The 57,671-nt window shown below is 58.1% G+C and carries 46 protein-coding genes and 2 tRNA genes (1 of these 48 cut by a window edge); 18 read left to right on the plus strand and 30 right to left on the minus strand.

From position 1 onward, the window contains the following. Positions 1 to 596: the 3' portion of a chromate efflux transporter gene (chrA, locus tag H4317_RS18680; RefSeq protein WP_185890097.1), read on the plus strand. The gene continues 583 nt to the left of window position 1, outside the view; only the last 596 of its 1,179 coding nucleotides appear in the window; its start codon lies beyond the left edge, outside the window; it ends in the stop codon at positions 594 to 596. Positions 597 to 689: 93 nt separating this feature from the next. On the opposite strand, the gene rfbA is transcribed toward chrA, so the two are convergent. From rfbA to prmC, 7 genes are all read right to left on the minus strand, one after another. Continuing rightward, entirely contained in the window at positions 690 to 1,571 is an 882-nt protein-coding gene (rfbA, locus tag H4317_RS18685) for a glucose-1-phosphate thymidylyltransferase RfbA (protein ID WP_185888062.1), read from the minus strand. A 64-nt stretch (positions 1,572 to 1,635) separates the two neighbouring features. Next, complete coding sequence (locus tag H4317_RS18690; RefSeq protein WP_185890098.1) at positions 1,636 to 2,643, minus strand: SDR family oxidoreductase; 1,008 nt, start codon at positions 2,641 to 2,643, stop codon at positions 1,636 to 1,638. Positions 2,644 to 2,741: 98 nt separating this feature from the next. Then, complete coding sequence (gene rfbB, locus H4317_RS18695) at positions 2,742 to 3,797, minus strand: dTDP-glucose 4,6-dehydratase (protein ID WP_185888063.1); 1,056 nt, start codon at positions 3,795 to 3,797, stop codon at positions 2,742 to 2,744. A 64-nt stretch (positions 3,798 to 3,861) separates the two neighbouring features. Beyond that, a complete protein-coding gene (gene galE, locus H4317_RS18700) occupies positions 3,862 to 4,896 on the minus strand; it encodes a UDP-glucose 4-epimerase GalE (protein WP_185888064.1) in 1,035 nt (344 codons plus the stop codon). A gap of 96 nt (positions 4,897 to 4,992) precedes the next feature. Further along, complete coding sequence (locus H4317_RS18705) at positions 4,993 to 6,288, minus strand: nucleotide sugar dehydrogenase (RefSeq protein WP_185888065.1); 1,296 nt, start codon at positions 6,286 to 6,288, stop codon at positions 4,993 to 4,995. Positions 6,289 to 6,382: 94 nt separating this feature from the next. Continuing rightward, on the minus strand, positions 6,383 to 6,976 hold the full coding sequence (locus H4317_RS18710; protein WP_185888066.1) for an acyltransferase: 594 nt from the start codon (positions 6,974 to 6,976) through the stop codon (positions 6,383 to 6,385). A gap of 137 nt (positions 6,977 to 7,113) precedes the next feature. Further along, positions 7,114 to 7,983: a peptide chain release factor N(5)-glutamine methyltransferase gene (prmC, locus tag H4317_RS18715; RefSeq protein WP_185888067.1), complete on the minus strand. Its 870-nt coding sequence runs from the start codon at positions 7,981 to 7,983 to the stop codon at positions 7,114 to 7,116. 94 nt (positions 7,984 to 8,077) lie between these two features. Here prmC and ribD point away from each other — a divergent pair, with 94 nt between their 5' ends. Both ribD and H4317_RS18725 read left to right on the plus strand, forming a co-directional pair. Next, positions 8,078 to 9,127, plus strand: a complete 1,050-nt coding sequence (gene ribD / locus H4317_RS18720) for a bifunctional diaminohydroxyphosphoribosylaminopyrimidine deaminase/5-amino-6-(5-phosphoribosylamino)uracil reductase RibD (protein WP_185888068.1) — start codon at positions 8,078 to 8,080, stop codon at positions 9,125 to 9,127. Between the two features lie 106 nt (positions 9,128 to 9,233). After that, positions 9,234 to 9,716, plus strand: a complete 483-nt coding sequence (locus tag H4317_RS18725) for a GAF domain-containing protein (RefSeq protein WP_185888069.1) — start codon at positions 9,234 to 9,236, stop codon at positions 9,714 to 9,716. A 120-nt stretch (positions 9,717 to 9,836) separates the two neighbouring features. On the opposite strand, the gene H4317_RS18730 is transcribed toward H4317_RS18725, so the two are convergent. The 4 genes from H4317_RS18730 to H4317_RS18745 all read right to left on the minus strand — a co-directional run bounded on the left by H4317_RS18730 (position 9,837) and on the right by H4317_RS18745 (position 14,323). Next, a complete protein-coding gene (locus tag H4317_RS18730) occupies positions 9,837 to 10,517 on the minus strand; it encodes a phosphatidylserine decarboxylase family protein (RefSeq protein WP_185888070.1) in 681 nt (226 codons plus the stop codon). Between the two features lie 219 nt (positions 10,518 to 10,736). Next, on the minus strand, positions 10,737 to 12,026 hold the full coding sequence (locus H4317_RS18735; protein WP_185888071.1) for a Glu/Leu/Phe/Val family dehydrogenase: 1,290 nt from the start codon (positions 12,024 to 12,026) through the stop codon (positions 10,737 to 10,739). A 217-nt stretch (positions 12,027 to 12,243) separates the two neighbouring features. Then, positions 12,244 to 13,188, minus strand: coding sequence for a phosphatidate cytidylyltransferase (locus tag H4317_RS18740; protein WP_185888072.1), 945 nt, complete (start codon positions 13,186 to 13,188; stop codon positions 12,244 to 12,246). A gap of 91 nt (positions 13,189 to 13,279) precedes the next feature. Further along, complete coding sequence (locus H4317_RS18745; protein WP_185888073.1) at positions 13,280 to 14,323, minus strand: CPBP family intramembrane glutamic endopeptidase; 1,044 nt, start codon at positions 14,321 to 14,323, stop codon at positions 13,280 to 13,282. Between the two features lie 59 nt (positions 14,324 to 14,382). Between H4317_RS18745 and dusB the strand changes: the two genes are divergently transcribed. The 3 genes from dusB to H4317_RS18760 are packed head-to-tail and all read left to right on the plus strand — an operon-like array spanning position 14,383 to position 17,594. Further along, positions 14,383 to 15,372 (plus strand): tRNA dihydrouridine synthase DusB, encoded by a 990-nt coding sequence (gene dusB, locus H4317_RS18750; RefSeq protein ID WP_185888074.1) that lies wholly within the window; start codon positions 14,383 to 14,385, stop codon positions 15,370 to 15,372. A gap of 41 nt (positions 15,373 to 15,413) precedes the next feature. After that, positions 15,414 to 16,574, plus strand: a complete 1,161-nt coding sequence (locus H4317_RS18755) for a hypothetical protein (RefSeq protein ID WP_185888075.1) — start codon at positions 15,414 to 15,416, stop codon at positions 16,572 to 16,574. Positions 16,575 to 16,634: 60 nt separating this feature from the next. After that, positions 16,635 to 17,594, plus strand: coding sequence for a DMT family transporter (locus H4317_RS18760; RefSeq protein ID WP_185888076.1), 960 nt, complete (start codon positions 16,635 to 16,637; stop codon positions 17,592 to 17,594). A 142-nt stretch (positions 17,595 to 17,736) separates the two neighbouring features. Here H4317_RS18760 and H4317_RS18765 read toward each other — a convergent pair whose 3' ends face one another. The 3 genes from H4317_RS18765 to H4317_RS18775 form a co-directional block, all read right to left on the minus strand. Then, positions 17,737 to 18,708, minus strand: coding sequence for a lipid A deacylase LpxR family protein (locus H4317_RS18765; protein ID WP_185888077.1), 972 nt, complete (start codon positions 18,706 to 18,708; stop codon positions 17,737 to 17,739). Between the two features lie 286 nt (positions 18,709 to 18,994). After that, complete coding sequence (proA, locus tag H4317_RS18770; protein WP_185888078.1) at positions 18,995 to 23,791, minus strand: anti-phage protein ProA; 4,797 nt, start codon at positions 23,789 to 23,791, stop codon at positions 18,995 to 18,997. A gap of 110 nt (positions 23,792 to 23,901) precedes the next feature. Beyond that, positions 23,902 to 25,662 (minus strand): amino acid permease, encoded by a 1,761-nt coding sequence (locus H4317_RS18775; protein WP_260625743.1) that lies wholly within the window; start codon positions 25,660 to 25,662, stop codon positions 23,902 to 23,904. Between the two features lie 174 nt (positions 25,663 to 25,836). Between H4317_RS18775 and H4317_RS18780 the strand changes: the two genes are divergently transcribed. The 3 genes from H4317_RS18780 to H4317_RS18790 all read left to right on the plus strand — a co-directional run bounded on the left by H4317_RS18780 (position 25,837) and on the right by H4317_RS18790 (position 28,592). Further along, the gene (locus H4317_RS18780; protein WP_185888079.1) at positions 25,837 to 26,535 is read left to right on the plus strand and encodes a peptidase associated/transthyretin-like domain-containing protein; all 699 of its coding nucleotides are present in this window, start codon (positions 25,837 to 25,839) and stop codon (positions 26,533 to 26,535) included. Between the two features lie 137 nt (positions 26,536 to 26,672). Beyond that, on the plus strand, positions 26,673 to 27,431 hold the full coding sequence (locus tag H4317_RS18785; RefSeq protein ID WP_185888080.1) for a carboxypeptidase-like regulatory domain-containing protein: 759 nt from the start codon (positions 26,673 to 26,675) through the stop codon (positions 27,429 to 27,431). A gap of 39 nt (positions 27,432 to 27,470) precedes the next feature. Further along, the gene (locus tag H4317_RS18790; protein WP_185888081.1) at positions 27,471 to 28,592 is read left to right on the plus strand and encodes a lipocalin-like domain-containing protein; all 1,122 of its coding nucleotides are present in this window, start codon (positions 27,471 to 27,473) and stop codon (positions 28,590 to 28,592) included. Between the two features lie 77 nt (positions 28,593 to 28,669). Here the strand turns inward: H4317_RS18790 and H4317_RS18795 are convergent, their stop codons facing one another. Beyond that, entirely contained in the window at positions 28,670 to 30,352 is a 1,683-nt protein-coding gene (locus H4317_RS18795; protein ID WP_185888082.1) for a T9SS type A sorting domain-containing protein, read from the minus strand. A gap of 133 nt (positions 30,353 to 30,485) precedes the next feature. Beyond that, a complete protein-coding gene (locus H4317_RS18800; RefSeq protein WP_185888083.1) occupies positions 30,486 to 31,667 on the minus strand; it encodes an ATP-binding protein in 1,182 nt (393 codons plus the stop codon). 310 nt (positions 31,668 to 31,977) lie between these two features. Here H4317_RS18800 and hemA point away from each other — a divergent pair, with 310 nt between their 5' ends. Further along, positions 31,978 to 33,249 carry a glutamyl-tRNA reductase gene (gene hemA, locus H4317_RS18805; RefSeq protein WP_185888084.1) on the plus strand — a complete coding sequence of 424 codons (1,272 nt, stop codon included), beginning with the start codon at positions 31,978 to 31,980 and terminating at the stop codon, positions 33,247 to 33,249. Between the two features lie 155 nt (positions 33,250 to 33,404). Here the strand turns inward: hemA and H4317_RS18810 are convergent, their stop codons facing one another. Further along, positions 33,405 to 33,713 carry an ArsR/SmtB family transcription factor gene (locus H4317_RS18810; protein WP_044014970.1) on the minus strand — a complete coding sequence of 103 codons (309 nt, stop codon included), beginning with the start codon at positions 33,711 to 33,713 and terminating at the stop codon, positions 33,405 to 33,407. Between the two features lie 249 nt (positions 33,714 to 33,962). Between H4317_RS18810 and H4317_RS18815 the strand changes: the two genes are divergently transcribed. Both H4317_RS18815 and H4317_RS18820 read left to right on the plus strand, forming a co-directional pair. Next, positions 33,963 to 35,192, plus strand: coding sequence for a Glu/Leu/Phe/Val dehydrogenase dimerization domain-containing protein (locus H4317_RS18815; protein WP_185888085.1), 1,230 nt, complete (start codon positions 33,963 to 33,965; stop codon positions 35,190 to 35,192). A gap of 90 nt (positions 35,193 to 35,282) precedes the next feature. After that, a complete protein-coding gene (locus H4317_RS18820) occupies positions 35,283 to 36,428 on the plus strand; it encodes a mechanosensitive ion channel family protein (RefSeq protein ID WP_185888086.1) in 1,146 nt (381 codons plus the stop codon). Between the two features lie 85 nt (positions 36,429 to 36,513). Here H4317_RS18820 and H4317_RS18825 read toward each other — a convergent pair whose 3' ends face one another. Together H4317_RS18825 and H4317_RS18830 are read right to left on the minus strand one after the other, a co-directional pair. After that, positions 36,514 to 37,428 carry a TerB family tellurite resistance protein gene (locus tag H4317_RS18825; RefSeq protein ID WP_185888087.1) on the minus strand — a complete coding sequence of 305 codons (915 nt, stop codon included), beginning with the start codon at positions 37,426 to 37,428 and terminating at the stop codon, positions 36,514 to 36,516. Between the two features lie 103 nt (positions 37,429 to 37,531). Further along, positions 37,532 to 40,042: an AsmA-like C-terminal region-containing protein gene (locus tag H4317_RS18830; protein WP_185888088.1), complete on the minus strand. Its 2,511-nt coding sequence runs from the start codon at positions 40,040 to 40,042 to the stop codon at positions 37,532 to 37,534. 190 nt (positions 40,043 to 40,232) lie between these two features. Here H4317_RS18830 and H4317_RS18835 point away from each other — a divergent pair. The 5 genes from H4317_RS18835 (at position 40,233) to H4317_RS18855 (ending at position 45,028) form a co-directional block, all read left to right on the plus strand. Next, positions 40,233 to 40,307, plus strand: a tRNA-Val gene (locus H4317_RS18835). Between the two features lie 20 nt (positions 40,308 to 40,327). Beyond that, positions 40,328 to 40,405: transfer RNA gene (locus tag H4317_RS18840), tRNA-Val, on the plus strand. Positions 40,406 to 40,486: 81 nt separating this feature from the next. After that, entirely contained in the window at positions 40,487 to 42,100 is a 1,614-nt protein-coding gene (locus H4317_RS18845; RefSeq protein ID WP_185888089.1) for an ArnT family glycosyltransferase, read from the plus strand. 69 nt (positions 42,101 to 42,169) lie between these two features. Next, a complete protein-coding gene (locus H4317_RS18850; protein WP_185888090.1) occupies positions 42,170 to 43,771 on the plus strand; it encodes a hypothetical protein in 1,602 nt (533 codons plus the stop codon). 84 nt (positions 43,772 to 43,855) lie between these two features. Then, positions 43,856 to 45,028, plus strand: a complete 1,173-nt coding sequence (locus H4317_RS18855) for a GNAT family N-acetyltransferase (RefSeq protein ID WP_185888091.1) — start codon at positions 43,856 to 43,858, stop codon at positions 45,026 to 45,028. A 132-nt stretch (positions 45,029 to 45,160) separates the two neighbouring features. Here H4317_RS18855 and coaE read toward each other — a convergent pair whose 3' ends face one another. The 8 genes from coaE to H4317_RS18895 all read right to left on the minus strand — a co-directional run bounded on the left by coaE (position 45,161) and on the right by H4317_RS18895 (position 51,760). Beyond that, positions 45,161 to 45,754: a dephospho-CoA kinase gene (gene coaE / locus H4317_RS18860; protein ID WP_185888092.1), complete on the minus strand. Its 594-nt coding sequence runs from the start codon at positions 45,752 to 45,754 to the stop codon at positions 45,161 to 45,163. Positions 45,755 to 45,811: 57 nt separating this feature from the next. Then, entirely contained in the window at positions 45,812 to 46,780 is a 969-nt protein-coding gene (locus H4317_RS18865; RefSeq protein WP_185888093.1) for a hypothetical protein, read from the minus strand. Positions 46,781 to 46,795: 15 nt separating this feature from the next. Next, positions 46,796 to 47,128, minus strand: a complete 333-nt coding sequence (yajC, locus tag H4317_RS18870; RefSeq protein ID WP_185888094.1) for a preprotein translocase subunit YajC — start codon at positions 47,126 to 47,128, stop codon at positions 46,796 to 46,798. 117 nt (positions 47,129 to 47,245) lie between these two features. Then, positions 47,246 to 47,767 carry a DUF1573 domain-containing protein gene (locus H4317_RS18875; protein WP_185888095.1) on the minus strand — a complete coding sequence of 174 codons (522 nt, stop codon included), beginning with the start codon at positions 47,765 to 47,767 and terminating at the stop codon, positions 47,246 to 47,248. A 30-nt stretch (positions 47,768 to 47,797) separates the two neighbouring features. Then, positions 47,798 to 48,805 (minus strand): isocitrate/isopropylmalate dehydrogenase family protein, encoded by a 1,008-nt coding sequence (locus tag H4317_RS18880; protein WP_185888096.1) that lies wholly within the window; start codon positions 48,803 to 48,805, stop codon positions 47,798 to 47,800. A 181-nt stretch (positions 48,806 to 48,986) separates the two neighbouring features. Next, positions 48,987 to 49,298 (minus strand): YtxH domain-containing protein, encoded by a 312-nt coding sequence (locus H4317_RS18885; RefSeq protein ID WP_073281000.1) that lies wholly within the window; start codon positions 49,296 to 49,298, stop codon positions 48,987 to 48,989. 86 nt (positions 49,299 to 49,384) lie between these two features. Beyond that, a complete protein-coding gene (gene nusB, locus H4317_RS18890; RefSeq protein ID WP_185888097.1) occupies positions 49,385 to 50,569 on the minus strand; it encodes a transcription antitermination factor NusB in 1,185 nt (394 codons plus the stop codon). A gap of 102 nt (positions 50,570 to 50,671) precedes the next feature. After that, positions 50,672 to 51,760 carry a Glu/Leu/Phe/Val dehydrogenase dimerization domain-containing protein gene (locus tag H4317_RS18895; protein WP_285891473.1) on the minus strand — a complete coding sequence of 363 codons (1,089 nt, stop codon included), beginning with the start codon at positions 51,758 to 51,760 and terminating at the stop codon, positions 50,672 to 50,674. A gap of 271 nt (positions 51,761 to 52,031) precedes the next feature. Here H4317_RS18895 and H4317_RS18900 point away from each other — a divergent pair, with 271 nt between their 5' ends. After that, positions 52,032 to 53,819: an ABC transporter ATP-binding protein gene (locus H4317_RS18900; protein ID WP_185888098.1), complete on the plus strand. Its 1,788-nt coding sequence runs from the start codon at positions 52,032 to 52,034 to the stop codon at positions 53,817 to 53,819. Between the two features lie 24 nt (positions 53,820 to 53,843). On the opposite strand, the gene H4317_RS18905 is transcribed toward H4317_RS18900, so the two are convergent. From H4317_RS18905 to H4317_RS19460, 3 genes are all read right to left on the minus strand, one after another. Then, positions 53,844 to 55,292: an ArnT family glycosyltransferase gene (locus H4317_RS18905; protein ID WP_185888099.1), complete on the minus strand. Its 1,449-nt coding sequence runs from the start codon at positions 55,290 to 55,292 to the stop codon at positions 53,844 to 53,846. 172 nt (positions 55,293 to 55,464) lie between these two features. Then, positions 55,465 to 56,604, minus strand: coding sequence for an NAD(P)/FAD-dependent oxidoreductase (locus tag H4317_RS18910; RefSeq protein ID WP_185888100.1), 1,140 nt, complete (start codon positions 56,602 to 56,604; stop codon positions 55,465 to 55,467). A gap of 133 nt (positions 56,605 to 56,737) precedes the next feature. Beyond that, positions 56,738 to 57,253 (minus strand): T9SS type A sorting domain-containing protein, encoded by a 516-nt coding sequence (locus tag H4317_RS19460; RefSeq protein WP_185888101.1) that lies wholly within the window; start codon positions 57,251 to 57,253, stop codon positions 56,738 to 56,740. Positions 57,254 to 57,671: the final 418 nt, after the last annotated feature.

A 57,671-nucleotide genomic window follows, 5' to 3' on the forward strand; every position in this document is an offset into this window, starting at 1 on the left:
CAAACTTTATACTGTGGGGAGGTGTGTTTATAGCGGCGGCCGTACTGGGCCACTACACCCGCGAACTGCCCGTGTTGCTCTTCGAGAACTTCTACCGAAACGGTAGCCTGGTGTTTGGAGGCGGGCAAGTGCTGGCGCCGCTGCTGTTTGCTGAGTTTGTGGAGTTTAAGAGCTACCTGTCGGCTCCGGAATTTTTGTCGGGCTACGGGCTTACGCAGGCGTTACCCGGCCCCAATTTCGCCTTTGCCTCCTATATCGGGGCGCTGGCCATGCGCGACTACGGCTTAGGGGGGCAGATAGCCGGCGGCTTGGTAGCAGCAGCGGGCATCTTCATGCCCGGTACACTCCTAATTTTCTTTCTGATTCGGTTCTGGGACCAGCTCAAGCAGTACCGCGTAGTAAAGGCCTCCATGGAGGGCATCAATGCGGTGAGTGCGGGACTGGTATGCGCCGCGGTGTTCCTGCTGTATCACCCGCTACCCGATACCCCAGTCAACTTGGGGCTTATTGGCGCTACGTTTCTGGTGCTGCTCTGGGAGAAGATTCCCTCCTACCTGATTGTGCTGGCCGGCCTGCTGGCAGGTGTGGTATTTTAATCAGGTGCCATCCTTAAAAGCCCACAGCCCTTCTGCCTAGGGAGCAGAAGGGCTGTGGCTTGATGAGACTTACTAGCTAGTAGCGCAACCGGTTTACATGCCTTTCATAACGAGTTGCTCGGGCAGGCGCAGCAGGTAGTCGCCGTAGCCGCTTTTGCGCAGGGGCTCAGCAATTTTGCGCAACTGATCCGCGTCAATAAAGCCTTGGCGGTAGGCCGCTTCCTCGATGGAGCCCACCTTTAGGCCTTGGCGCTGCTCTAGTACCCGCACAAATTCGCCGGCCTGCATCAGGCTTTCGAAGGTACCCGTGTCGAGCCAAGCGGTGCCGCGGCCCAGAATGCCCACTTTCAGCTTGCCGCGGCGCAGGTACTCTTGGTTTACGTCGGTTATTTCATACTCGCCACGAGGGCTGGGTTTCAGGTCGCGAGCTATCTGCACTACGTCGTTGTCGTAGAAATAGAGGCCTGGAACGGCGTAGTTGCTTTTCGGTGTAACCGGCTTCTCCTCAATGCTAAGGGCCTTTTTATCGGCATCGAATTCTACCACGCCGTAGCGTTCCGGGTCGTGCACGTGGTAGGCATACACCACGCCACCTTCCGGGTCGTTGTTTGATTTTAGTAGATCTTCCATTCCTTCACCATGGAAGATGTTGTCGCCGAGTACCAGCGCCACCTTATCATCCCCGATGAAGTCAGCGCCCAGCACGAAAGCCTGAGCCAAGCCGTTGGGCACTGCCTGCACCACATACTGGAAGTTGCAACCCAGGCCCTTGCCGTCGCCGAGCAACTTTTTGAACTGCTCTTGGTCGTGGGGGGTGGTGATAATCAGGATTTCCCGGATGCCGGCCATCATGAGAATCGACAAGGGATAATAAATCATCGGCTTGTCGTAGACGGGCATCAGCTGCTTGGAAACCGCCAGAGTAAGCGGGTGCAGGCGCGTACCGGAGCCTCCGGCGAGAATAATACCTTTCATAGGGTGGTAGTTCTGGTAGTGCAGCCTCTTCTCTTACCGAGAACAGCTCCTGAAAATCAACTGGTTAGTTCCGCTCCGCAATAAACTCCTGGTTCTGCTTAAACCAAGCCAAGGTCTTTTGCAGGCCCTCCCGGATGCGAATCTGCGGCTGGTAGCCGAGCAGATTGTTGGCTTTGCTGATATCAGCCAGGGAATCCCGAATGTCGCCGGCACGGTCGGGGCCGTACTCAGGCGTGATGTCGGATCCCGCCTCTTCCTTCAGAATATTGAACAGGTCGTTGAGGGAAGTGCGGTCGGCCACGGCCACATTGTACACTTGGTTCACGGCTTCAGGGTTTTGCACCAGCGCCGCCTTGATGTTGGCCTGCACGCAGTTTTCCACGAACGTAAAGTCGCGGGTCTGGCCACCGTCGCCATTCATGCGGGGCGGCTTGCCTTCCAGCACCGCATCAATGAAGAGCGGAATAACGGCTGCATAGGCCCCATTCGGGTCTTGGCGCGGACCGAAGATGTTAAAGTAACGCAGCCCAATGATTTCCATGCCGTAGGTCTTGCCAAATACGTCGGCGTACAGTTCGTTGGCATATTTGGTCACGGCGTAGGGCGAAAGGGGCTTGCCAATCCGGTCTTCTACCTTCGGCAGTGCCTTATGGTCGCCGTAGGTGGAGCTGGACGCCGCGTACACGAAGCGCTTCACACCTGCCTCTTTGGCTCCCACCAGCATGTTCACGAAGCCGCCCACGTTCACGTCATTGGACGTAATTGGGTCGTTGATGGAGCGGGGCACGGAGCCTAGCGCCGCTTGGTGCAGCACCACGTCTATACCCTGGCAGGCATCAATGCAGGTCTGCCGGTCCCGGATGTCGCCTTCAATCACGCGCAGGGCTGGGTTGGCGGCAAACAGCGCCACGTTTTTGCGGAAGCCGTTGGAGAAATTGTCCAGCACGCGCACCTCTTTGGCGCCGTATTTCAGCAGATATTCTACTAGGTTCGAGCCAATGAATCCGGCCCCGCCGGTTACGAGGAAAGCCAGATTATCGAGTGGCTGGTCGTGGAAAGGAGTTTCGTACACGTCGTGTTCAATTAACAATGATGGATGAGCAATGAGCAGTTGCTTTCAGGCAGTTGAATGGTTATTCGCTGCTCCTACTTATTGCTCACTGGGCCGTGCTAGCGGGCGGCGTACTGTTTCTGGTAGTAATCCTGGTAGGCTCCGCTGGTGACATGCTCCAGCCATTCCTGGTTTTCCAGATACCAGTCCACGGTCTGGGACAGTCCTTGCTCAAACGTAACGGACGGTTTCCAGCCCAGCTCGTTCATAATTTTGCTGCTGTCGATGGCATAGCGCAGGTCGTGGCCGGCGCGGTCCGTCACGAATGTGATGAGCTTGCGGGAAGTGCCTTTTTCCTTGCCGGTTTTCTCGTCCAGCGTGTCGCAGAGCAGATGAATCAGCTCCAAGTTGGCCCACTCGTTCACCCCACCGATGTTGTAGGTCTCGCCCACCTTGCCCCGATGGAACACAGCATCAATGGCGGTAGCATGGTCTTTCACAAACAGCCAGTCGCGCACGTTTTCGCCTTTGCCATACACCGGTACCGGCTGGCCGTGCTGGATACGGTGAATGGCTAGCGGAATCAGCTTTTCAGGGAAATGATTGGGGCCGTAGTTGTTAGAGCAGTTGCTCAGTTTCACCGGCATGTGGTACGTGTGGTGCCAAGCCCGTACGAAGTGGTCCGACGACGCCTTGCTGGCCGAGTAAGGCGAGCGGGGGTCGTAGCTGGTATCTTCCGTGAACATATCCGGCCCGAAGTCCAGGGAGCCATACACTTCATCGGTGCTCACGTGGTAGAAGGTTTTGCCTTCGTAGCCCAGCGGCTTCCAGAGGTTTTTGGCGGCGTTCAGCAGGTGTACGGTGCCCAATACATTGGTTTTCACGAAAGCCAGCGGGTCCGTGATGCTACGGTCCACGTGGCTTTCGGCAGCCAGGTGAATCACGGCGTCGGGCTCCTCGTTCGCAAAAAGCTGATCAACGAAAGCCTGGTCCGTGATGTCGCCTTTTACCAGGCGGTAGTTGGGCGCGTTTTCAACATCCCGCAGGTTCTCTAGGTTGCCGGCATACGTTAGGGCATCCAGGTTCAGGATCTGATACTCCGGATATTTGGTCACGAATAGGCGCACCACATGCGACCCAATGAACCCGGCCCCGCCGGTGATGATAATTTTCATGTTTTTAAGTGTTTAACTACTCGCTGGTAGCTGCTGAGGTAGTGGCACCACAGGCGGCAAACAACTAGCCGTTGATAGCCTGCAAATGCTGCTGCCATTTCCACGAACTCTGCAGGGCTTCGGCTAGTGTGGCGGTGGTTTTGAAGCCCAGCTCGGCTACCGACTTGGTAACGTCGGCGTAGATGGCAGGCACGTCGCCAGCGCGGCGTGGGCCAACATGATAGGCAAGCTTTTGCCCGCTCACCTGCTCAAACGTCCTGATAACTTCCAGCACAGTGTTGCCCTGGCCAGTGCCCACATTAAACGTTTCTACTGTGGCTCCCTTGCCATCGAGCAGGCGCTGCACCGCTACTACGTGGGCCTTTGCTAGATCTACTACGTGCACATAGTCGCGGACGCAGGAGCCGTCAGGCGTGTCGTAATCGTCGCCATACACGGTCAGTTCCTGGCGCAGGCCCGCAGCCGTCTGGGTGATGAACGGCACCAGATTGTTCGGTACGCCCAGCGGCAGCTCCCCAATCTGAGCCGAGGCATGAGCGCCAACCGGGTTGAAGTAGCGCAGTAGAATGGTGCGCAGCTTATTGCCTGGTGCAACGGCCACATCGTTGAGGATGTCTTCGCACATCTGCTTGGTAGCACCGTAGGGCGAGTTGGCTTTTTTGGTCGGCGTCTGCTCCGTCACGGGCAGCGCGTCCGGAATGCCATACACGGTACAGGAGGAAGAAAACACCAAAGCTTCTACTCCGAACTCGCGCATCACCTGCACCAGTGTCAGCAGCGAGCCGACGTTGTTGTGGTAGTACTCCAGTGGTTTCTGCACCGATTCGCCCACGGCTTTATAGGCTGCGAAATGGATGACTCCACGCAGACTACCTTCCTCCGCAAACACGGCCCGCATGGCTTCCACATCATTGCAGTCGATGCGGTGAAACGGCACTTTCACTCCCAGAATCGTCTCGATACCAGTGAGTGCTGATTCCTGCGAATTGCTGAAGTTATCAACAATAACCGGCTGAAAACCGGCTTCATACAGCTCTACTACCGCGTGCGAGCCAATGTAGCCGGCCCCACCAGTCACGAGTATTTTCGTGCGTTCCATATCAAGTGTCAGTTATTCATTGCCAGTTGTCAGGTGCTCAGTTTTTCTACGCAGAACAGTGCTGCTACCAAGCAACTGACAGCTGAGAGCTATACTTTACAGGCTCCAGTACTGCATGTCCTGGATCTTGCCCCGGAACAAGCCTTTGATGTCTACGAGGACCGCATTGTCGGCGGTAATCGACTGAAAGTATGCTTCATTATGCGACGTATAGGGCGCATGGCTCACGGCCACAATCACGCCATCGTAGTCGTCGCGCACTTCGCTGGCGGGCGTCAGGCGGAAGCCGTACTCGTGGTGTAGCTCGTCAGAATCAGCATGTGGGTCCACGATGTCTACGTTTACGGAGAAGTTTTTCAACTCCTGAATCACATCAGCAACCTTGGAGTTGCGAATGTCTTCCACGTTTTCCTTGAACGTAGCGCCCATCACCAGCACGCGGCTCTTGGCGACGTCCTTGCCCTTCTTGATCATCATCTGCACGGTTTTGCGCGCGATGTAAGCACCCATATTATCGTTGGTGGTGCGGCCGCTCAGAATAACTTTGGCGTCGTAGCCCAGCTCTTTGGCCTTGTACGTCAGGTAGTACGGGTCTACACCGATGCAGTGGCCGCCTACCAGACCGGGCGAAAACTTGAGGAAGTTCCACTTGGTACCAGCCGCTTCCAGCACTTCGTACGTGTTGATGCTCATGCGGTCAAAAATCATCGACAGCTCGTTCATCAAGGCAATATTGACGTCGCGCTGCGTGTTTTCGATGATTTTGGCGGCTTCGGCTACTTTGATGCTGCTGGCGCGGTGTACCCCGGCCTTCACCACCAGTTCATACGTCTTGGCAATAACATCCAGGGACTCGTCGTCGCAGCCAGCTACTACTTTGATAATGCTGGAAAGCGTATGCTCCTTGTCGCCGGGGTTGATGCGCTCCGGCGAATAGCCAACCTTGAAGTCGTCGGGAAATTTCAGGCCCGAAAGCTTCTCCATCACCGGAATACAGTCGTCCTCGGTGCAGCCTGGGTACACGGTGCTTTCGAATACCACGTAGTCGCCTTTTTTCAGCACTTTGCCCACCGTCGAGGAAGCGCCCAGCAAGGGTTTCAGGTCGGGCTGCGCGTGCTCATCGATAGGTGTTGGCACAGCTACAATAAAGAACCGGGCCTCGCGCAGCACTTCCAGCGAATCCGTAAACTCAATGTCGCAGCCCTCGAAGTCCTTGGTTTCCAGCTCGCCGCTGGGGTCCACGTGGTTGCGCATCATGTCCACGCGCTTGGCATTGATATCGAAACCGATAACCTTGATTTTGCGGGCAAACTCGAGGGCGATGGGCAGGCCCACATAGCCGAGGCCAATAACGGCCAGCGTGGCCTCTTTGCGAAGTAGTTGCTCGTACACGATGAAGGGTCTTAGAATCTTGGTGACGTAAGGTCTTGAATTTGCTATTGTTGAAGCAGCAACCTATTTGGGATTGCCGGCAACTGAAATCTTGTTATGATTCGGGGCTGATACGAGAAACCCGGCCCTCGGTTAGTCGGTACTGCTCGCCGCTTTCCGCACAGGTGGCATAGCCGGCGGCATCAAACGCCAACCGGTGGCCATAAGCACTCATCCAGCCGCGCTGCCGAGCCGGATTGCCGTAAGCCAGTGCATATGGTGGCAGGTCTTTGGTGACGACAGAGCCAGCGCCCACAAACGCATATTCGCCTAGCCGGACGCCACACACTACTGTAGCGTTGGCACCTATGCTCACCCCCCGCTCCAGCACTGTGGCTTGATACTCATGGCGGCGCACAACTGCTGCTCTAGGATTCAGCACGTTGGTAAACACGGCCGAAGGCCCGATGAATACATCATCGTGGCATTCCACACCAGTATACAGGCTCACATTGTTCTGCACCTTTACGTTGCGGCCCAGGCGTACGCCATCGGCCACAAACACGTTCTGGCCCAGACTACAGCCCTCTCCCAACTCCGAACCGGGGCTGAGGTGACTGAAGTGCCAGATACGGCAGCCGGCACCTACACGGCACCCATCGTCGAGGACGGCGGTGGGGTGCGCGAAATAGGCAGGAGCAATAGTCATAGGGGCACGGCAGTTCAGCCGACAAAGGTAGGGCTTTGAATTTTGTTGTGTACAGGTACGTGCTGCATCCTCCTGATTGGCGAGTAGAGCGCCTTTTTCCAGAGTTGACCCTGAGCAGCAGACCAGTGCCAGATCCTTTATACTCCTGGCCAAGTGGCGCGCACTATACGGGCCTTATCAAACATATCGAGGCGGGCAGCAGCACTTGTATAGCCCAGCCCCACCAGCAGTGCCACAGTTTCGGTAGCGTACTGCTCGTTGATTTCGAAATAGAGCGCACCGCTTGGTCGCAGTAGCTTGGTTCCCAACTCGGCTATGCAGCGGTAGAAAAGCAACGGGTCGTGGTTGGGCACGAACAGTGCGGTGGCCGGCTCGTAGTCCAGCACGTTGGCCCGCATGAGAGGCCGCTCACTTTCCAGAACGTAAGGTGGGTTGCTGACCAGCACATCCAGCGTAGCCGGCGCAATACCTTGGGGCTCTTGCTTCAGAATATCTATCTGCTGAAAGTCGATTTCGCAGCCGTAGCGGGCAGCGTTGCGGCTCGCTACGGCCAGTGCCTCCGCCGAAACATCGACGGCTATTGTGCGGGCCGGCTCCAGCTCCCGGCATAGTGCCAGCGCAATACAGCCGCTGCCAGTACCTACATCCAGCACCGAAAGGGTAGTGCTCCGGCCGCGCTGCTCGGTTACAATCAGTTGCACCAGCTCCTCCGTTTCGGGGCGCGGAATGAGTGTGGCAGGCGTTACGGCCAGTTCCATACCAGCAAAATGCGCTACTCCCAGCACGTACTGTACTGGCTCGTGGCGCATTAGGCGCTCTTGTAGTGCCGGAAGTTGTGTCAGTACTTCTGCGGGTACCAGCGTATCGGCCTGCATGCGGCGCTGCAGTGGCGTAAGCTCCAGTAGATGCTCCAGCACCAGCCCGGCAATGCTGGCTGCTTCCGGCACAGGATAGTGTGCCTGCAGATCGGTAGAGAGGTCAGCGGTGAGTTGGCGGAGCGTGGGCATGCGGCAAAGGTACACGGCTGGCTGCCGATGGGTAGCGCAAGCTAAAAGTTCGGGTTACATTTCGCTTATCATTCTGCCCCAGCCCTTCCCGCCTATGCTTACTCCTGATTTCGACCTGTTGATGATGCGCCGTGCGCTGGACTTAGCCCGGCTTGGCACTGGCACCGCCCGCCCCAACCCGCTGGTTGGCTGCGTTATCACGCACGAGGGCCGCATTATTGGGGAAGGCTGGCACCGGCAGTATGGCGGGCCACATGCCGAAGTGAATGCCGTAGCAGCCGTAGCCGACCCTATTCTGCTCCCGCATAGCCGCGCCTACGTAACGCTGGAACCCTGCTCCCACCACGGCAAAACACCTCCCTGTGCCGATCTGCTTATTGAAAAAGGAATTCCGGAAGTGGTAGTCTGCAACCTCGACCCGAACCCACTGGTAGCAGGTCGTGGCTTGGCTAAGTTGCGTGAAGCAGGCATAACGGTAGAAACGGGTGTTCTGGAGCACGAAGGCCGCTGGCTGAACCGCCGGTTTTTCACGTTTCAGGAGAAAAAGCGGCCATATGTTGTGCTAAAGTGGGCCGAAACAGCTGATGGCTACCTGGCAGGGCCCTATTATCAGTCGGTGCCTATTAGTGGCGACTTGGCGCGGGTGGCCGTGCACCAGTGGCGGGCTGAAGAACAGGCTATTCTGGTGGGTACCCGCACGGCCCTGCACGACAATCCGCACCTAACCGTGCGCGACTGGCCTGGCCCCAACCCAACGCGTATCGTTATCGACAAAAACCTAAGTCTGCCGCCTACGCATCACCTCTTCAATGGGCAGCAACCTACCGTGGTTTATACCTACCGGGAGCGGGCTACCAAAAATAATGTTGGATTTGTAATGCTTTCCGAAGCCGAAGACCTGTTTCCTCAGATCTTCAACAACTTATACCAGCGCAATGTGCAGTCGGTGCTGGTAGAAGGTGGCCCAACCGTGCTCAACTCACTGCTGAAGGATGGGCTCTGGGACGAAATTCGGGTGTTGCGCAGTCCTAAGCGGCTGGGCGGCGGCGTATCGGCCCCGAAGCCGGGCCTTAGCGGGTTGCGGGAGCATTGCCAGCTTAGCGAAGATGAGCTGTTTGTGTACGTGAACGGAGCCAACAAGTAAAGCAGACACCAGTAACTGGAGCAAACCAGCCGCTACCTTTGTTGATACTGCAGCGCACCATAGCGCATAGTACGCTTGCTTGTCACCTCACTTCCGTATTCAACCCATGGCCGAAGAACTGCACCTCGATACCACCCTCACTAAAGCCGAACAATACCACCAACTCCTACCCCAGATTGAAGCCCTGACTACCGGCGAACCGGATCTGGTGGCCAACCTAGCCAATACCGTGGCCGCGCTCCGGCAGGCTTTCGGTTTTTTCTGGGTAGGCTTCTACCTTGTAAAAGACGAGGAACTGGTGCTGGGACCATTCCAGGGGCCTATTGCCTGTACCCGCATTCGGCGCGGCAAGGGCGTATGCGGCAGCAGCTGGGCCCAGGCCACTACCCTGCTGGTGCCCGATGTAGAGCAGTTTCCCGGCCATATTGCCTGCAGCTCCGAGTCCAAATCTGAAATAGTGGTGCCCGTGTTGAAAGACGGCCAAGTAGTAGCAGTACTCGATGTGGACAGCGACCAGCTCAACGACTTTGACCACAACGACCAGCAGGCGTTGGAGCAATTGATGGCACTGGCAGCTCGGTGGTTTTAACCGACTATCCTGTCATTGCTTAACTCCAGAACAACCGATAACTACACAAAAAGGCCCGACGCTAAAGCGCCGGGCCTTTTTGTGTAGTTATGCATATAGCTGCTACCGAGTTGTTAAGCTCTAAAACAGGCTTGGCGCTTCGGTTTTCAGCTGGGCAATAACCGTTTGGCCACCCTTTACTTTTTCGCCGATCTGCACTTTCACGTCTGTGTCTACGGGCACGAAAATATCGACGCGGGAACCGAACTTGATGAAGCCAAACTCTTCGCCTTGGCTTACTTCGTCGCCCTCGTTTACATACCACACGATGCGGCGGGCCATAGCGCCGGCAATCTGGCGGAACAGCACAAACGGACCTGCTTCCGACTCCACTACCACCGTAGTACGCTCGTTTTTAGTGCTACTTTTAGGGTGCCAAGCCACCAGGTAATTGCCGGGATGGTACTTGAAGTAGCGCACAATACCCGAAATCGGGTTGCGGGTGATGTGCACATTAATCGGCGACATGAAAATGCTGATCTGCTTGCGCACATCATCAAAGTATTCCGGCTCATGCACGTCCTCAATCACCACTACCTTGCCGTCGGCTGGGGCCACGAGCAGGTCTTCGTGGGTGAATAGGCGCCGGGCCGGGCTCCGGAAAAACTGCAGCAAGAGCAGAAACGCAATGGCTGATGCGCCCGCGAAAATCTGATTGAAGAGCAGGTTTTCCGCATTCACCCGGAACAGTAGCAAGTTGATGGCCAACAGGGCCAGCAGGGTAAAGAACAGTATTCGTCGTCCTTCTTTGTGGATCTTCATGAAGCGCAGATGTGGCAGATTACACGGTTTTCGCGGGTAGTGGCGGCCGGTTAATCAATCGGAATACAAAGCAGACAGGCCTGCTTGCGTGACAAAATAGGGTACTCTTTTTACAAAGATAGCCCGGACCGTATGGTCCGGGCCTATCAATGGTACGAATTAGCTGCTAAAAAAGTCGAGCTGCGAGCTAGTAAATCCGAAGCGGGCAGCCAGGCAGGCTTAGAAGCCGCCGCGGAAGCGGTACGTCTGGGCTACTTTATCGATGGCTACTACGTAGGCCGCAATGCGCATCGGAATGTTGTATTTCTGGCTGGTGGCGTACACCTTCTCGAAGGCATCGGACATAATCCGGTCGGCGCGCTCGGTCACCATTTCCTCGGTCCATTTGAAGCCTTGGCGGTTCTGTACCCACTCGAAGTACGACACAGTTACGCCGCCCGAGTTGGCCAGAATGTCCGGCACCACCATGATACCTTTCTCATTGATGATGGGGTCAGCGGAAGCCGAAGTTGGACCATTGGCGCCCTCTACAATTAGCTTGGCCTTGATGTTGTGCGCATTGTGCTCTGTAATAACGTCTTCCACGGCAGCCGGCACCAGTACGTCCACATCGGAAGTCAGCAGGTCGTCGGCATTGTCCATGAGCGTGGCTCCGTCGAAACCGTCGAGGCGGCCTTTATGAGCGTTTTTGTAGGCTACGGCCTCATCGATGTTGATGCCAGCCTCATTCCAGTAAGCACCGCTTACGTCAGAAATGCACTTGATTTTCACGCCCTGCTCGCTCAGCAGCTTCGCGGCCCACGAGCCTACATTGCCGAAGCCCTGCACCGCCGCTGATACCTTAGTGGGGTCCAGATCCAGCTTCTTGAGAGCAGCCAGTGCCGATACCATTACGCCCCGGCCAGTAGCCTCAGTGCGGCCCAACGAGCCACCCATTACCAGCGGCTTACCCGTCACAACGGCCGGCGACGTAGCACCTACCGTTTTGGAGAATTCGTCCATCAGCCACGCCATTTCGCGCGGGCCGGTGCCCATATCGGGAGCCGGAATGTCCTTATCGGGACCGAACACGTCTTTCAGGGCCATAGTGTAGCCGCGGGTCAGACGCTCGATTTCGCCGGCGCTCATGGTCGTCGGGTCGCAGATGATACCCCCTTTGGCACCGCCATAGGGTAGGTCAACCACAGCGCACTTCCACGTCATCCAAGCGGCCAGTGCCTTCACCTCGTCGAGGTGCACGTTTTTGTCGTAGCGGATACCGCCTTTTGAAGGGCCCAGAATGGTGTTGTGCACCACACGGTAGCCTTCAAATACGCGCACCTTGCCGTTATCCATCGTGACGGGAATGTGCACGATAACCTGCTTGTCGGGCGCTTTGAGTACGTCGTAAGTTTCTTCGTCAAGACCCAGGATTTCCGTGGCCACGTTGAAACGCGACATCATGGATTCGAGGGGATTTTCGGCATCGACGCGGGGAGCCGGCTCTTTGTACACCGTGGTGGCAGCCATACGGGGTTAGGTTTGGGGGGTGGGGAATTTGAATAAACGGCACTCCGCCGGGGGCGGCAATGAGTGCACGCAGGTCAGTTTGGGGGCCAAAGGTAGTGGGTTTACTACATACTCGGCCAGACTTGGAAAGTGAAAGAAACCCGCCTTCACTCGGCGTGGCGCACCATACGAGTCTGGGGAATTGCGCGCGGCCCGCTAGAGCCAAATGTTTCGGCAATTAGCCTAGCAGCAACTGTAGCAGCGCCAGCACAGGCAGAATAAATAGGAAAGCATCAAACCGGTCGAGCAGGCCACCGTGGCCGGGCATGATGCGGCCGGAGTCCTTGACGCCCACACTGCGCTTGAGCATGGACTCCGCTAAGTCACCGAGCGGGCCGAATACAGCCACTACCCCAGCCACCACGAGGCGGTAGGTGAGCGAGAGTTCGGGCAGCAGATAGCCCAGCGCCCAGCCCATAGCCAGCGTCAGCAGAAAGCCTCCAATGGCGCCTTCCCAGGTTTTGCCGGGCGAAATTTTGGGGGCCAGTTTGTGCTTGCCAAACGACTTGCCTGCTGCATACGCTCCAATATCTGAGGACCAGACCAATAGCAGCAGCGCCAGAATGCGTCGGTAATCGTAGCCTTGTTCGTTGAACGCCACTACATTGAGCAAGCTCATCGGCAGACTCACGTAAAGAAGACCCAACAGGGCCACGCCTACGTTGGAAAAAGGCGAGAAATCCTGCTTTTCGCGTGGCCAAGCATACATTTCCCGAAGTATCAGGACGACAGGCAAATTCAGCACCAGCGCCAGCATTCCATTCCGGACCCACCGAAGCAGATTGGGTAGATTTTGCTGCTCATACACATCAGTTGAGTGCAGCAGAACGGTATGGACATTCTGATAGTAGAAAACACCCGCGAAAAGCAGCACACTGATGGTTCCTCCCAGCAAGGCCGCTGGCTTGTAGCCCACTTGCCGCATCATGCGGTAAAACTCCCATAGCATGCGCACTTGCACCACGGCAAAGAATGCCGCAAACGTCCAGGCGCTGTACCAGATGCTGACCAGCAGCATGGCAGCCCCAATCAGACCAAAAAGAATCCGCTGACCTAAGTTGGACATCGGCTTTTTGCCCGGCGTGGCAGGATCAGTAGAGACAGAAGGAGCGGTTTCGGACAAAAGGGGAAGTACTAAGGGCACGGGCCCAGGTCAGGGAACAAAGAGAAGAAGCAGGCAGTGGCGGCCGAAGCCACGCATACCGGGCACGCGGCTAGTCGCGGCTGATGTCAACGCCGTCGTGGCTGAGGGTACGGCCAGCGGGAGGCGGGGTTGTGGGATGCGCAATGGCCGCGCCGCCACGGCCCAGCGTGTGCATTTCGGTGGGCAGCTGCGCGGTGGTGGGCTGTAGCGTGCGTTGGTAGAGCAACCAAAGCGCCGCGCCAGTCAGAACCAGCGAAATCAACTGCTGCCACCACGGTAGCGCCTCCGTCGAATCGGGGTCGAAGGTGGAGAAAGCGCCGCGTTGCTGGGCATAAAGCAGCACAATCTGGAAGGCATTCTGCGTGAAGTGGGCCGCCATTGGTACCAGAATATTGCCGCTCCACTCATACAGATAGCCCAACAACAGCCCCAGAATGAAGCGCGGGATGAAGCCAAAAAACTGAAAGTGAATAGCACTGAAAATGGCCGCCGCCAGCCACACGCCTACATGCCTAGAGCCAAACCACTGCACCAGATTCCGCTGCACCACGCCCCGGAACACCAGTTCTTCGGCAATAGCCGGCACCACGGCAATAACCAGCAACCCCACCAGAAACCGAGTGGGCGAGCTGAACTGCGTGAGGTAGCGCGTTAGCTCCTGGGCGCGCTCTTCCAGCTCGCGGGCCTCAGTTTCCAGGCCTTTCAGGAAGCCGGGAAAGTGCGCGTTGGCGTTCCATTCTACCAGCCCCGACATAAACGGCACGCTCAGAATTACGGCGCCGGCTGCGCCCAGCAGCCACACGGCCGGCACGGGCCGGCGCGGCGTGAAATAGTCCTGCAACGAGTAGCCAGTAATCAGGGGCAATGCCAGCGCAGCCCCGCCAAAGCCCACAAACAGCAGCACGCCCTGGCTCAGCATCGAGACGCCCCAGCCTTGCGGGTTGGCCGACGGGTCTTTCGTGACGTTGCCGATTTCAAGCAGGCCGACGCCAAAAAACAGGTTGCTGAGTACCGCCATCAGGAAACCGGCCAGGCACAGGGCCAGCAGCATCAGCCCCACCAGCAATAGCAGGTTGACAAATGGGTGTAGACGGCTGGACACGAAACCTTTCATGGGGCGCGGGTAGTTAGAAGTGTCGTAAATTTGCGTAAAATCCGCTAACTCCCCTATCCGTGGTCTACATCCGCGACATTGCTTTGCCTGATTTCCCGTTGCTGCTCGCGCCCATGGAGGACGTGTCGGACCCGCCGTTTCGGGCCGTGTGCAAAGCCAACGGCGCCGATTTGATGTACACCGAGTTCATTTCCTCGGAAGGTCTTATCCGCGACGCCGCTAAAAGCCGCAAGAAGCTCGACGTGTTCGACTACGAACGGCCCATTGGCATTCAGCTCTTTGGCTCCGATGTGGAGACCATGGGCGAGTGTGCCCGCATCAGCACCCTGGCGGGCCCCGACCTCATCGACATCAATTACGGCTGTCCCGTGAAGCAAGTAGCCTGCCGCGGTGCCGGCGCCGCTCTACTGCGCGACATTCCCAAAATGGTGCAGATGACGGAGGCCGTTGTGAAAGCCACGCACCTGCCCGTAACCGTGAAAACCCGCCTCGGCTGGGACGATACCACCAAAAACGTGGAAGACGTGGCCGAGCGGTTGCAGGACATCGGCATTGAGGCCCTCACAGTACACGGCCGCACCCGCGTGCAGATGTATAAGGGCGACGCCGACTGGCGCCTGATTGCAGCTATCAAAAACAACCCGCGCATCAAAATCCCCATCTTCGGCAACGGCGACATCGACTCGCCCCAGAAAGCCGTGGAATACAAAAACCGCTACGGCGTGGATGGTGTGATGATAGGCCGCGCCAGCATCGGCTACCCCTGGATTTTCAGGGAAGTGAAGCACTATGTGGCTACCGGCGAGCTACTGGCTCCGCCTACCGTGGAGGAACGCGTGAACATGTGCCGCATGCACTTCGAGAAGAGCATTGAGTGGAAAGGTGGGCGCGTGGGCATCTTTGAGATGCGCCGCCACTACGCCCAGTATTTCCGGGGCCTCGAAGGCGCCAAGCAGTGGCGTATGCGCCTCGTCGAAACCGATTCTGTGGACGAAGTGCACGCCATCCTGAACGAAATTATTGCTGCCGAGCCAGTTTTGGTAGGGTAGCATCCGTTCTATAGTTTATTGACGTGCTACGACTTGGCTACATGCGCGTCTGGCTTTTCATGTTCCTGCTACTGACAGTTGCCGGAGTGCGGAGCTACGCGCAGTTGCCCGATTTTCAGGACTCGGCTGCCGTACGCAAGGCCCACCTGCAGACGATATGTGTACGCTCCTACTATCCAGATGAAGAGGACGGCCACTGGGTCCGGGAGCAGCGCACCTACCGGTTTGCGCGCTCGGGTGCCCTAGTGTATTCCATCACTCCGCAGACGCCCGAAGAGACAAGCCAGTCCTCCACGTCGGCTGGATGGCATGACGCAGTCAAGGATGACATGGGCCACGTGCTGGCGACGCGGTTTTATCAGGATGGCAAGTGGTACCACACGCACCACGCCGTATTCACGGACTGCGGCCACCGGATACAGGAATATGATGAGTACCCGGCCGACTCCACCAGCCCAGCTTCTTTCCACGCTACCAACTTCTACAGCTACGATGATTGGGGCAACTTTACGGAACAAGTAACCCCCGGCGGTAGTGGCTCCGACCATTTTAGCTTAGGCACCCGCTACCTCTATTTCTACAACGCCAACCGCCGCCTAACTGCCAAGCTGCGACTGGACGACTTGATAGTACCCGTAGAGCTGGACTCGATGTACTACGATGCCGCCGGCAACATGACGCGCCGCGTGAGCTACAACTTGCGCCGCGGCATGACCCAGCTCCGCGACCTGCGCCTATTAACTTTTAACAGCCAGCACCAGCTACTCACCGAAAATTCGTTGTGGATGAGCGAGGTACGCGAATACTCCCGCTACGACGGCGACAACCGCTATACGCCCCGTACCGGCCCCGAGCAGCCCAACCTCTACGGGCAACACATCAGTTACTGGCGCTACCGCTCCGATGGCCAACTGCTCGACGCAACAGAGTACACCGCTCACAACAGGCCCTACCTGGCCGCCGAAGCACTCCGCGCCGTCACGCATCCGGTCGACAGCCTGTTCCGCTTCACTCGCTACGATAATGCGCCTGAGCTTTGGTACCGGGCGCAGGAAATTGAAAAGCAGCGCACTACCAACCGCTACAACCAGCGCGGCCACCTGGCAGAGAGCATTGAGGCCAAAAACTCACGACCCGACACTGTATTTCTTCCCGCTGACGCGCAGAGCCGCACGCGTTGGCAGTACACCTACTACCAATAGGTTTTCCCAACTGGCACCTATAGGCAGGTTATCTTTGTAGGCTTTTGCTCCCTCGCTCCCATGCCCACCCCTCCCGCCCCGGCCATCACCTCTGCTCCTAACCTGCCACCTGTGGCGCCGCCCCCGCCGCAGCGCATTTCGGCGTCGGCGTGGGTGCTCCTGGTGGTGCTGGCTAGCATTTGGGGCACTTCGTTCATTCTGATGAAAAAGGGGCTGGTCGTGTTTTCGGCTATGGAGCTGGGCGCAGCACGAGTGAGCATTGCGGCGCTGCTGTTGCTGCCGTTTGCGCTCCGCAACGTGCGCCGCGTCGATTCCGGCCGCTACAAGTGGCTGCTGCTGAGCGGGGTGGTGGGCACGTTTTTTCCGGCTTTCCTTTTTGCCTACGCCGAAACCAAGCTGGCCTCAGGCCTAGCCGGGGTGCTCAATGGCTTGACGGCCGTGTTTACGCTGGTGGTAGGTGCAGTGCTGTTCGGGCAGAAGCTCACCAGCCTGCGGGTACTGGGTATTGCGCTGGGCCTAGTGGGCACGGTGGTCCTGATGCTGCTGGGCGGCAGCGGCGGCGCGGCCACGCCCTCCGGCGAATCCAATGCCTGGTACGGGCTCTACATTGTGGCCGCCACCATCGGCTACGGCATCAGCGTGAACGTAATAAAGCAACATTTGCACGGTCCTTCGCCGGTGGCTGTCACCAGTCTCACGTTGCTCAGCATCGGGCCGCTGGGGCTACTCTATCTGTTCGGCTTCTCCGATTTCACGCATAAGCTGGACACGGTGCCGGGCGCCTGGACGGCCCTCGGCTACATTGCCCTGCTAGCTACCATGAGCACCGCTGTGGCCATGGTACTCTTCAACAAGCTGATTCAGCAGAGCACCACGCTTTTCGCAGCCTCCAACACCTACCTCATTCCCATCGTGGCCCTCACCTGGGGCGTGCTCGATGGCGAGGCCTTCAATCTGTGGCACCTACTGGGCATGGTCATCATTTTGGCCGGCGTGTTCATCATCCACAGGGCAAAGTGATGAGGTGGTGAGGGGATAAAGAACGTCATTCCGAGCCTGCGAGGAATCTCGCTAGTGTGGTAAAATACCACTACACCGTCAGCACGCGAGATTCCTCGCAGGCTCGGAATGACGTTCTATCCTGCTATCCTCATCTTTCCACTTAAAACCCCACTCGTACGCCGAACTGCACCCATTTGTGTGAGCGGGCGCCATTGAACTCAGGTGAAATCTGTACGGCAGACGCTTCTAGCCGCACGCCCGCGTAGCCGAGCCCAAGGGTAGCCGTGCTGCGCGCCACCGTACGGCTGATAGCATTAGCGGGCAGCGTGTAGGGGTTGTCGGAGCGAAACAGGCCGCCCTGTAGAGTGGCATCGTAGCCGACGAGGCGGCCTTCCAGCTGGCCTTCGGCGTAGAGCTGCACGCGGCGCTGGCCGGCGCGAGAGGCCGGGCCACTCACGCCCAGGTTGTCGAAATACGGATTGAGCAGCCCGACCCGCAGGCGTGCGCCGGCACCGGCATAGGTATAAAGCGTGCCCAGCGAAGCATCAGCCGAGCCAATCAGCTCGGCTCCGCGGCCGACGGCCAGCAGCTGCTTTTCCGCACGGGCCGCATAGCCTAGCACTAGGTCGTTGCGGATTTGATAATCCCAGCCGCGGGGCGTGGGTGCATCCAGCCATTCGTGCAGTTTGGTTTGGAAGCCCTTTGCGCCGGCCGCCGGCCCCATAAAGCCCAAATTCAGCGCTGTCGTCAGGCGAAATTTGCGCGTCGGCTGGTTGGCCACCCGAAAAAAGTCGGCGTACCAATACGAAGCGTACGGCCGGTCACCGACCCGAATGAACGGGTCTTGAATGCGCAGTGGCGTAAAACCGTCGTAGCGCAACCGGATGCCGTGGTAGCGTATGCTGCCCGTCGGCACCGGGCCCAGGATGCGGTTTACGGGCGAATGGCGCAGGGCCGGCAGCACCAGCGTGAGCGTCTGGCCCTGCGTGAAGTAATAGTCGGTGCGAAAAAAGGCGTCGTTGGCAAACGTATAGTACACCAGCCGGTCTGGACTAGTTTGGGCACTATCGAGGCGCTGGGCGCAGGCGACACCGGTAATGAGGCAAAGGGCAGCAAGCAGAAAGACGCGCATCAGCAGGAATACTTTTCGCTACCTACGCACCAATCATCGGTATGGCTTTCCAGACGGTGCCCAGAAGCGCGTCGAAGCCAGCGAAGGACTGTTTCTCGGTCCACTAATGAGCTTCCAGGGAACTAGCTGTCTGCTAGGCGGCTATGCGCTGGGCTTGCAGTTCCCGACCAGCCCATGTGGGCACTGCCCCCGCTAGGAGCAGCGTGAGCAGGATAGTTTCATCGACTGAAAGCACGGCGGTCAGGTTTCAAATTCAATGCTTCTGCAACGCGGTGCACAAGCCCCGTTAAACTGGCTTCAATACTCCATTCACTTCCGCCAGCTCGCCGCGTTCCAGCAGGCCAGCCAGCACCGGTTCCAGCTGCTGACGCATTTCTTCGCTGAGGCGGGTAAAGCCAAGCAGGCGCACCGCCGGCAAAAACACGGCTTCGCGGGGCAGCGCAAATCTTTGCTCTACTACTGTACGCAGAGCGCGGGCCAACTCCTCGGGAGCCACGAAGCTAAACTTGCGCGACACGGCTGGCAACTGGCTCCGATTCCGAAGCGGGGGCTGTTGCATGGTATTGTCCCAAAGAAAATCACCTTCACGGCGCAGATGGCGCAGGTTTTGGGCTAGCAAGGCCGCATCTTGGCCGGTCTTGCGGATGCGGGCACCTACCTGCGTGGCGCCGCTGGCCTGCGCCAGCCGCCGGGTAGCTTCCTCGATATGCACCGGGCTTTCGATGCGGACTACCTGGGCCAGCCACAGCGCCAACTGGCTCAGGCTGTGCTGGTGCAGTTCGCGGTGCGCTACGGCGGCCGGCAGCTGCGCCACCTGATAGGCTTCGGCTAAAGCCACAGACGCTGTGGGCGCTTCCTCCCGTTCTATTCCGGACGGGGATTTGGATACCGGAACCAGTATTTCTTCCGGCTCGTCGGCTTCATCGAGTGCGGCGAGCCGGCGGGCTGCTTCAATGGCCTGCACAGCTCGCTCGGTTTCGGCGGCGGGGTTCCGGAACCAGTCAGTGCTCCAGATGCGGTGCAGGCGCCAGCCCACATTTTCCAGCACTTCCTGCCGCAGCCGGTCCCGGTCGCGGGCCGAGCGGGCGCTGTGATACATGGCTCCGTCGCACTCAATGCCCAGCACGTAGCGCCCCGGCTGGTCGGGGTCTACCACGGCCAAATCGATGTAGAAGCCCTGGGAGCCGATTTGGGGGCGCACCACGTAGCCGCGAGCTGTGAGGGCGCGGTGCACGGCTTCCTCAAACGGCGACTCCATGGCCCGGTCGGTTTCCTCATTCTGGTTCAGGCGGCCGTGCTGCGCGAAGCCCAGGAAGGTTTTGAGCGCCACCACGCCCTGGGCCTTAGTACGGCTCAGGTCCAGGTCGTCGGCGGTGAGGTTAGTGAAGACTTCGCAGCGCTGCTTAGCTCTGGTGATGAGCACGTTGAGACGCCGCTCGCCGCCTTCGGCGTTCAGCGGACCAAAGCTCATGCTCAGGTAGCCTTCCCTGGTGCGGCCGTAACCGATGCTGATCAGGATGACGTCTCGCTCATCACCCTGCACGTTTTCCAGGTTTTTTACGAAGAAGGGCTCGTGCGAATGGCGGTTGAAAAACTCCTCCGTTTCGGGGTGCTGGCGGCGCAGCTTTTCCAGCGCATCCTGGATGACCTGGCGCTGCGCCGTGCTAAAGGCCACTACCCCCAGGGTGAGGCGCGGCGTGGTGCGGGCATGGTGCAGCACGGCCTCGGCCACGGCCTGCGCCTCCTGCGGATTGGTACGCGTGGTGCCCCGCTCGTAGTGCGTATTGGGCAAATGGTGGTACATCAGCCCAAGCTGCTCCTGCCCACCGGGACTCGGGAAAACCACCAGCTTGTCGTCGTAAAACAAGTGGTTGGAGGCCGCAATCAGGCTTTGGTGCAGGCTGCGGTAGTGCCAGCGCAGCATCCGCTCGGGCATCTGGCGGGCCTTACACAGCTCCAGAATACTCTGGATATCGGCCGTTACGTTTTCCTCATCGGCTTCTTCACCGGCCCCTGTGAGTGAATCGAAGAACGACGTAGGGGGCAGCTGCTTCGAGTCGCCGACTACCACCAGCTGCCGGCCGCGGGCAATAGCGCCCAGCGCCTCCACGGGCTTCACCTGGCTGGCTTCGTCAAACACCACCAAATCGAACTCTACGGCACCTGGCGGCAGGTAGCTGGCCACCGACAGCGGCGACATCATAAACACCGGCTTGATGGCCTGCACCGCCCGACCAGCCTGTTGCATGAGCTTGCGCAACGGCAAGTGGCGGGTTTTCTTGGCAAACTCATTACGCAACAGCAGCATCTGGCCGCCGGCCTGCTGATTAGGCAGCTGCCCGAAATGCTGCTGCATAGCCCGCACCCGGTTGTGGTAGAGCGAGTCACGGTCGGCCTGACGGAAGCGGGCGGCTATTTCCTCATGGCCGGCACGCTCGAACTGGCGCAGGGCCGGATGCTGCTCGTAGGCTAGCTTCTGCAGAAACTCCAGCCACGTCTGGCGCACGGCCGCTACCAGATAGCGGGTAGCCGGCTCCCAGCGCTCAGCCAGCAACAGCAGTTCCGGTAGGCCATCGGCCTGCACGGCGGCGGCCACGTTGTTCCATTCGGTGGTGAGGCGCAAGGCGGGCAGGTCGGCGGCCCAAGCGGCAAGCGTGGCAAGCTGCGTGGCAAAGAGCTGAAACTGCAGGCGGCCATCGGGGCCAAACCGACGGGCTGCGTTAAGCTGCAGCACATCGGCCACGGTTTGCAGAGCGGTGCGGTGCCGGGTCAGGGTAGTTTCGAGGGCTGCCAGCAGCGGTGCCAAGATTTCGAGCTGTGGCTGGCGGGCCAGATAGTCGAGCAGCGCGGCGGGCAGCTCTTTGCGGCTGATGCGCTGGTGGGTGCGAGTCAGGTAGTCGTGCGTTTTCGTAAGAGCCGGCCACTCCGAACGTACACCCTGCCACGCCGCCCCAAACAAACTGCTCATCTGGCTGCCGGCTTCCGTGAGCTGCTGCTCGTAGCGGGCCGTTTCATGGATGGCATCGATGGTGGTGACTACGGAATCAACTTCAGCGGGCAGGGTCACGCGCCAGAGGCTTTGCAGGCGCTTTTTGGCGTTGCGGTAGTCACTGCTCAGGAAGTTCCACCACTTGTCGCCGTAGCTTAGGAAGGCGGCGCGCTCCAGAAGCAGCTGATGGTCCCAGGCTTCGGGCAGCAACATAGATTCGTGCTGCTGGCGCAGCCTAGTATGCGCGGCCCCCGCTTCCAGCAATTCGCTGATACGGCTGGCCTGTTCCAGCCAGGCTTTATCAGCCACGGAGGCCCCTTTCAGATTGGGGGCCAGCAGCGCGTGGCGGGCAGCGGGTAGCAGAGCTTCAGCAGCGGCGCGGTCGGAGGGCACGCGCTGGAAACCAAGCTGCCCGGCTAGGGTTTCGGCGGCGACCTGCAGGGCAGCCACGGCTTCCTGAGCCTCGTGCAGGCGCTTTGCCAGCAGCTCTTGTTCAGCCGGCAGCAGCACGGTCAGTTCACTGCCCCAGAACAGCAGGTCTTTCGGCCTCCCGACTTTCTGCAAAGTGGCCTGCACGCGGGCCGCCAGCGTTTCGGCGTGGGCGGCATCGGCATCGGTCCACTCAGACAGATCGGGAATTACGAGTCGGGGCAGCTCCACCGTGCCGCGCACTTCATTCAGGCGGGCTAACTCGCCTACCACCTGCTGAGCGGTGCGGCGGCTGTGGCCTAGCGGGGCATTTACGGCCAGCGCATAATCGTTGAGGGCGGCGCGGTAGCGGGGCAGCTGCGCCACTTGGTCTTCTACCAGCGCGGCCATGGCCGGCCGGCCGAGGCTCAACGTCTGCTTCAGCTCGTCGTGCAGGGCTTTTTTGTTGGCTTTGTGGCTGTGCAGCTCCAGGCAGGCCACGCCTATGCCCAGGTTGTCAAGGCGTCGTTTCACCACTTCCAACGCGGCCATTTTTTCGGCTACGAACAGCACTTTTTTGCCGGCGCCAATGGCTTCAGCCAGCAGGTTGGCAATAGTCTGCGACTTACCGGTGCCGGGCGGCCCCTGAATGACGAGGTTGCGGCCTTCGTGCACGGCCAGTAGCGCCAGCAGCTGCGAGCTGTCGGCGTCCAGCACCTGATGCAGCGTATGGGCCGGACTTTCGGTGTCGAGAAAGGCGGTGTCGCTGATGGTGGGCGGGGCATCTTGGAAGCCGTTATCGGTGCCCAGCAGCGCGGCAATGGCCGGATGGTCGAGCAGCGGGTTTTCAGCGGGCCAAAGCGCAGGATCCAGGTCGCGGTAGAGCATGAACTTCCCGAACGAAAAGAAGCCCAGCGCAATGCTGTCGGGCTGCACCTGCCAGCGCGGCCAGCCGGCCACGGTGCGGCTCACGGTGGCAAAATACTCGGCCGGGCGCAGGTCATCATCAGCTTCGGGCAAGGGCAACGCTACCCCAAAACCGGTCCGCAGCTTCGCCTGCAACGAGAGGTTTCCTTCGGTTTCGGCGCCAGTGTGGCGCAGCCGAAACCGCTCAGCGGCGGTGCCGCGCTCCAGCAGCACGGGCACCAAAAGCAACGGGGCGTAGCGGGGCTCCTGACTGCTTTCGGCTTCGTACCAAACCAGCTGGCCCAGCGCTAGGTACAGGATGTTTACGCCCTGCTCTTCCAAGCTGGTGCGGGCCGTGTAATACGTGTTGAGTAGCCGGCTTTCCAGCTTATTTGCCGGCTCATCAGTTTGCAGCCTATTGTCTGTGAGCGGTGTTTGGTGCTCGGCTTCCGTTACGTCAGTTAGGGTCGGAATAGGGTCTGTTTCCGCTTTGCTTCGCTCTTCCTGTACTGCATTTATGTCGGCGGATAAACCAGCCATGCCCTGGCTGGGCTCCGCTGGTTTTGCGGTGGTAGGCTGAGCATCCGGCGCGGCTTGGAAATACATGGGTTTGCCCTGCCGCACCAGCACCTCATACACCGCCGCCGACTGCTCGCGCACCACCCCGACGCCTCGTGCCGACGAGGGCCGGAAGTTGAGCAGCGGGTTGCGTAGTCCCAAATCCAGCAGTTCCCGGCGAGAGGCCTCTAGGCGAGTAGCAAGCGTGGAATCAGCAGCCATGGCAATAGAAAGTAGGGCAGAAAAAGGCGGCGGGGGTTACCGGCTTACACACCAAACCCGCCAGCCTTCTCAGGCGGCGGGTTTGGGAGAATAGTGAGTCAAATCAGAATTTAGCGGCGCGCCGCGGCTTTTTTCAGGCCTAGCTTCGAGTGCTTGAAGCCGTAGTTGAAGTACAGCGCCAGCCCAATAATCAGCCAGCCGAAAAACAGCAGCCAGTTGTTGATGCCGAGCTGCGTCATCAGGTAGAGGTTGGTGAGTAGACCCAGCGTAGGCAGCAGCGAGAGGTGCTTACGGAACGAATACCACGCCAGCAGCAGGCAAGCCACGAAAAACACTAGCATCGGAATGTAGTGGCGGCCTTCTTCGTAGCCGCTGCTCAGGGCCTTGCGGAATTCTTCAATTCCAGCGGCATTATACACGAACAGTAGCACCGCCCCTACCAGCAGCACCAGCGGCACCAGATACTGCCCATCAATGTAGGGCACTTTGAAGCGGGCATCGGACTTGCCGTGCGGATCAATCACCAGGATACCGCCGCACACCAACGCAAAGGCAAACAGCGTCCCGATAGAGGTCAGATCAATCACCAGATCCATGTTCAGCAACATGGCCGGTACGCCCACAAAAAAGCCCGTGACAATGGTGCTGAACGAAGGCGTATGGAACCGTGGGTGCACTTTGGCAAACACCGGGGGCAGCAGTCCGTCGCGGCTCATGGTCATCCAGATGCGAGGCTGGCCGATCTGGAATACCAGCAGCACCGAGGCCATGGCGAAGATGGCCGAAACCGCCACCACGCCCGCCAGCCAGTTGAGGCCCACTTTCTGGAATACAAACGCCAGCGGGTCGCCGACGCCCAGCTCCGTGTAGCTCACCATACCCGTGAGTACCAGCGTGATAATAACGTAGAGAACCGTGCAAATAATGAGGGCATAAATCATGGCGCGGGGCAGGTCGCGCTGCGGATTTTTGCATTCCTCGGCCGTGGTGCTGATGGCGTCGAAGCCGATGTAGGCGAAGAACACTGCCGACACGCCTTTGAGCACGCCACCCACGCCATTAGGAGCAAACGGGCTCCAGTTGTCGGGGTTGATGTAGAATACGCCCACGCCGATAACTGTGGCCACCACAATCAACTTCAACAATACCAGCAGGTTGGAGGCGTTCTTGGATTCCTTGATGCCGATATACACCACAGCCGTAATGAGCAGGGTGATAAGGCCAGCGGGCAAATCGATGACCAGACGCAGGCCGCCGAACAGCTCCGGCGCGGTGTTCCAGGCCTTGTATCCTTCCAGTTGCGCCGCCGAGGCTTCGGCCAGCGGCTTGCCGGCCTGCATCAACTCCAGCACTTCATTGTAGTATTTGTGCGCGCTCTGCATGCCCATCGTGAGCCAGACCGGCACCGTAACGCCCATGCCACTCAGCAGCCCGGTAAAGTAGTCAGACCACGAAATAGCCACCACAATGTTGCCGACAGCATATTCCATGATCAGGGCCCAGCCAATAATCCAGGCGGCCAGTTCTCCGAAGGAGGCGTAGGCGTAGGTGTAGGCCGAACCGCTGACGGGAATAGTGGCCGCAAACTGCGCGTAGCACAGCGCCGAAAACGCGCAGGCAATGGCCGTAAACACAAATAGCAGCGACACGGCCGGCCCGCCATCGTACGAGGCATTGCCGATGGTGCTGAAAATACCGGCCCCGATAACGGCCGCAATACCCAGCGCCGTCAGGTCGCGGACGGTGAGGTGGCGCTCTAGGCCGCCGTGGCTGTGGCCTTCGGCGTCGGCGGGCGGGTTGTGCAGGATGTCGTTGAGGCTTTTGCGGCGAAACAGACCGCTGAGGCGTGAGGGAGGAAGCGGAGTAGACAAAATCAGCTAGCGAGAGAGGTTAAGGGGCAAAAGATACAGAATAATGCGGCTAGGCTGCTTTCTGGCTTTGCAATGATGCATCTTGGTATCGTGGCCCGGTTTTCGGTAGCTTTCCTTCTCTGAATGCGTAAACGGTTGTAGCCGCTTCACTTTTTCTCCCTTTTTCACTTTCCCATGGCCTTCTCCGTCCCTTCTCCCTGCCCCAAATCATGGGCCGCCATGACGCCCACCGCCGACGGCCGCCACTGCGCCAGCTGCCAGCACGAAGTCGTGGACTTTTCCGGCATGAGCGAAGCCGAAGTAACGGCCTGGCTGGCGCGGCCGGCGGCGGGCGGCGTCTGCGGCTTTTTCCGGGCCGGGCAGTTTGCGCCGGTAGCTGCGCCCCAGCCACGCTGGCGGAAATACTTGCTGGCTGCCGTAGCGCTATTGGGACTAAAGCCCTTGTTGGCCGTGGAAGAAGCGGCAGCACTGTCGCCGCGGCGCGAAGTACCGCGCGCCACCGAGCAGGCTGATAGCCACGCCGAAGCCCCGAAAGGCCAGGTTACAGTGCGAGGCCGCGTCCTCGACGACTCTACCGGGCTAGGCGTGCAGGGAGCCGAAATTTTCATCGGCGACACGCCCTACGGCGCCGTGACCGACGAGCAGGGCAACTTCAGCTTCACAATGAAGCAGCTCTGGGCACCAGTCCAGAACAACCTCGTGAACCTGCGGGTACAGGCCAGCCCCTTCGTGTTCGAAAAGCAGACCGTGGCCGTGAAAGTCTCACCAGCGCCGGCGCCGCTTACTGTGCGTCTGAAATCTATTCCCGGTCGGGGACAGATTATGGGCCGTATTGCGCAGCACGAGCCACCTCAGAAACCACCCCTGGACTAGGCTAGAAATAGTTCTTTTTGCTCATTACAAAGGTCCTGGTAAGTTGCCAGGACCTTCTTTTTTGAAAACTTTTCCGTAGCCTTTGTGGAATGCAGGGGAAGGTGGCATCAGATAAGCAGACCTCACAACTCGCTGCTATGCCCCGTCCTGTTTCGCTCGCCGTTCCGCAGCCCTGCCACGAAAGCTGGGCCCAGATGACACCTGCCGCCCAGGGCCGCCACTGCGCTGCCTGCGACAAAGTAGTCTTGGACTTCACCCAGAAAACCGATGCCGAAATTCTAGCCCTGCTTCAGCACGCCGCCGCGCCCTGCGGCCGGTTCCGCCCCGACCAGCTTGGCCGAACATTGCATCCGTACTCGGCAGTTGCTCCGCGCTGGCGTACCTGGCTGGCCGCCGCAGCTATGGTGCTGGGACTCCGGGAAATTGCAGCGGAAGAAAGCCGTGGTCAGCAGCCCGTTTCGATATACTTACCGAAGCTGATAAGCCACGACGAGCAAAAAGCAGCGCTACTCCATCAGCGGCGCGTGGCTGATGAGCCAGCAGATACAGTAGTGGTACGCGGCAGAGTTGTGGACAAGGCAACCGGCGAAGTGCTTCCTGGCGTGACGGTGCTATTGAAGGGCACCAGTACTGGCATTTCCACTGTGGCCGATGGGACTTTCGAACTAGCAGTTCCTAGTTCACTGGCGTCCACACTTAGTATTTCTTCCATCGGATATATAACAGATGAAATACCCATAGCTACTGTAATTCAAGCATCTGGCCAGCTATTGACCATCCGCCTTGCTACAGATATAATGGGACAAATAACGGGTTTCGGCTACCGCCCCTGGTACACACCTGCTGGCTTGTGGCTGCGCATTTCGCACCCGTTCCGCTACGCTTTTCAACGCTAGCCCCAAACCTTTCCTGCCCCGAAATCCTTATTGCGGGGTATGAAGAATCTGCTGTTTGCTACCCTTGTTCTGTTATTTACTGCCTCGGGCTGTGCCCTTAAGCCCACCAACAAACACGACGTTTTCACGGAGCGGGCTCAGCTACCGCAGGAGGAAGCTGTACATGCCCGTAACTCCTTGGAGTGGTGGTATTTTACGGGGCAGCTCAAAGACAAAAAAACCGGTGAGACATTTGGAGTAGAGTATGTTTTCTTCCATTTCAACCTGAATGGCAAGAAAGACTGGCAGATGGTAAATTTTGCCCTCACCGACCCCAAAACGCAGCAATTCCGCTACGACTACAAGGTGGAGCAAAGCGCCGGATTGCTGCCCGCTACCCTGCCGCTGCAGCTGGCTATGCAGAAGAAAGACCAGCGCTGGACTTTGAGCGGACAGGAAGGCCACTACCAGATGCAGGCCCGCATGACCAACAATCCTGGTCACGCCATCGACCTTCGTACTACGCCTGCCAAGCCCATTCTGCTGCATGGTGGCACCGGCTACGAAAACTACGGCGACGTGGCCAAAGCTGGCTACTACAGCTATCCGCGGCTGGCTACCACCGGCACGCTGGAGGTAGACGGCAAAACCCACGAAGTGGAAGGCGAGCTGTGGTACGACCGGCAGTGGAACTGCAACTCCGTCACAAACAAAGGGATAGGCTGGGACTGGTTCAGCATTCAGCTTGATGAGCCCCGGGAGGAAATCATGGCCTACCACCTCTATGACAAAACCAGTGGCCGCGCCATTGATGGCGGTTCGCACTTCGGGCCTGAAGGACAGAACACGCACCTCGCTGCCGATGATTTTGACTTGGAAACTACGGCTTGGTGGACCAGCCCTGAAACTGGCCGCAAGTATCCCGCCAAGTGGCACCTCACCATTCCCAGCCAGGGCTATGACCTCACTATTGAGCCTCTCGTCCCCAATCAGGAACTGGTGCTACGGCTGTTTGCCGGCATCAAGCTGCCGTATTGGGAAGGCATGTGCCGCGTGACGGGCACCCACCACGGCCGTCCTGTCACGGGCCACAGCTACGTAGAAATAACCAACCGCAAGGAAGTGAAGGTGAAGCTACCAGATGCGCCTACCACATCCACCGCCGCGGGTGTTGCGCCCTGAATATGACGCCAATCAGCAAAACGGCCCGTTTCCGGTGGGAAGCGGGCCGTTTTGCTGGCACTAAGATGGGAGCAACATTACTGAACCAGTAAACGCCCGCAATACTGCCGCCCAGTTGGGTCAGTAGCGCGCAGCAAGTAGGTGCCGGGCGCCAGGCCACGCACCGATATTTGAGTGCCCGCAACAGCAGAAGAGGCTGCAACACTAGTGTGCACAGCACGACCCAACGCATCAAGCAGAATAATTCGGCTACCAGCGGGCAACGTGTTGAAGCGGATGGTTTCGATAGCTGGGTTAGGGCTGAACTGCAACGGAGCTACCACACGAGCTGGAGAGGTAGCCAACGCGGCAGGGGCAATAAGTTGCGCAATAAATGGGTAGCCCATACCCGCAAAATTGATGGGCGCAAACGTAGCAGGTCCTGGGCATTGGCCGCCTACATATACACGCCCAGCAGCATCTACGCACAGCGTGTTGGCCGTTTCGTAGCCCGAGCCGCCGGCCTGCTGCACCCAACGTATAGCACCCTGCGCACTATAGCAAGCCACAAAAATATCGGTGCCGCCATACCCTGCCAGAGAGGTACCAGGAGCCAGCGTGGCAGAGCCGGTAAAGGAACCTGTGACATATACTTCGCCCATGGAGGTAACAGCCAGAGCGCTACTCACATCATTACCTCCGCCGCCAATAGTATGCGCCCACTGAGTAGATCCGCTGGGGTCGAATTTTACGACAAATCCATCTGTAAGGCCCGCTGAAACCAGTGCCTGCGACCCGACCACCGTACTGCCCTGATGGGTTCCGGTAACGTAGGCATTGCCAGCAGCATCCAACCCGACCTTCGTTGGATGAGTCCAACTGGTACCATTGGTTTGCTGTGCCCATACCACGTTACCACCGGTATCAAAACGCGTTATAAAGGCTTCATTCCAGTAAGAGGATGTCTGGAGTGCGGTTGCTCCGAAACGCAGCGAACCAACAAACTCACCAACCAGCACGGCATTACCGGCGGCATCCACACTGACGTGTTGCGCCCCCTGGTGGCTCATGTTAGCGGTGGAGTTTGCTATCTGCCCCTGCTTTGCCCAGCTTACCGCCCCGGCTGAGGTAAGCTTTAGCAGCACTGGCGCATGCTGCGGGCTGCTGTTTACTAAAGTACTAGTGCCCAGCGCCACACTTCCTTTCAGGCCACCAGCTACATACACATTGCCGGCGGCATCTAGTGCCACACCGTTGCCTATAAATGCATCTGCGTTGTCAAGGGCACCGCCGTAGCTGCGTGCCCACAGCACTGTGCCATTGGCATCATAGCGCGCCACAAACAAGTCCGGGCTGCTGACGGTAGCGCCGCGCAGCGTGGTAGACGCATCGAAAGTAGCATCATGATACATGGTGCCTACCACTGTCACGTTGCCAGCAGCATCCAGCGCAATATCTGATACATACTCCGAACGGAAGCCAGTAATTTGCCGGGCCCATAGCACATTGCCATAAGGGTCCAGCTTTATAACAAGTCCATCTCCCTCGCTACTGGCGGCTGGGCTGGTGAATGTGAAACTACCAAACCGGCCTGTTCCGAAGAAGCTGCCCGCCACGTAGGTGTTGCCGTTGGCGTCGGCGGTAGCTGCTGAAATGCCAGACGAAGCCAACCCCAACCGCTGTACGCGCTGCCAGTCAGGAGTATGTTGGGCTACCGCTGCTGATTGGTTGCCAGTCAACAGAATGGCCAGAAGCAACCCACTTAAAGTAAAGAGTTTCATAAGAACACGATATAAGGAGGGAACGATGTGTCTGTATGATTCAAAAACCAGACCTATCGTTGCGTAGAAGCCCTATCACCGCCCTCGAAACCCAAAAAACTCTATATATACTTGATTGCCTACTGGTTTAAATTTAGCCTTTCAGCACCACCCGAAATGTAGTGCCGCGCCCAACCTCGCTCCACTTCACAAAGAGTTTGCCTTCGTGGTAGTTTTCGATGATGCGCTTGGCCAAGGCCAACCCCAGGCCCCAACCGCGCTTTTTAGTGGTATAGCCAGGTAGAAACACGTTGTCGATTTTGCTTTTCGGGATGCCTTTGCCAGTGTCCGTTATGTCGATGGCAATGCGAGTCCGGTCACGGACAGGGCGGCGTAGGTGCAGCGTGATACTGCCGCGGCCATCCATGGCATCCACAGCATTTTTGCAGATGTTCTCAATCACCCAATCGAAGAGCGGCACGTTCACCAGCGCGGGCGTATCGGTGGGCAGGTCGGTTTTGATTTCGAACGTCACCTTTTTTGAAACGCGGCTTTGCAGGTAGGAAATGGCGTTTTGGGTGGTACGCAGAATGTTTTCGGGCTTGAGCACCGGCACCGACCCTATGTTGGAGAACCGCTCCGTAATAATCTGCAGCCGCCGGATGTCCTTGCTCAGTTCTTCCACAATTGGTTCGTCGCGGAACCGCTCACTCTCACTCAGGTAGCTCTGCCAGGCCATCAGGCTGCTCAGCGGCGTACCCAGCTGGTGCGCCGTTTCCTTGGCCAGCCCTACCCACACGCGGTTCTGCTCGGCGCGGCGCGAGTAGCTGAACGCGAAGTAGGCCATCACGCCCAGGCAGCCGATAACCGCCAGCTGCACCAGCGGATACGTCCGTAGCTGCGTCAGCAGCACCGAGTCCTTATAATAGATACGGTTGCGCAAGCCCATACCCAACTCAATCACAATTGGTCGGTGCTGCTGCTCCATCACTTTAATTTCGCGGTGCAGATACGCAATGGCCGCCTTCTCTGGTAGCCCTTTGGGTACCAGCACGTTCTTGGCGTCCACGATGTTGCCCGCATCATCGGTAAGAATGATGGGAATCGTGGTGTTGGCGTTGATGATTTCTTCGAACACGAAATTCGTATTCGAGTCTACTTCGGAGTTGATGATGAACCGCTGGGCCTTGGCATATAGATCAATCTGCTGCTGCTCACGCTCCGACACACGTTGCACCAGAATGTTGGTATAAATGACGGTAGCCGCCGCAATCAGTAGGGCCACTGCCACAATCAGCAGCTTAATACGGGATTTTTGGTCGTAGATGGCTATCAAAGGACGAGAGAAACGCGGGTGGAATGCAGGAAAGCGCCAAGGCAACCTTTCAGCCTGAGGGCACGAGTACAACCGTGGCGGGCCGGGGCAGCGAAGGTACAACGCGTAGCGTAGCGCGGCCGTTGCCTGCGCAGAACCTGCCCGGCACTGGTGTACAAATGATTTTTGTCAGTTTATCCGTTCAGAAAATGCCTTTAAAGCCAATAAACAATGTTTTGCCGGCTCCCGAACCAGGATACTCACTTGACTGTTTTCACGCTACCGATTTGTGCCGTAATTTTGCCCTCTACAATTGCAGTAGCCACCCGCTATGCCTCACCCCTTTAAGGCCGTTAGTCTCTCGTTCAAGAAAGCCCCTCTGGAAATCAGGGAGCTGATTGCGCTGGACGAAGCCGCCTGCCGCCGCTTCCTGCACACCCTCCACCACGACCTGGGCCTCACGGACCTGCTGGTGCTGAGTACCTGCAACCGCACGGAGGTATATTACTCCGCCGATTTCGACCACAGCTCTGTTATCATTGACGCACTGGGTCAGCTCAAAAATCTGCCGGAAGCGCGCAGCTACACGCCCTATTTCGATACCCTCACGGATGCCAACGAGGCGGTACACCATCTCTTCGAAGTAGCCATGGGCCTTGATGCCCAGGTAGTTGGCGACTTGCAAATCAGTAACCAGGTAAAGCAGGCTTATCAGTGGTCGGCGGATGAGGACGCGGCCGGTCCGTTTCTGCACCGGCTGTTACACACCGTATTCTTCACCAACAAGCGTGTACAGCAGGAAACTTCTTTCCGCGACGGCGCTGCTTCCACTTCGTATGCTGCCCTGGAGTTGGTAGAAGAGCTAACTGCCGATGTAGCCAATCCGCGCGTGCTGGTGGTAGGGCTGGGCGAAATTGGAGCTGATGTGTGCCGCCACTTCGGCGATAGTAAGTTGTTTCAAGACGTTACTATCTGCAACCGGACCCGCTCCAAAGCCGTGGATCTGGCTGCCGAGTGTGGGCTGAAAGTGCTGGATTTTGAGAATCTGGTGCAGGGGCTGAAAGAAGCCGATGTGGTGGTATCATCTATAGCAGCGGCTACGCCTTTCTTCACCCGCGAAATGGTACAGCACCTCGATGTGCTGAGCTACAAATTCTTCATTGACCTATCAGTGCCGCGCAGCATTGAGGCCGAAGTAGAAACCGTGCCGGGCGTACTCGTCTACAACATCGACGCCATTCAGAGCAAAGCCTCAGCTGCGCTGGAACGCCGTCTAGCCGCCGTGCCGCACGTGCGCGCTATCATTGCCGAAAGCATTGCCGGCCTCAACGACTGGGCTAAGGAAATGCTGGTTTCGCCGACGATTCAGAAACTCAAAAATGCGCTGGAGCTTATCCGGCAGGAGGAAATGGACCGTTTCCAGAAGAAGATGAGCCCGGAGGAAGCCCGCCGTATGGACGAGGTGACCAAATCCCTGATGCAAAAGATTCTGAAGCAGCCTGTACTGCAGCTCAAAGCAGCCTGCAAGCGTGGCGAAGCCGACCAGCTAATCGATGTGCTAACGGACTTGTTTGACCTGGAAAACCAGGCTGCTACGGTCTGATTACCAGACCCACGTACCCCATTATAGAACAAGCGCCCCGATGTAGCTACATCAGGGCGCTTGTTGCATTTCAGGGCTGCGTCTTGGCAGCCCCCAACGAAAAAAGACCGTCAACTGGCGGTCTTTTTCGGTTACTCGCAGGCGGAATGCCTGTACTACATCGTGTCGCAGCATTCCTCCAGCGAGTCGATAACATCGAGCAGCTTCGGGATGGACAGGGAGTAATAGATTTTGGTACCTACTTTGAACGACGACAGAATGCCGCGGTCTTTGAGGGTGATAAGGTGCTGAGAGGCAATAGCCTGTGGCAAATCGAGGGAACGGTAAATTTCAGTTACCGTCATTTTATCCTCTTTACCGAGCAGGTCTACAATGGCTAGGCGCTTGGGGTGTGCCAAGACCTTTAGCATTGCAGCGGCCTTATCTACTTTTTTCGATTCTACGCGTGAAAGCAAAGGTTTCATACTGTGTACAACGGTGGCTAGGTGGAAAAGCGGGCGTTTCAGTCAGGAATATGCCTACTACGATATTTCCGACTTAAAGAGTTCCTATCTGCTGGAGTTATGGGTAAAAAATTGTGGCTTTCTACTTAACGAACAAGGCCTTCAATTGGTACTGTTCGGGGCAAAAGACCCCAATCCTTACCCAGGGCTGCGTACCTTTAGCCGATAAAACTTCCACCTACCCTCTCCACCCCTTCCCGATTTTTTCCCATGAAAGACCTACTGGCCAAGTTCGAGAATAAGCGTCCTGAAATCGTGTTTGAGTGGAAAGATGCCGAAACCGAAGCCGAAGGCTGGGTGGTTATCAACTCGTTGCGGGGCGGCGCAGCCGGTGGTGGCACCCGCATGCGCAAAGGCCTCGACAAGCGCGAAGTAGAGAGCTTGGCCAAAACCATGGAAGTGAAGTTTACCGTGTCGGGGCCTGCTATTGGCGGTGCTAAGTCAGGCATCAACTTCGACCCGCAGGACCCGCGCAAGCGTGGTGTGCTGGAGCGCTGGTACCGCGCTGTCATTCCGCTGCTCAAGAACTATTACGGCACTGGCGGCGACCTAAACGTGGACGAAATTCACGACGTCATCCCGATTACGGAGGATTACGGCCTCTGGCACCCGCAGGAAGGCATCGTGAATGGACACTACCGAGCCACTGAGCCGCAGAAGATCCAGAAGCTGGGCCAACTGCGCCAGGGCGTAGTGAAGGTGCTGGAAGACATTACGTTTACTCCAGACCTAAGCCGCAAGTACACTGTTGCAGACCTGATTACAGGGTACGGGGTAGCGGAAGCCGTTCGGCATTACTATGAGCTATGGGGCAGCCGCAACGTAGCAGGCAAGCGCGCCATTATTCAGGGCTGGGGCAACGTGGGTGCCGCCGCCGCTTACTACCTGGCCAGCCAGGGCGCGCGCATCACCGGCATCATCGACCGGGCCGGTGGCCTCATCAAGGAAGATGGTTTCTCGCTGGAAGAAATACGCACCCTCTTTTTGCAGCGCGAAGGAAACGCTCTGACGGCTGACAATCTGTTGTCGTTTGAAGACGTGAACCAGCGTATCTGGAGCAGCGGCGCGGAAATCTTTATTCCGGCAGCGGCCTCGCGGCTCGTTACCCGCGGGCAGGTAGAACAGCTGATTGCGGGCGGCTTGGAAGTTATTTCGTGCGGTGCCAACGTGCCGTTCCAGGACCCCGAAATCTTCTTCGGGCCTACCGGCGAATTTGCCGACCAGCATACTTCGGTCATTCCCGATTTTATTGCCAACTGTGGCATGGCGCGGGTGTTTGCCTACCTGATGGAAACCAATGCAGAAATCACCGACCAGGCCATCTTCGGCGACACGTCGCGCATCATCCGTCGTGCCCTGGAGCGCACGCGCAAGCAAGGCGACTCACGTATTGGCGTAGCGCAGAAGTCGTTTGAAATGGCACTTCGCCAGTTGGTGTAAACCAGCAAGCAGGCACTTGCAGGCTTAAGGTTTTGGCTGGCTAAACTACAGCCGGGGCTCTAAGCGCTACAGGTTTCAAACTCACTATTTATGACGTTACAGGAAATCCTGCACCTTCGCTTTCTTGGCAACAACGTGGCCGCGTACCTGACGTGCGCGGGTATTCTGTTGTTCGGATACCTTTTCAAGAGTCTGCTTTCCAAACTCCTGTCGAGGCTGGTGTTTCGCTTTATTCGCAAGCGAACGGAAGGAGTCAGTGAAGCGCAATTCCAGGCACTTCTCATTGACCCGATGTCCATCGTCGTGTTTTTCGTGACGGTGTACCTCGCATTCCAGGTGCTTGATTACCCAGTGAGCAGCTCTGAGATTACGCGCCATGAGCCCTGGCCCAAGGTGGCGCTGTTTCGGCTGTATCAGGTGGGCCTCATTGCTGGCATTACCTGGATTGCCCTCCGCCTAGTGGACTTTCTGGTGCTGGTGTTCCGCCGTCGGGCCGAATCCAACGCCTCCCGCATCAATAACCAGCTTATCCCATTTGCTAAAGACCTGTTGAAGGTTCTGGTACTCACGATGGCCTTTCTGGCACTGCTGGGCCGGGTATTTGGGGTCAACGTTACGGCCCTCATCGGGGGCCTGGGTATTGGAGGGCTGGCAGTGGCTTTCGCAGCTAAGGAAAGCCTCGAAAACCTGATTGCCTCCTTCACTATATTTCTGGACCGGCCCTTCGCCGTGGGCGACTTGGTGGAAGTGGGCGCCGTAACGGGCACCGTAGAAAAAGTAGGTTTCCGGAGCACGCGCCTGCGCACCGCTGAAAAAAGCTACGTGACGGTGCCCAACAAAGCCATGATTGACAAGCCGTTGGACAATCTTTCGTTGCGAACGGCACGGCGCGTTACGTTTACGCTGGCCCTCAGCCACGCTACCACCAGCCAGCAGCTGCACCAAATTGTTCAGGAAGGCAAACGCCTTATCGGCGAGAATCCGTTGGTGACTCAGGATGTGCAAATGCAGTTTTCAGCCCTCACGCCAGCCGCCAAGGAAGTAACGGTGCAGTATTTTGTAGAAACAACAAACTACGACGAGTATCTGGCAGTGAAAGAGGAGTTGAACTACCACTTGGTAGAGGCTGTGGAGCGAGCAGGCGGCTCGTTCGCCAGTTCTGGCACTACAGTCGTGCAGCTAAACACCGGTGGCCGGCTAGATGGCCTTAACGCGTTAGACACTTCGGTCTTGTAAAGCGTCTCTTCTTCCTGACCACCACACAACAAGGCCCGGCTGCTTCCAGAAGCAACCGGGCCTTATTGTGTGGTGGTTCAGTTATTTATCGACGGCCGCCTAGCAAACCGCCCAGCAAGCTGCCCATACCGCCGCCCATCAGGCTGCCGAGGCCACCGCCACCGGCGCTCCGAGGCTGTGAGTTAGGCTGTCCGCCCAGCCCGCCCAGAATAGACATCAGTGAACCAAGGCCACCGCTACCGACATGAGAACCCTGCTGTGGCACATTGCCATACTGGTCCCTAGCGCCGGAAGAGCCGCCGCCCATCATGCCGCTCAGCAAACCTCCGCCGAGCAAGCCACCGAGCAGGCCACCCATCGAGCTGCCGCCCATAGCGCCGCTCATCAGACCACCCATAGTGCCGCCGCCAGTCATGCCGCCTAGGAGGCCACCGCCGCTGCTCTGGCTGCGGCCACCCATCACTTTCGACAGAACCATTGGTGCTACTACGCCCAGCAGGCCGGCCATTAGCGCGCCTTTCGGGATGCCAGCATTATCGAGCTTATCAGTGATACCGCTAAAGAAGCCTTGCTTGGCCGGGTCGCTGGCATCATGAGGAACATGGGCCGCCTGATCTACAACCTGATTCAGCGCCTGCGTCTGCTGGGGTGTGATGTCAAGATAAGACGCAATTTTATTCACCATAGCTTCCTCATCGTTGGCATAGGCACCATCGGCGCGGGCAAAACTGATGAGGTCCGTAACGAGCGAGAAGCGCAGGTCGCTGCCACGCAGCACATCCAAATTGGTCTTGATGCTTTCGTTGGTTGAGTCGCGGGCAGCAGACAGCACTTGCTGAGTGGCACCACCAGAAAGGCCGGCTTGGTGCGAAAGCTGCTGCAGAAACTCGATTTCGGTAGCGGAAGCTTCACGGTCGGCAGAGGCCAGACTGGCAATTACGCTCAGGTAGGCTGCTTTCTCTTGGTCAGAGTAGTTCTGCAGGAGTTGGGAATCGTTCATCGTAGGTGCGATTGGAGGGTGGGCAAATAATTCGCTGCTGCTCTTAACGCACGTCAGCTGTTTAGGTTAAACCTCCTGATTCAGATTCCAACTATTCCTCCTTCTAGAAGTCAAAATACTCGTCTGGCTGCGGCTGAGCTGGCTTCTTCTCGGGCTTCTTGAGCTCGAACGCCTTGCGAGGCTCCGAAGGAATTGTCGTGTTTGCCGACGGTGCTGGCTTCACTATTTCTCCCAGTCCGGGTTTGCGGCCGGCGGCTGGCGCAGCGGCAGGTGCCGGCCGTGCTACCTGCGTGCGGCTTCGGTCGTAGGTTACCCGGAAATTGTCCTCATCACCTTGAATAGCCAGCAGCAAACTAGGCCCGGTTCCCATGCTGGCAGTGCGCTGAAGTAGGCCCGGCAGAATCGGGATGCTGACGTGGTAATTCATCTGCTGGTCGAAGGTATGGGTGCCGGTGACGCGGATGAGTGAGGCGCCGCGCACATTGGAGCGGATTTCCATCTCCGGCAGATACACGGTCCGGCTCTGGATGTAGACCGGCGTGGTGAGCTGGGCAAAGCGCAGGTGCCGCAGTCGCTCCCGGCCCGCAATCATGGATAGCTTCTGCAGCGGCTGAAAATTATTCAGCTCCCCGTTGCGAACCGTCAGATTTACCTCCGCTTCCATTCGGTCGGTGAGCGGGTTCAGAGCGCCATCGAAGTATAAGTCTGATTCGGCTGTAGCGGTGAGGGCACCACGCAGGTGACGGGCCGTAATGAAACGCTGCCCGAAATCCTCGAAAGTATAGAACAGGCTATCAAGCGGCAGCTGCTGACAGCTGACCGTGGAACTGAGGCGCAGCAACTGCGGCTGGCGGGCATCGAGAGAGCCCCGGAAGCTGACCCGCCCACCCGCCGCCGCCACCGATAGCGCCGGAGCACTAAGCACCTGGTTTTGCAGCCGGATGGTACCCGTCAGGTGTTGCCCACGAAACCGCCGAAACCGCACCCGCTGCGCTGTAGTCTGTACTTGCAATGCCAGCTGGGGCGGCAACCGAAACACGTAGTCGCCAGCTGGGGAAGCGGCAGCCGCTGTCTTGGTGCTGGACGCAGGTGTGGGCTGGCGCAGGCGCAGCAACTGGTTGAAATCGAGCAAACGGGAATCCAGTTTAGCGTCTACTGCCAGCTGTTGGCCCGGGAGTAGCAGCCAGGGCAAGGCATTGCGGAGCATCCCACTCAGCCGGAAGTCAGAAGCACCCAAACGGCCAGCAAAGCCACTTACGGCCACATCGTTGCGGCGCAGCACAAAGCTTCCGTTCAGGCCCGTGAAGGGCTGGCTGAAGTCGCGTAGATGCATCTGTAGATTTCGCACTACCAACTCGCCGCTGGAGCGCACAGCGGCCGTAGCAGGCCGGGCCCGAAACTGGCGCAAATTGCCAGCAAACTGCAGAGTGAGCTGTGCCGTGCCGCTCCCGCTTCGTACCGCAGCCAGCGGGTAAAACTGCAGGGCACGCGCCACATCGAAATCAGTGCGCAGGTTGAGGGCGAGGCTGGGGTCCGAGAAATTTTCGTAGCGCAGGTCGCCGCTGAAAGGCCGTCCCTGCAGTGTGCCTCGTACTTCGCGCAGGCGCAGCACCGAAGTACGCGCAGCCTGCGCCGGGCCGTTGCTGAAACTCCCTTTAAGGAATATATGCTCCACGGCCTGTTTCAGCGCCGGATGGTACAGAGAAGCGTCGCGGCAGCCAAACTGCACGTCTATGCCCGGATTGGCTTTGGCAGACATTTCCCCGCGCACTGTCCCACCAAAATAGACGTCGCCACGGCTGCGGTAGGCACTAAGGCGCTTAACCAACCGGGCCGGCAGCAGCGCCAACACCGACTGCATATCGGTGTTGCGTCCTTCAGCCCGCAGGTCTAGGTTGGCCGCATGGCGGTAGTTGACGCGCCCAGCCACGCTGTAGGCTGCCGCGCCCACCTTCAGCTCAGAGGGCTCGATGGTAACAAGGCGGGCGGCACGGTCTACTCGTAGGCGGGTGGTTAGGGTCAATTCTTTCTGGCGGAAATAAGCATCGGGGCCCAGTTGCAATGCCTCTACCAGCATCGTTCCGTGCGCTTCCACTCCCACCAGCATGTCCTCCACATCGAGTTGCGCTTTCACATCATGCACCTGCACGGTGTAGCGCTGCTGCCGTTGCTGGTCGTCGTACACTGTTCCCACCCGTTCTAGTCGAATATTTTCGAGAGCAAAAGCAAACGGCTGGTCGCTGGTGGTGGCAGTGGTATCGTAGCGGATGACGTCGTAGTTGGCGCGGCCCTGCGGATCGTGGCTCACGCGCACCTGGCCGTCGGCCAGTGTTACGGTCCGGATGCGGTAGTGGCCGCGGGCCATGTCCCAGGCGTCAAACGCGAAGTAGAGGCGGCGGGCCCGCGCCAGCGGCACGGTATCCTGTGGCAGCGAGCCACTCACCCGCAGATCATGCAGCGTAATAGAAACCTGCGGAAACTGGTCGAGCAGCGACACCTCCATGCGGCCCACTCTTACCGGCGTAGTCAGGTAGCGGTTGGCTTCCTGCACAAACAGTGCAACGATACGGTCCTGCCCCAGCCACACGCCGCCAACTGCTGCTGCAAAGAGCAAAAGCAGTCCGCCCAGAGAAAAAAATAGTAGTCGCCGCAGCTTTCTCAATACCCGAAAATTTCTGACGCTAAAAGAGTTGCCTTCTCATCCACCCCCATGTCAGGTAAATTCACGGCTTAAAGTTCGCATAAAGAGTTGCGTAATCGAAAATGACCTGCCATATTTGCCATCCCAAACGGGACACGCCCATGGGAGATTAGCTCAGCTGGTTCAGAGCATCTGCCTTACAAGCAGAGGGTCACTGGTTCGAACCCAGTATCTCCCACTATTATTGCCTTACCCCTCGGGAGATTAGCTCAGCTGGTTCAGAGCATCTGCCTTACAAGCAGAGGGTCACTGGTTCGAACCCAGTATCTCCCACCAATAAAAGGACAGCCCTGCCGGCTGTCCTTTTTTGTTTTCTGGCCGGCGTCAAGGCCAGTAAAGACCATTTTGTTTGGGGCTATGCGAGTAAGTACTACGTGGCAACTCTGGCTGGTACGCGCCTTTTTCGGGCTTCTGCTGCTAACGGGCGCGCTGCTGTTTCGCGACTATGGCGTATCGGTTGATGAGCCCGTAAGCCACGAAGACGGGGCGGTCAGCGGCAAGTATATTGCTGAGAAGCTATTTGCAGGCTTCGGCCAGGATGATCCGAACGTATCTGTCATAACGCCCCTCTTTCGCCATCGGGACTATGACAAGGGCGTGGTATTTGAGCTGCCGGTGGCCGGGCTGGGCCGGCTCCTGACTCACGGCAATTCCACGCATTACTTTTTGATGCGTCATCTGCTGATATTCTTGGTGTTTATGGGGGGCGTGTGGGCTTTGTACCGATTGATCTGGCTTAGATTCGGACACCGGATGGTTGGGCTGCTGGCGGCCGCTCTGCTTGTGCTGTCGCCGCGCATGTTTGCCGAAGCCTTTTTCAATGGCAAGGACATCGTATTTATGGCGTTGTTCACTCTCGCTATATATACGCTGGCGCGCCTGTTCGAACGGCCCACGCTGGGCGGGGCGTGTCTGCATGGCATTGCGACAGCCGCGGCCATTGGGGTAAGGATGCCCGGTGTCATCTTGGTGGCTTTCACGATAAGCAGCCTTTGCCTGCTGGCCTGCTTCCCCGGCCCTTCTGATTCAGTACCCAGAAGACGCCTATGGAAAAGTGCGGCAGTTTACCTGGCCGCCACGGCGTTAGCAGTAATAGTGTTTTGGCCTTACCTGTGGGAGGATCCACTGGTGCGTTTCGCTCAGGTATACAGCCGCGTGAGCCACTACAACTGGGGCTACACCAATCTATACTTCGGGCAGTTTGTGCCGGCCGACCAGCTGCCGTGGCATTATATCCCGGTCTGGCTGCTCATCACTACGCCACTGCCCTACTCGCTGGCGGCGCTGCTGGGGCTTGGATATAGTCTGTACTATCTGTTCCGGCAGCGGCTGGCGAGCTTGCGCACTCCGGTGGGCCGCCTGGATCTGCTGTTTATCGGGTGGCTATGTGGCCCAATTCTGATGGTAATAGTTTTACGCTCAACGCTGTATGATGGGTGGCGGCATCTGTATTTTGTGTATCCGGCGCTGCTACTACTGGCGGTACAAGGGCTGTTAGTGCTATTCAGGGCCGTGGTGAAACACCGCCGTGCCTATTGGCTGGCAATAAGCCTGTTGGTGGTAGCAGGTGTTGAAACAGCCCGAACAGGTATTCGCATGGTGCAGCTGCATCCATATGAGCATCTGTATTTCAGCTTTCTGCCGGCCCGGATGGTAGAGCAGCAGTTTGAGCGTGACTATTGGGGTCTGGCGTTCCGGCAAGGCTTGGATTGGGTTATGGCTCACGACTCTGCCCCGCAGGTCACTGTCGCCAGCGACGTGCCGGATATGGTGTACGCCAACGTTTTCCTGCTGCCCGCTCTCGAGCAGGCCCGCCTACGCCGGGTGCCGGCCCGTAGTGCCGCTACTGCCCGCTACTTCATAGCCAATTACCGCTGGCACCCGCAGCCTTATCCTGATAGTCTGGGACCGGAAGTGTACACCGTCCGGGCAGGGGGCATTAAGATTCTCTCGGTATTTCGCCGGCCCTAATCCTGTGCTTCGCATCTTAGCAGCCGATTTCCTGCCCACTTATCCGCTTTTACTGCTCAGTTTCTCTTCATGCTTCTTGCCAGTAAAGCCCGCCGGCTAAGCACGGGCATTTTTTTCGGGACTCTACTGCTGCTCGGCGCTTGGCTGCACCGCGACTATGGCGTATCGTGGGACGAGACGAACAACCACCTTAATGGGCTGGTCAACATCAAGTTCATTGCCAGCCTACTGCCCGCAGGACATCCGATCCATCAGCACCCCACCTTCGTCACCACCCCCGATATCCGCGATTTTCCGGACGCGCACCACGGCCCCTTGTTCGAAATGAGCGCCGTGGTGTTGAGCTATCTGCTCACCGACCACGATTCCCGCTCCTATTTCCTGCTGCGCCACTTTCTGATATTCAGCATTTTCACCGCAGGCGCTTGGGCGCTGTACCGGCTGGGAGCCCACTGGCTGCGCGACTGGCGCTGGGGTTTATTGGGGGCCGGGCTGCTGGTGCTTTCGCCCAGGTTTTTTGCCGAAGGCTTCTACAATGGGAAGGACATTGTGTACATGGCCTTTTTCACGCTGGCCATGCTCACATTGCTGCGTCTGTGCCAACGACCTACGGTAGGGCGGGCGCTGGTACATGGGCTGGCTACGGCGCTGGCCATGGACATCCGGGTGCAGGGGCTACAATTGGTACTGTTCACGGTAGTGGGGCTCTGGCTGGAAAAGCGGTGGGGTACGGAGCCCGTGTCGAACCGGCAGTTGCTGCAGGTGGCGCTGGCCTATGCAGGGGCTACGGTAGTGGGTGTGCTGGCCGGTTGGCCCTATCTGTGGGCTCATTCGCTGCCCGAGTTGCTGGAGGTCAGTTCGCACGCCGTGCGCTACCCGTGGGGCTTCACCAACTTCTACATGGGCCGGCACCTGCTGGTAGGCGAATTGCCGTGGCACTATATTCCGGTCTGGATGGGCATCACAATTCCGCTGCCATTCTCACTGGCAGCGGTGGCCGGGATAGGCACCGCGCTACGGTACGGCTGGTTGCGAAGGTGGGCCGCTCTGAGCACTCCCGCAGGGCGTACGGGTGTGATGCTACTGCTCTGGCTGTTGGGTCCGATGCTGGTAGTGATGCTTACGCACACGGTAGTTTATGAGGGCTGGCGGCACCTGTACTTTATCTATCCGGCACTGTTGCTCTGGGCAGTGCAAGGCATCCGGCAACTGGTGCAGATAAGCAGGCAAACCGGCTGGCGCCGCACTGCCGCCCGGCTGGCCATCGGGCTGGGCGTGCTCGAAACGGGCCACACTGCCGTTCGTATTGTGCAGATGCACCCGCATCAGAATGTATATTTCAGCTTTCTGATGGGCGAAGTAGCTGAGCAGCTTTTCGAGCGTGACTACTGGGGCTTGGGCTACCGCCAGGGGTTGGAGTGGGTCCTAGCTCACGATTCGTCGCCGACCCTGACGGTCAACGTGTTTTGGCACTATCCGCTCTACAACAACTCGCTGATTCTACCACCCCAGGACCGGGCCCGCATCCGGTACACGCCCGGCGGCACAGCCCGCTACTACCTGGCAGGCTACCGCTGGCATCCTCAGTCCTACCTCGACTCGCTAGGAACGGAAGTGCATGCCATCCGGGCCGGAGGTGTCAAGGTGCTGTCCGTTTTCCGTCGTCCGTAAGTCTGTTCTTACCTTCGGGCCCATGTCTGCCGGTCCCTGGTTATCGGCGGGCATCTTCTCTGCCTTTACCCAACAGCACCTGCTATGCCTCTGCTCGAAGTCACCGACTCTACCCGCGCCCGTCAGTTCCGCGACCTGGCGGAGCGAATCTACCGGGAGCATCCCAACTGGATTCCGCCGCTCGACCACGAGTTGGAAGCCGTTTTCGACCCTGAGAAAAACGCCAATTTTAAGCATGGCGAAGCTATCCGCTGGATTCTAACCGATGACGCCGGCGAAGTCATTGGCCGGGTAGCCGCCTTCGTAAACCAGCAGACCGCTCACGCTGATGCCACACTGCCCACCGGCGGGATGGGCTTTTTTGAGTGTGTTGATGATCAAGCGGCGGCGAATATGCTGTTTGAAGCCAGCCAAACCTGGCTGGCGGCGCGCGGCATGGTGGCCATGGATGGCCCCATCAACTTTGGGGAGCGGGACCGATATTGGGGGCTGCTGGTTGCGGGCTTCACGGAGCCCAACTACGGCATGTTCTACCACCCGCCCTATTATCAGCAGCTGTTTGAAGGCTACGGGTTTCAGGTGTATTTCAAGCAGTACACCTGCTACCGCGAAGTAGCTATGCCGCTGCATCAGGCGTTCAGCGCCGCCGCCGTGCGCTATGCCGAGCAGTACCCGACCTTCCAGTTCCGGCACGCCAGCAAGCGCGACCCTGACAAGATGGCCCGCGACTTTCACCATGTGTACAACTTGGCCTGGGCCAACCATAGCGGCATTGCGGCCATGCCGCTGGAAAAAGCCCATGAGTTGGTGCGCCAAATGAAGCCCGTGCTCGATGAGCGGCTACTCTGGTTTGCCTATCACAACGAGGAGCCGGTGGCTTTCTTCGTGAGCCTGCCCGAACTGAACCAGATTTTCAAGCATGTAGGCCGCAATTTCAACCTCTGGAACAAGCTCCGCTTTCTGTGGCAGAAGCGCCGCTACGAGCAGCGAACCGATAAAAAGCTGTTCGGAGTTATCTTTGGTGTGGTGCCGGAGTGGCAAGGCAAGGGTGTGGAAAGTGCCATGATGGTGCATGCCCGGGCCGAGTTTATGCGCGCAGGCTACACCGAAATTGAAATGAACTGGATAGGCGACTTCAACCCCCGGATGCTCGCCCTGACCCGTTCTATTGGCGCCCGCATCTACAAAACGCACGTCACGTACCGCTACCTTTTCGACCGGCAGCGGCCCTTCGAGCGCAGCCCGATTATCCGATAAGCTTCAGATAACGAATAGCTAAGGTTGTCATCCTGAGTAACGCGAAGGACCGTCTCCCGCTGCAACAAGTTGTTGCAGCGGGAGACGGTCCTTCGCGTTACTCAGGATGACAGTTTTATTCAGCTCCTTCACTCATTGGCTGAATTGCTCGTGCAGGCGCAGCACCTGCGGAATCAGCAGGTGCTGGTCGTCGTTGCGGATGAGGTGGTCGGCGCGCTGCATCTTCTCCTCCTCGCTCATCTGCTTGCCGATAATAGCCAGCACATCATCGGCAGTACGGTGCGGGTCGCGGTGCAGCACGCGCGCCTGCCGGACTTCCAGCGGCGCAAACACCGTGATAATCTGGTCCAGCTGACGGTAAGCCCCCGATTCGTAGAGCAAAGCCGCTTCTTTCAGAATATAGGCGTGGCCCTGCGCCGCGCAGTCTGCCGACCACAGCGCAAAATCACGGCCGACGGCGGGGTGCACCAACGCGTTGAGGCGGGCCAGCTGCGCCGGATCGGAGAAGGCGAGACGGCTGATGTGGGCGCGGTTGAGCTGGCCGGTGTCGTCAAACGTTTCCGGGCCGAAAGCAGCCAACAGTTCATCACGGAGCTGCGCATCGTTCACCATCACCCATTTGGCCCGAAAATCTGAGTCGTAGACGGGCACGCCCAGCACCTGAAACAACCGACATACCACGCTTTTCCCGGAGCCAATACCACCCGTAATACCAATCCGACGCATACGCTACTGTGAGAACTGAGTAAGTGGATAGAAGCAGGAAGGCCAAACGGGGTGCCGCTAGTCTGCAGGAACCGTAGCAATGCGCACTAGCTTTGTGATAACGCGGCGGCCGCGCACCACTTCAGGTACTTGCGCCAGCACCGGCTGCAGGCTGGAGTCAGGCCCCAAAAACTGACCGTAGTGCAGCTGCACGCGTACTTGGCTACGGTCGAGGCGGGCACTGTCTTCGGGGAAGCACTGCAGACGTACGCGCACCGTAGCCGGGCTCAGGCGGTATTCACGGCCGGGCGGAAAGCCCGCCAGCTCCGGCAGCACATCCAGCGCGATACTCACCAGCGGGCGGGGCTGCAGGCGCACCCGCACTTCCTGCACATTGGTCTGCACCAACTCCGGACCACCAATCGGTACGCTCAGGTCGCCGTTGCTACTGCCGGCAGGGGCCTGTGGCAGATGCACCGGATACGGGTTGGCCAGCGCCTCTACTTGCCTTGCCGGCCCCTGAAACAGCACCTGCGCCGGCATAAAGCGCGCCGCAAATGGCAGCGCCGAGCCATCGGCAGCCGGGCTAAGGGCCAAGGTGAGGCGGCGGCTCACCAACCGGTCAAACTCTACCCAAAGCGTATCCGAAATCAGATAGTTGAACTGTAGCCCTTCCATAGCAGCCTGCAGAGCCGGCCGTACAGCCATGCCTGTCACGTAGCGCGTGTTGGGCAACGCATACAGGGTTATTTCAGCCGGTTTCACGTCCAGCATCAGCTGCTTACGTAGCAGCTTCCAGCCACGGCTGGTTACGTTCACGGCTACTTCCGTCGGCAGGGGCTTCACAGGTACGTAGCGCGATACATCGTAGCGCCAAGCCAGCGGATACGTGATGCGGGTGGTATACGTCTTGTTCAGGGCGTTCAGCAGCCAGAAGGTGCTGGCCGCCAGAAAGCATGCCGTTACGGCCCGCCAATAGCTACGCTCCTGCCCGTAGAACGGGCTGAAGAACCAGCGCAGCACACGGGCAGAACGAACGAGCGGCATACAAACAGAGCAGGATTAGGCCACCGGTGGCGTGTCGACAGCTTTGGCGGGTTTCACTTCGCGGGAAATAGCCGAGCGGTCAAACTTGAGCTTGGTACCCCGGTCTACCTCAATAATAACCGTTTCGTCGGTGAGGTCAAGCACTTTGCCATGCAAGCCACCAATCGTAACCACGGTAGCGCCCTTCACAATGGATTCGCGAAACTTCTTGGCCTCGGCTACTTTGCGCTGCTGGGGCCGAATCATGAAGAAGTAAAGCACTACGGCAATGGCTACCGGGAACAGGTAGGACATGAAGCTGTTGGCGGAGGAAGGAGCAGTAGCCTGCAGGAAAAGGGTAGCAAACATGGGAAGAGTCAATTAGGCAATACGATGGCAGAAAAACAGAAAACGGCAATGAGGTGAAACGAGGCTCCTTGATAACCAGAACCTTGCTTCACCTCATTCTCAGTTGCCTGATATGCTCTACTGACGAACGGGGCCCTGCTCGCCATCGGGCAGGATATTGGTCTTAATGGAAATCTGGTTGATGCTAGGCGTGGTATTGGCACGCACGGCCACCTGCTTGTTCTGGATACCCGATTTGCCGTGGCTGTCGAACTGCACTTCAATCGTGCCTTTGCCACCCGGCTGCACGGGCTCCTTGGTCCAGGAGGGCGTGGTGCAGCCGCACGAAGCCTGGGCATTCTCGATGAGCAGCGGCGTTTTGCCGGTATTCGTAAACTCAAACGTGTGTTTTACCACAGCGCCGGGCTTGATGTCGCCGAAGTCGTGCTCGGTTTTGTCAAACGTCATTACGGGCGCATTGGGGTTGGCCACTTCCGTGTCGGTCGTCACGTTGGGGTTGTCAACGGTCGGGTTAGCAGCGGCTTCTGTAGCGGCGGCGTTCATGCCTTCCGTACCGACTTCGGCCGTCTTATCGTTGGAACAGGCGCCTGCCAGCAAAGCACCGGCAAGCAGGAAAGAGGGAAAAAGAATACGTTTCATGCGAAGAAAAATGTGGGCACAGGCAGCTGCCTATGCATTCTGCAAATTAGCAATAATTGCTTGGGCAAACTCAGTAGTTGTGGCTTTGCCGCCTAGGTCGCCGGTGCACTTGTCTTTGTCTTTGAGCGTCTTTTCCAGCGCCTTCTCAATCTGGTCGGCGTAGGTGTGCTCACCGAGGTGGTGCAACATCATCAGGCCCGAACGGAGCAGCGCCGTAGGGTTTGCTTTGCCCTGACCGGCAATGTCCGGGGCCGAGCCGTGTACGGCCTCAAAAATGGCCATATCGTCGCCGATGTTGGCGCCAGCTACTACACCCAGACCGCCTACGAGGCCCGCGCACAGGTCAGACAGGATGTCACCAAACAGGTTGGTGGTTACGACCACATCAAACTGCTCGGGCTTATTCACGAGCTGCATGCACATGTTGTCGATGATTTTGTCCTCGAACACGATGTGCGGAAACTCGTTGCTGGCTTCCTTGCAGGCGTTCAGCATCAGGGTGCCGGCCATTTTCAGGATGTTGGCTTTGTGAGCCAGCGTTACCTTTTTGCGGCCGTGCTTATCGGCGTAGGCAAAGGCGGCGCGGCAGATTTTGCGCGAGCCTTCCTTAGTAATACGGTTGAACGAGTCGGCAATGCCCAGCCGCTCATCGTACACTTCCAGACCCGAGTACAGGCCTTCGGTATTCTCGCGGAACAGCACCAAGTCGATGCCTTCGTAGCGCGTCTTGATACCGTCGGTGGTTTTAGAAGGGCGCACGTTCTGGTACAGGTCGTACTTCTGGCGCAGCGTTACATTGATGCTGCGGAAGCCTTTGCCTACCGGCGTCGTGATGGGGCCTTTCAGCGCCACGCGGTTTTTCTCCAACGACGACAGCAAGGCCTGCGGAATCAACTCGCCCGATTGGTCGAAAGTAGTCTGTCCGGCGTTCTGCTCTTCCCATTGCACAGGCACCTTGGCGGCAGCGAAAATGTCGGTTACAGCTTTCGTGATTTCCGGCCCAATGCCGTCGCCGGGGATGAGAGTGATGAGATGCATCAAGTAATGAATGAGGGATGGGGAGATGGGGAAGCCGACCCAACCGGCCGGCCTTGTTGCCACAAAGGTACCACGCTAGAATGTGCCACAAATGAAAAATGTGCCGATGTGCCGTTTGCAGAGTGGGAGTAAGCCTCCTGCAAATCAGCGCATCAGCACAGTTTCGTCACTTGCGTCATTCTCAACTGCCTTTGCGGGAGTTTATCTGGTTGATGAGCTGATCAACGTCGCCGAGCAGCTGCTCGGCCTTGCTTTTGGCGTCCTGAATCACGCGCTGGCCTTCGCTCTTGGCAGAGCTGGGGCTTTGGTCGGCGCGGCTCGTAACGAGGTTCTCAGTGAGGTCGGCCAGCGTCTCGCGGTATTTTTCCAGCTGATAGCTCAGCCAGCTGCGGGTTTCGCGGCCTTTCTCAGGTGCATACAGAAGTCCGATGACGGCCCCGGTGAGGGCACCGCCCGCGAAGCACAGAATACCGGTAGTGGTTTTGCTACCCATAAAATTGGAAACGTGGCGTGGTGGGAAGAGAGAAAATAACACCTTATAGACGAAGCAGCCCCCTACGAGGTTGCCCGGCCCAAGGGCTATTGGTTGTCCAAGAGGCCGCGGCCCGATTTGCGAATGGCGCCGCTAGCCGTCAGATCCTGGGCCAATTTATCCAGAATCCCGTTCACAAACTGTTTGCTCTTCGGGGTGCTGTAAATTTTGCTAATTTCGATGTACTCGTTGATGGTCACTTTTACCGGAATACCCCGGAACAGGTGCATTTCACAAAGCGCCATCTTCAGCAGAATCTTGTCGGTGAGGGCAACACGCTCCACGTCCCAGTTCTGCACCGACTCGGCAATCAGCTTCTCGTATTTCTCGTCGTCGGCCAGGGTTTGCTTGTACAGGCTTTCCGCAAACTCCTTGTCCTCAGTCCAGTTCGCCGACAGCGACATTAGCTCCAGCTCCTCTGTTGCGGCTTCATCGAGCATCTTCACCGTTTTCAGCACCAGATTCTTGACGATGGACCGGTTTTCTTCCCAGTTCAGGTCGTCTTCCTCGATGTAACGCGGCAGGCTTTCGCCCTTGAACACGAAGGACTTGAAGATGTGCTTCAGCATTTCCTGGTCCTCGGCGTAGTTGCCGGCCGGAGCCGCCAGATAGCTGATTATCTCCGGGTCTTGCCGCATTTCGTTGCGCCAGGCGCCGCGCAAGGCCTCCATTTCTTCTTCGCCATGCCACTGCTGGGAACGACGAATGGTGAGGGTCTGCAGCTGCGTGTTGCTGATGAGCTTCTGGATTGCCTGGTTTTCTTCCAGACGAGTGGTATCCAGCTGCGGCTCAGCCGACGCAATGTGCTTGCGGGCCGCGCGAGCCTTGTCTTCCTCAATTACCTGCAGCAGCGCTTCCGGGATATTGAGAAGGTGCAGGTATTGGTCGTGGATGCTCTCGGCAGCATGAATCATCTGGCCGCCGTAGAAGTTGGCGTCCTTGGCAACCGCCTTCTGGTAGTATTTGATGGCATCCTGCACGGCACCGTACACGTCGGCATCGTCGCCTTTTTCAGGCTCTTCGCCGCTCTTGTACCACTCCTTCAACACTACTTCGGCCAGCTTGCGCTGCCCTTGTAGTTTGCGGCGGTCCTGCGGCTCCGGCGAGGTAAGATCGGGCGCAAAAGCATCCGCAATCTGGTCATTAGCCAGCGAAAAATCAGACGCAACTGCCTGATGGTAGGCGTAGAGGGCCTGCATGACCTTGATGCGGAGCGTGCGACGGTTGAGCATGAGTTGTCGGGTTGATTGTTGACTGCGGATAGTTGATTGATTCTTGTTGCCGGAAGCCGGGAGCCTACCAACAATCAACTATCCGCAATCAACAATCAGGAATTAATAAGTGGATTTGACTTTGCCCAGCGAGGCAATGCGCTCCTCAGCCTGCCGGATGGCGGCGGCTTGCGGATGGCTCTGCTCCTGCTCGGCTTTGTTGAGCACCTGCGTGGTGTAGTCGTAAATCTTTTCGGTCTGGGTGAGGGCCGTCTGGCGGCTGCCGCCCACTACTTCCGAGTACACGTTGATGAGGCCACCAGCGTTGATGAGGAAGTCGGGGGCATACACGATGCCGCGCTCCACCAGAGCCGGTCCGTGCACGTTTTCGCTCTTAAGCTGATTGTTGGCACAACCGGCAATAACGCGGCACTTCAGCCGGTCAATCGTGTTATCGTTGATGGTCGCACCAAGCGCACAAGGCGAGTAGATGTCCACCTCCTGGTCGTAGATTTCGTCGAGGCCCACGGCGCGGGCGCCAAAACGGGCTGCCGCTTCCAGCGCACGGTCTTCGTAGTAGTCAGTCAGTACCAACTGAGCGCCTTCTTTCTGCAGATACTCCAGCAGATAGGTACCCACGTGGCCCACGCCCTGCACCGCAATGCGCTTGCCAGCCAGCGAATCAGAACCGAAGGCCTTTTTGGCGGCGGCTTTCATCCCCATATAGGTACCGAAGGCCGTTACGGGCGACGGGTCGCCGGAGCCACCCATACTTTCGGGCAGACCCGCTACGTGCTTGGTTTCCATCCGGATGTACTCCATGTCCTTGGTGGTCATGTTTACATCTTCGGCCGTGATGTACTTGCCGTTGAGGTTTTTCACGAAGCGGCCGAACTTGCGCAGCAGCGCCTCGGTCTTCATGGTCTGGTCGCCGATGATGACGGCCTTGCCACCACCCAAGTTGAGGCCCGAAATAGCCGCCTTGTAGGTCATGCCGCGCGAGAGGCGCAGCACGTCGTTCAGAGCTTCCATGTCGGAGGCGTAGTGCCACATGCGCGTGCCGCCCAGGGCCGGGCCCAGCACCGTGTTGTGGATGCCAATGATGGCGCGCAGACCAGTTTCGTGGTCGTGGCAGAATACTACCTGCTCGTGCTGGTGCTCAGCAATCTGACTGAAAACCGACGTGTCGGTCATTTCTTGGATTTCAACCATGGGGATGGAGAAAATGAGGGTGGGGGAATTTTGGGGGAAGGAACAGAGCGGTACTTGCGTGTTGTATCTTTGAGGAGTGCGCGGCGGCGCGGCACAGCGTTTACGTTGAATGGCTCAAAACCGGCTATTGCTAGTCCGGCACAAAGCCCCGCTCCGTGGCACACACCTCAATTCGGGTGCAAAAGTAACCCAATTTCCGGTTACGGCCATTGGCGGCGCTATCTTCGCGACGGACAGGCCGTATGACTTCCGGCTTCTATTCCCTTCTGCCGTGCGCGCACTTTCCGCTACCAATAAATACCTGTTTCGCTATAAATGGCACTTCCTCGGTGGCGTGCTGTTCGTGGCTTTGAGCACGCTGCTGGCCATTTTCCCGGCTCAGATAGTGCGCTACGCCTTCGATTTGGTAAGTGAGGGCATCGACCTGTACCATCTGTTTGCGGGCACCTCAGCACAGAGTGAGGTGTATTCGCTGTTCGGGCGCAACGTGTTGCTGTATGGCACCCTCATTATTGTGCTGGCGCTGTTGCGGGGCGTGTTTCTGTTTTTCATGCGCCAGACGCTCATCGTGATGAGCCGGCACGTGGAAAACGACCAGAAAAACGAAATCTACCAGCACTACCAAAGCCTGCCGCTGGCCTTCTACCGCCGCCACAGCACCGGCGACCTGATGTCTCGCATCAGCGAGGATGTGGGCCGGGTGCGCATGTACATCGGGCCGGCGCTGATGTATTTTATGCAGCTCGTCATTCTGTTCGTGCTCATCGTGCCGCTCATGCTGATGGTAAACGTGAAGCTGACGCTCTACACACTGCTGCCACTGCCTGTTTTGAGCGTGAGCATCTTCTACGTGAATACCCTGATTGAGCGTAAATCCGACGAAATCCAACGCTCTTTGGCTTCCATGACCACCTTCGTGCAGGAGGCATTTTCGGGCATCCGGGTACTGAAGTCGTTTGTGCGCGAAGAAGACTCGCACCGGCAATTCTCCATTGCCTCGGAGCATTACAAGGAGAAGTCGTTGAGCCTGAACTTTGTGAACTCGCTGTTTTTCCCGTTGATTCTGTTTCTGGTGGGCCTGAGCACCATCGTAACAGTGTGGCTGGGCGGGCAGGAGGTTATCCGGGGCACCATCACCACGGGCAGCATTGCCGAGTTTCTGATTTACGTGAACCTGCTGACCTGGCCCGTGACGGCGCTGGGCTGGACCAGCAGCCTTGTGCAGCGCGCCGAAGCCTCGCAGGCCCGCATCAACGAGTTTCTGGACCAGAAAACCGACATCGTGTCGCGCGAGAACGTGCAGCAGGAAATTCAGGGCGACATCGTCTTTGATAACGTCAGCTTCACCTATCCTGACACCGGCATACAGGCGCTACGCAACGTGAGCTTCCGCATTCGGCCGGGCCAGACGCTGGCCGTCATCGGCAATACGGGCTCCGGCAAAAGCACGGTGGCCGTGCTGCTCTGCCGCCTGTTCGATGTGAGTGAGGGCGCCATCCGGATTGACAACGTGGATGTGCGCGACTTCGCCCTGACCAGCCTGCGCGAGCAAATCGGCTACGTGCCGCAGGACGTGTTTCTGTTCTCGGACAGCATCCGCAACAACATCAATTTCGGCCTCGATACTGCCGATGAAGCCCGTATGCTGCAGGCTGCCAAAGACGCCAACGTCTACGACAACATAATGCGCTTCCCAGAAGGCTTCGACACCAAAGTAGGCGAGCGGGGCATTACGCTGTCGGGTGGCCAGAAGCAGCGGGTGAGCATTGCGCGAGCGTTGGTGAAGGAGCCCAAAATCCTGATTCTAGACGATTCGCTGTCGGCCGTGGATACCAACACCGAAAACGCCATTTTGGGCGCCCTGCAGCGCATTATGCACAACCGGACCAGTCTCATCATCTCGCACCGCGTGTCGTCGGTGAAGCTGGCCGACGAAATCCTGGTGCTCGACGACGGCCAGATAGTGCAGCACGGCACGCATGAAGTCCTGATGCAAGACGCCGAGGGCTTGTACCGTGCACTATATGAACGCCAGCTGCAGAGCGAGGACGCAGCGTAGGCTTGCCTTGGAGCTAACTTTCTACTAGCGGATTACCCGTAGCGTGGCGCACGAGTCCTGCTGCCACAACACCTCCACCGCGTACTGCTGCAAAAGCTGCTGACGCTGCTTGTTGCCGCAGACCACCACCGTCTCACCCGTAGCAATCTGGTTTAGTGCATTAGCCTGCCGGTAGGTAAGCTGGTGCTGGCGAGTTTGCTCGGCAATGAATCCATACCATTCCGTGCTGCCATTGTAGCTCGGAGGCATCATCAACGTGTAGGCAGTCAGAGCCGGCAGGTTTTCATGTTGCCGTTGCAGGTGCCGGCCAAACTGCAGTTCCGCCTCTACAAAACGATGACGGTGCTGAGTGGTTAGGTCACTCATAAGGTTGGCGTATGGCCCCCACAGCAGCAGCAACGACCCCAACACCCACAGCACTGGCGGAAGCACAGGAAGCTGAAAGTGGGTATGTGCCGCCTGTGCTAAGGCCCCAATGCCCAGCGCCGCCAACAGTGCCAACGCAGGATAAATGGGGGCATCGTACCACGTAAGCTTGGTTTGCATGCTACTGAGCAGCAACAGATACCAGCCTACCCAGACGCCGCACAGCACGGCCAGCTGGTATTCGGGTGTGGTGCGGGCCTGGCGAATGCCTAAGCCGAAGCCAACTACAGCAAAAGCCAGCCAGAACGAAAACTTGAACTCTGCCAGCAGGCTCGTGTACCAGCCCACAGACTCCTCGTGTCCTTCCAACGATCCGCCAGCGCGTCCGCCTAGCTCATTAGCCCAAACGGCAGCCAAGTACCCCGGCCCTGCAGCCTCCCGAATGGCATAATAGCTTCCCACCATGCCCACTACCGCTAAGCCGCATAAGTATAGGTCACGCCGCCGCAACAACGTAGGCAAGTGGCCGGTAAAAGCCGCCGCCAGCACCAGCGCCGGCAAGCCCAGTACCCCCGCTACGCCTTTCGTAAATACCGCCAGCGTGAAGGCGGCCGCGGCCAGCCACAAGGCACGCCGCGACTCGGTGGCTAAGTATCGTCCGAAAGCCAGCACTCCCGCAGTTGTCCAGAGTACCAGCAAGGCATCATAGTCGCCGGTGCGCGCTACGTGCCAGCCCACATAGCCGGGTGCCGAAACCAACACGACAGCGGCCAGCCACCCCAGTAACGGTCCGCGCAAATAGCGGTGGCCATACCAGAAGAGCAGCAACGTAGTAGCCAGCGCCGCCAGCGCCGATGGCAGTCGTACCGCCAGTTCCGTGTAGCCCAGCGCCTGTATGCTCAGAGCCTGCAGCCATATCATCAGCGGAGGTTTGGTGTTCCACAGGTCCGGCTGGTCCTGGTACATCGTGATAAGCCACTGCTGGTGCTTAAGCATCTGGGCGGCGTTCAGAGCCAGCCGCGACTCATCCCAGAGCTGCATCGGCGCGCTACCCAACCGGAAAAAGAACGAGAAGAATGCCAGAGCCAGCAGAAAAAACAAGGCCAAGCAGACTGCAAGTCTGGAAGAAGAGAACTTAGACAAATGGGAGAGATGCTATAATTATGTGATACAGACGTAACGCGTATTCTCGGCACAATATTCGGCATTTTCCTTAGCCTCCTGAACGTGAAGAGTTGTGTGTCTCTGCTGTATAATCCTGCTGGCTGAAGGCACCTGCTTACCGACACAGCATCTCCGCCGCCTTCCGGCCTACTCCCGCTCCCAGCGCCACGCCCATGCCGTTGCAGCGCAAGGCCCCAAACACGCCCGGCGCCAATGGCCGCACAATTGGCTCCAGTTCAGCCCCGAAGGCCATAACGCCACTCCAGCGGTAGTCGATGCGCACGGCGCGGCCGGGCAGAATTACCTCGCGCAGCAGCTGCTCCAGGTAGTGCTGCACCTGCGGCGTGAGGCCAGGCTCGGTGGTAGCTTCGGCTTCAAAATTAAGGTGGCGGCCACCGCCCAGCAGAATACGGCCATCAATCTGCCGGAAATAGGTGTAGCCTTTGTCGTAGTGGAAGGTACCGGGCAGGTGCAGGCCGGCTATGGGTTCCGTGACTAGCACTTGCCCGCGGCCGGGCTGCGCATCAAGTTCCGGGAAAAACTGCCGGCTGAAGGCATTGGTAGCCAGCAGTACCTGGGGCGCAGATAGTGGCCCCAGCGAAGTTTGGATATTGACCAGGTTGGAACCTGATTCAAGGGCCAGCGCAGCACAGCCGTGCAGCACCACAATGCCTGCCGCCCAGGCACGCCGCAGCAAGGCTTCCATCATGCGGCCGGTATGCAGTGCTCCTTCGGCGGTGTTTTCAAGCATCACCTCGACTCCTGAAAAGCCGGTAGCAGGCAGGTGGGCAGTAGCGTCGCGGAATATTGCTGGTGCCCCAATGACGGGTGCTAGTAGCTCGTTGTAGTACGGTACGGCAGCGCGGCAGCGTTTCGCCAGCTCTGCCTCGGCAGGCCGAAACAGCTCAAATCCTCCGACCGGCTCGTAGCGCAAGGCCTCGTCGCCAAGCAGGCCCCGTAATTCGCCAAGGCCTTCCCAGCGCGCCTGTACTACTTGCACCAGCGCAGCAGTGCCACCGCGTGCTTCCTGCTCCAGCAACTCCGATATACTCCCGAAGCAGGCAAAGCCCGCGTTTTTCGTGCTGGCTCCATTGGGCAGCGTGTCCCGCTCCAGTACCAGCACGCGTGCGCCAGGGCGCAGCTGCCGCAGGTGCAGCGCCGCTGTTAGCCCAACCAGTCCTGCTCCTATAACAACGACATCGAAGCCTTGCAGAAACGTCTGATGCTCCCAATAGGAAAGCGTTGGAATACTCATCCGGCGAAAGTAAATAGTCCTGGCTTCTTGCCTGATTCTGCCAACTCGGGCAGTAAGCGGCTACGGGGTATTTGTGCATAAAAAAAGCCCGCCCGGCAACTGCCAAGCGGGCTTTCTACTAGTAAGCTCAAGCCTATTGTCCTACCATCACGCGCTTCATGCCGTGCCGCTCACCCGAGGTACATTGCACGATATAGGCGCCAGCCGGCAACCCGCTCACGTCGAGTGTGGCTACATCATTGCTGCTTAGCAGGTCGCGGGTGATGACCGGGCGGCCATCCGGACCGTTGATTTCCACGCGGGTTGGGCCAGAGGCATTCGTCCGCACCGTGAGGCGCTTTGTCACCGGATTAGTTTCGGCCCGCACTTTCAGCGCGCCGGTGTTGGTGGCTGGCTGCTCCATCTTATCGGTTACAAGGGCAAGAGGTGCAGTTGGTGCTTCAGCAGGCTTTGTGGCAGCTGTAGCCGGCTTGGCAACCGGCTTAGCAGTAGCTGCTACCGGCGATTTGGCCGACGGCTTAGCCGTAGCCGGCGCTTTAGCCGTGGGGCTCTTAACGGCCGGCTTAGCGGCGGTTTTGGTCTGGGCCTGAACGGGTGTCGACAGCAAGAAAGTGGCTACCAGACAAACGAGTGTAAAGAGTGTTTTCATACGCACGCCTAACGCAAAAGTGAGCAATACAGTATTTTGACAAAGATAGCCAAAATCCATATTCCACCTGAAAAAATATACCTAATCCACTCATAATCAAAGGCCATACTTGGCACCCCGACTTTAATAATTTCAAAATAATATTTCTCCCCTGCTACTTCCTTGGTGCCACCGGCTGGCGTGGCTTGGTCCTACGGCTTGCAGCATCCCCTCCTCCACCCGGTTGAAATATATTGGCTCACTGCAAACCTGTCTGAATCAGCGTCATTTCACCCCTGATAAAACACTGTATTTCAAAATTTTAAGCCAACACTTAATCTTTGTAATAGTCGGCTTGTCCAGCCTGCCAAGGTCTTTTGGTGAGGTGTGCTAAGCAGAAAGTGAGTAAGTTCGAAGGCTCACAACTCAATTTTCATCC

It is taken from the genome of Hymenobacter sediminicola (genome assembly GCF_014250515.1).
GTDB classification, from domain to species: Bacteria; Bacteroidota; Bacteroidia; order Cytophagales; family Hymenobacteraceae; genus Hymenobacter; species Hymenobacter sediminicola.

What these genes read in the sequence shown, in the direction of transcription:
- rfbA (WP_185888062.1), bottom strand. Translation starts at nt 1,571, where the DNA reads ATGAAAGGTATTATTCTCGCCGGAGGCTCCGGTACGCGCCTGCACCCG.
- rfbB (WP_185888063.1), bottom strand. Translation starts at nt 3,797, where the DNA reads ATGAAAATTATCATCACCGGCGGGGCCGGGTTCATTGGGTCGCATGTG.
- galE (WP_185888064.1), bottom strand. Translation starts at nt 4,896, where the DNA reads ATGGAACGCACGAAAATACTCGTGACTGGTGGGGCCGGCTACATTGGC.
- H4317_RS18710 (WP_185888066.1), bottom strand. Translation starts at nt 6,976, where the DNA reads ATGACTATTGCTCCTGCCTATTTCGCGCACCCCACCGCCGTCCTCGAC.
- prmC (WP_185888067.1), bottom strand. Translation starts at nt 7,983, where the DNA reads ATGCCCACGCTCCGCCAACTCACCGCTGACCTCTCTACCGATCTGCAG.
- ribD (WP_185888068.1), top strand. Translation starts at nt 8,078, where the DNA reads ATGCTTACTCCTGATTTCGACCTGTTGATGATGCGCCGTGCGCTGGAC.
- H4317_RS18725 (WP_185888069.1), top strand. Translation starts at nt 9,234, where the DNA reads ATGGCCGAAGAACTGCACCTCGATACCACCCTCACTAAAGCCGAACAA.
- H4317_RS18730 (WP_185888070.1), bottom strand. Translation starts at nt 10,517, where the DNA reads ATGAAGATCCACAAAGAAGGACGACGAATACTGTTCTTTACCCTGCTG.
- H4317_RS18735 (WP_185888071.1), bottom strand. Translation starts at nt 12,026, where the DNA reads ATGGCTGCCACCACGGTGTACAAAGAGCCGGCTCCCCGCGTCGATGCC.
- H4317_RS18745 (WP_185888073.1), bottom strand. Translation starts at nt 14,323, where the DNA reads ATGAAAGGTTTCGTGTCCAGCCGTCTACACCCATTTGTCAACCTGCTA.
- H4317_RS18755 (WP_185888075.1), top strand. Translation starts at nt 15,414, where the DNA reads ATGCGCGTCTGGCTTTTCATGTTCCTGCTACTGACAGTTGCCGGAGTG.
- H4317_RS18760 (WP_185888076.1), top strand. Translation starts at nt 16,635, where the DNA reads ATGCCCACCCCTCCCGCCCCGGCCATCACCTCTGCTCCTAACCTGCCA.
- H4317_RS18765 (WP_185888077.1), bottom strand. Translation starts at nt 18,708, where the DNA reads ATGCGCGTCTTTCTGCTTGCTGCCCTTTGCCTCATTACCGGTGTCGCC.
- proA (WP_185888078.1), bottom strand. Translation starts at nt 23,791, where the DNA reads ATGGCTGCTGATTCCACGCTTGCTACTCGCCTAGAGGCCTCTCGCCGG.
- H4317_RS18780 (WP_185888079.1), top strand. Translation starts at nt 25,837, where the DNA reads ATGGCCTTCTCCGTCCCTTCTCCCTGCCCCAAATCATGGGCCGCCATG.
- H4317_RS18785 (WP_185888080.1), top strand. Translation starts at nt 26,673, where the DNA reads ATGCCCCGTCCTGTTTCGCTCGCCGTTCCGCAGCCCTGCCACGAAAGC.
- H4317_RS18790 (WP_185888081.1), top strand. Translation starts at nt 27,471, where the DNA reads ATGAAGAATCTGCTGTTTGCTACCCTTGTTCTGTTATTTACTGCCTCG.
- H4317_RS18795 (WP_185888082.1), bottom strand. Translation starts at nt 30,352, where the DNA reads ATGAAACTCTTTACTTTAAGTGGGTTGCTTCTGGCCATTCTGTTGACT.
- hemA (WP_185888084.1), top strand. Translation starts at nt 31,978, where the DNA reads ATGCCTCACCCCTTTAAGGCCGTTAGTCTCTCGTTCAAGAAAGCCCCT.
- H4317_RS18810 (WP_044014970.1), bottom strand. Translation starts at nt 33,713, where the DNA reads ATGAAACCTTTGCTTTCACGCGTAGAATCGAAAAAAGTAGATAAGGCC.
- H4317_RS18815 (WP_185888085.1), top strand. Translation starts at nt 33,963, where the DNA reads ATGAAAGACCTACTGGCCAAGTTCGAGAATAAGCGTCCTGAAATCGTG.
- H4317_RS18820 (WP_185888086.1), top strand. Translation starts at nt 35,283, where the DNA reads ATGACGTTACAGGAAATCCTGCACCTTCGCTTTCTTGGCAACAACGTG.
- H4317_RS18825 (WP_185888087.1), bottom strand. Translation starts at nt 37,428, where the DNA reads ATGAACGATTCCCAACTCCTGCAGAACTACTCTGACCAAGAGAAAGCA.
- H4317_RS18845 (WP_185888089.1), top strand. Translation starts at nt 40,487, where the DNA reads ATGCGAGTAAGTACTACGTGGCAACTCTGGCTGGTACGCGCCTTTTTC.
- H4317_RS18850 (WP_185888090.1), top strand. Translation starts at nt 42,170, where the DNA reads ATGCTTCTTGCCAGTAAAGCCCGCCGGCTAAGCACGGGCATTTTTTTC.
- H4317_RS18855 (WP_185888091.1), top strand. Translation starts at nt 43,856, where the DNA reads ATGCCTCTGCTCGAAGTCACCGACTCTACCCGCGCCCGTCAGTTCCGC.
- coaE (WP_185888092.1), bottom strand. Translation starts at nt 45,754, where the DNA reads ATGCGTCGGATTGGTATTACGGGTGGTATTGGCTCCGGGAAAAGCGTG.
- H4317_RS18865 (WP_185888093.1), bottom strand. Translation starts at nt 46,780, where the DNA reads ATGCCGCTCGTTCGTTCTGCCCGTGTGCTGCGCTGGTTCTTCAGCCCG.
- yajC (WP_185888094.1), bottom strand. Translation starts at nt 47,128, where the DNA reads ATGTTTGCTACCCTTTTCCTGCAGGCTACTGCTCCTTCCTCCGCCAAC.
- H4317_RS18875 (WP_185888095.1), bottom strand. Translation starts at nt 47,767, where the DNA reads ATGAAACGTATTCTTTTTCCCTCTTTCCTGCTTGCCGGTGCTTTGCTG.
- H4317_RS18880 (WP_185888096.1), bottom strand. Translation starts at nt 48,805, where the DNA reads ATGCATCTCATCACTCTCATCCCCGGCGACGGCATTGGGCCGGAAATC.
- H4317_RS18885 (WP_073281000.1), bottom strand. Translation starts at nt 49,298, where the DNA reads ATGGGTAGCAAAACCACTACCGGTATTCTGTGCTTCGCGGGCGGTGCC.
- nusB (WP_185888097.1), bottom strand. Translation starts at nt 50,569, where the DNA reads ATGCTCAACCGTCGCACGCTCCGCATCAAGGTCATGCAGGCCCTCTAC.
- H4317_RS18895 (WP_285891473.1), bottom strand. Translation starts at nt 51,760, where the DNA reads ATGGTTGAAATCCAAGAAATGACCGACACGTCGGTTTTCAGTCAGATT.
- H4317_RS18910 (WP_185888100.1), bottom strand. Translation starts at nt 56,604, where the DNA reads ATGAGTATTCCAACGCTTTCCTATTGGGAGCATCAGACGTTTCTGCAA.
- H4317_RS19460 (WP_185888101.1), bottom strand. Translation starts at nt 57,253, where the DNA reads ATGAAAACACTCTTTACACTCGTTTGTCTGGTAGCCACTTTCTTGCTG.